At 71.8% G+C, this 57,108-nt stretch carries 45 protein-coding genes (1 of these 45 only partly in view); 28 read left to right on the forward strand and 17 right to left on the reverse strand.

Annotation, left to right across the window (positions count from 1 at the left end; genetic code table 11):
• Positions 1-86 precede the first annotated feature (86 nt).
• Entirely contained in the window at positions 87-1,010 is a 924-nt protein-coding gene (locus tag Ade02nite_RS17570; protein WP_203763911.1) for a siderophore-interacting protein, read from the reverse strand.
• Between the two features lie 376 nt (positions 1,011-1,386).
• Positions 1,387-3,303, reverse strand: a complete 1,917-nt coding sequence (locus Ade02nite_RS17575; protein ID WP_203763914.1) for a CpsD/CapB family tyrosine-protein kinase — start codon at positions 3,301-3,303, stop codon at positions 1,387-1,389.
• 185 nt (positions 3,304-3,488) lie between these two features.
• On the opposite strand from Ade02nite_RS17575, the gene Ade02nite_RS17580 reads away from it, so the two are divergent.
• From Ade02nite_RS17580 to Ade02nite_RS17595, 4 genes are all read left to right on the forward strand, one after another.
• Entirely contained in the window at positions 3,489-4,382 is an 894-nt protein-coding gene (locus Ade02nite_RS17580; protein ID WP_203763916.1) for an ABC transporter ATP-binding protein, read from the forward strand.
• Positions 4,379-6,013 carry an ABC transporter permease gene (locus Ade02nite_RS17585; RefSeq protein ID WP_203763919.1) on the forward strand — a complete coding sequence of 545 codons (1,635 nt, stop codon included), beginning with the start codon at positions 4,379-4,381 and terminating at the stop codon, positions 6,011-6,013. Before Ade02nite_RS17580 ends, Ade02nite_RS17585 begins: the two co-directional genes overlap by 4 nt.
• A 1,357-nt stretch (positions 6,014-7,370) precedes the next feature.
• Positions 7,371-10,259 (forward strand): glycoside hydrolase family 3 protein, encoded by a 2,889-nt coding sequence (locus Ade02nite_RS17590; protein ID WP_203763922.1) that lies wholly within the window; start codon positions 7,371-7,373, stop codon positions 10,257-10,259.
• A gap of 78 nt (positions 10,260-10,337) precedes the next feature.
• Positions 10,338-11,339, forward strand: a complete 1,002-nt coding sequence (locus tag Ade02nite_RS17595; protein ID WP_203763925.1) for a LacI family DNA-binding transcriptional regulator — start codon at positions 10,338-10,340, stop codon at positions 11,337-11,339.
• Here the strand turns inward: Ade02nite_RS17595 and Ade02nite_RS17600 are convergent.
• Both Ade02nite_RS17600 and Ade02nite_RS17605 read right to left on the reverse strand, forming a co-directional pair.
• Positions 11,302-12,927 (reverse strand): SulP family inorganic anion transporter, encoded by a 1,626-nt coding sequence (locus Ade02nite_RS17600; protein WP_203763928.1) that lies wholly within the window; start codon positions 12,925-12,927, stop codon positions 11,302-11,304. The two genes, Ade02nite_RS17595 and Ade02nite_RS17600, sit on opposite strands and share 38 nt — an antisense overlap.
• Positions 12,928-12,934: 7 nt before the next feature.
• Positions 12,935-13,843 (reverse strand): PrsW family intramembrane metalloprotease, encoded by a 909-nt coding sequence (locus tag Ade02nite_RS17605; protein WP_203763931.1) that lies wholly within the window; start codon positions 13,841-13,843, stop codon positions 12,935-12,937.
• A gap of 87 nt (positions 13,844-13,930) precedes the next feature.
• On the opposite strand from Ade02nite_RS17605, the gene Ade02nite_RS17610 reads away from it, so the two are divergent.
• Positions 13,931-14,602, forward strand: a complete 672-nt coding sequence (locus Ade02nite_RS17610; protein WP_203763935.1) for a GAP family protein — start codon at positions 13,931-13,933, stop codon at positions 14,600-14,602.
• Here Ade02nite_RS17610 and Ade02nite_RS17615 read toward each other — a convergent pair.
• Positions 14,586-16,052 (reverse strand): FAD-dependent monooxygenase, encoded by a 1,467-nt coding sequence (locus Ade02nite_RS17615; RefSeq protein ID WP_203763973.1) that lies wholly within the window; start codon positions 16,050-16,052, stop codon positions 14,586-14,588. The two genes, Ade02nite_RS17610 and Ade02nite_RS17615, sit on opposite strands and share 17 nt — an antisense overlap.
• A gap of 1,216 nt (positions 16,053-17,268) precedes the next feature.
• Between Ade02nite_RS17615 and Ade02nite_RS17620 the strand changes: the two genes are divergently transcribed.
• The 9 genes from Ade02nite_RS17620 to Ade02nite_RS17660 all read left to right on the forward strand — a co-directional run bounded on the left by Ade02nite_RS17620 (position 17,269) and on the right by Ade02nite_RS17660 (position 28,693).
• Entirely contained in the window at positions 17,269-18,579 is a 1,311-nt protein-coding gene (locus tag Ade02nite_RS17620; RefSeq protein ID WP_203763976.1) for an ABC transporter substrate-binding protein, read from the forward strand.
• Positions 18,580-18,633: 54 nt separating this feature from the next.
• Complete coding sequence (locus Ade02nite_RS17625; RefSeq protein ID WP_203763980.1) at positions 18,634-19,518, forward strand: carbohydrate ABC transporter permease; 885 nt, start codon at positions 18,634-18,636, stop codon at positions 19,516-19,518.
• Entirely contained in the window at positions 19,515-20,396 is an 882-nt protein-coding gene (locus Ade02nite_RS17630) for a carbohydrate ABC transporter permease (protein WP_203763983.1), read from the forward strand. Before Ade02nite_RS17625 ends, Ade02nite_RS17630 begins: the two co-directional genes overlap by 4 nt.
• Before the next feature lie 36 nt (positions 20,397-20,432).
• Positions 20,433-22,658: an alpha-xylosidase gene (gene yicI, locus Ade02nite_RS17635; protein ID WP_203764003.1), complete on the forward strand. Its 2,226-nt coding sequence runs from the start codon at positions 20,433-20,435 to the stop codon at positions 22,656-22,658.
• A gap of 57 nt (positions 22,659-22,715) precedes the next feature.
• On the forward strand, positions 22,716-23,735 hold the full coding sequence (locus Ade02nite_RS17640; RefSeq protein ID WP_203764006.1) for a carbohydrate kinase family protein: 1,020 nt from the start codon (positions 22,716-22,718) through the stop codon (positions 23,733-23,735).
• Positions 23,719-25,053, forward strand: a complete 1,335-nt coding sequence (locus Ade02nite_RS17645) for a 6-phospho-beta-glucosidase (RefSeq protein WP_239168838.1) — start codon at positions 23,719-23,721, stop codon at positions 25,051-25,053. The genes Ade02nite_RS17640 and Ade02nite_RS17645 overlap by 17 nt, the downstream gene beginning before the upstream one ends.
• Positions 25,054-25,106: 53 nt before the next feature.
• Complete coding sequence (locus Ade02nite_RS17650; protein WP_203764009.1) at positions 25,107-25,673, forward strand: GNAT family N-acetyltransferase; 567 nt, start codon at positions 25,107-25,109, stop codon at positions 25,671-25,673.
• A 66-nt stretch (positions 25,674-25,739) separates the two neighbouring features.
• Positions 25,740-27,404: a hypothetical protein gene (locus Ade02nite_RS17655; protein WP_203764012.1), complete on the forward strand. Its 1,665-nt coding sequence runs from the start codon at positions 25,740-25,742 to the stop codon at positions 27,402-27,404.
• Positions 27,404-28,693 carry a CHAT domain-containing protein gene (locus tag Ade02nite_RS17660; RefSeq protein WP_203764015.1) on the forward strand — a complete coding sequence of 430 codons (1,290 nt, stop codon included), beginning with the start codon at positions 27,404-27,406 and terminating at the stop codon, positions 28,691-28,693. The genes Ade02nite_RS17655 and Ade02nite_RS17660 overlap by 1 nt, the downstream gene beginning before the upstream one ends.
• On the opposite strand, the gene Ade02nite_RS17665 is transcribed toward Ade02nite_RS17660, so the two are convergent.
• A complete protein-coding gene (locus tag Ade02nite_RS17665; protein ID WP_203764018.1) occupies positions 28,653-29,153 on the reverse strand; it encodes a hypothetical protein in 501 nt (166 codons plus the stop codon). The two genes, Ade02nite_RS17660 and Ade02nite_RS17665, sit on opposite strands and share 41 nt — an antisense overlap.
• 356 nt (positions 29,154-29,509) lie before the next feature.
• Here Ade02nite_RS17665 and Ade02nite_RS17670 point away from each other — a divergent pair, with 356 nt between their 5' ends.
• Both Ade02nite_RS17670 and Ade02nite_RS17675 read left to right on the forward strand, forming a co-directional pair.
• Positions 29,510-30,058 carry a redoxin domain-containing protein gene (locus tag Ade02nite_RS17670; protein WP_239168839.1) on the forward strand — a complete coding sequence of 183 codons (549 nt, stop codon included), beginning with the start codon at positions 29,510-29,512 and terminating at the stop codon, positions 30,056-30,058.
• 32 nt (positions 30,059-30,090) lie between these two features.
• Entirely contained in the window at positions 30,091-30,786 is a 696-nt protein-coding gene (locus Ade02nite_RS17675; protein ID WP_203764024.1) for a phosphatase PAP2 family protein, read from the forward strand.
• Here the strand turns inward: Ade02nite_RS17675 and Ade02nite_RS17680 are convergent.
• Together Ade02nite_RS17680 and Ade02nite_RS17685 are read right to left on the reverse strand one after the other, a co-directional pair.
• A complete protein-coding gene (locus Ade02nite_RS17680; RefSeq protein ID WP_239168840.1) occupies positions 30,773-32,785 on the reverse strand; it encodes a prolyl oligopeptidase family serine peptidase in 2,013 nt (670 codons plus the stop codon). The genes Ade02nite_RS17675 and Ade02nite_RS17680 overlap by 14 nt on opposite strands.
• Before the next feature lie 605 nt (positions 32,786-33,390).
• Entirely contained in the window at positions 33,391-33,792 is a 402-nt protein-coding gene (locus Ade02nite_RS17685) for a DoxX family membrane protein (RefSeq protein ID WP_203764027.1), read from the reverse strand.
• A 93-nt stretch (positions 33,793-33,885) separates the two neighbouring features.
• Between Ade02nite_RS17685 and Ade02nite_RS17690 the strand changes: the two genes are divergently transcribed.
• Positions 33,886-34,548 carry a helix-turn-helix transcriptional regulator gene (locus Ade02nite_RS17690; protein WP_203764030.1) on the forward strand — a complete coding sequence of 221 codons (663 nt, stop codon included), beginning with the start codon at positions 33,886-33,888 and terminating at the stop codon, positions 34,546-34,548.
• Positions 34,549-34,554: 6 nt separating this feature from the next.
• Here the strand turns inward: Ade02nite_RS17690 and Ade02nite_RS17695 are convergent, their stop codons facing one another.
• The 4 genes from Ade02nite_RS17695 to Ade02nite_RS17710 all read right to left on the reverse strand — a co-directional run bounded on the left by Ade02nite_RS17695 (position 34,555) and on the right by Ade02nite_RS17710 (position 37,218).
• Positions 34,555-35,121, reverse strand: coding sequence for a Uma2 family endonuclease (locus Ade02nite_RS17695; protein ID WP_203764032.1), 567 nt, complete (start codon positions 35,119-35,121; stop codon positions 34,555-34,557).
• 176 nt (positions 35,122-35,297) lie between these two features.
• Positions 35,298-35,822: a GNAT family N-acetyltransferase gene (locus Ade02nite_RS17700; protein WP_203764035.1), complete on the reverse strand. Its 525-nt coding sequence runs from the start codon at positions 35,820-35,822 to the stop codon at positions 35,298-35,300.
• A gap of 14 nt (positions 35,823-35,836) precedes the next feature.
• On the reverse strand, positions 35,837-36,487 hold the full coding sequence (locus tag Ade02nite_RS17705; protein ID WP_239168841.1) for a DUF305 domain-containing protein: 651 nt from the start codon (positions 36,485-36,487) through the stop codon (positions 35,837-35,839).
• Complete coding sequence (locus Ade02nite_RS17710; protein WP_203764044.1) at positions 36,472-37,218, reverse strand: lytic polysaccharide monooxygenase; 747 nt, start codon at positions 37,216-37,218, stop codon at positions 36,472-36,474. Before Ade02nite_RS17710 ends, Ade02nite_RS17705 begins: the two co-directional genes overlap by 16 nt.
• A 128-nt stretch (positions 37,219-37,346) precedes the next feature.
• Here Ade02nite_RS17710 and Ade02nite_RS17715 point away from each other — a divergent pair, with 128 nt between their 5' ends.
• The gene (locus tag Ade02nite_RS17715; RefSeq protein WP_203764047.1) at positions 37,347-37,841 is read left to right on the forward strand and encodes an FBP domain-containing protein; all 495 of its coding nucleotides are present in this window, start codon (positions 37,347-37,349) and stop codon (positions 37,839-37,841) included.
• Between the two features lie 14 nt (positions 37,842-37,855).
• A complete protein-coding gene (locus Ade02nite_RS17720; protein ID WP_203764050.1) occupies positions 37,856-39,115 on the forward strand; it encodes a sensor domain-containing phosphodiesterase in 1,260 nt (419 codons plus the stop codon).
• A gap of 1 nt (position 39,116) precedes the next feature.
• Here the strand turns inward: Ade02nite_RS17720 and Ade02nite_RS17725 are convergent, their stop codons facing one another.
• Entirely contained in the window at positions 39,117-40,571 is a 1,455-nt protein-coding gene (locus Ade02nite_RS17725; protein WP_203764053.1) for a helix-turn-helix transcriptional regulator, read from the reverse strand.
• 130 nt (positions 40,572-40,701) lie between these two features.
• Here Ade02nite_RS17725 and aceA point away from each other — a divergent pair, with 130 nt between their 5' ends.
• The 3 genes from aceA to Ade02nite_RS17740 all read left to right on the forward strand — a co-directional run bounded on the left by aceA (position 40,702) and on the right by Ade02nite_RS17740 (position 45,230).
• Positions 40,702-41,991: an isocitrate lyase gene (gene aceA, locus Ade02nite_RS17730; RefSeq protein WP_203764055.1), complete on the forward strand. Its 1,290-nt coding sequence runs from the start codon at positions 40,702-40,704 to the stop codon at positions 41,989-41,991.
• Positions 41,991-43,616 (forward strand): malate synthase A, encoded by a 1,626-nt coding sequence (gene aceB, locus Ade02nite_RS17735; protein WP_203764057.1) that lies wholly within the window; start codon positions 41,991-41,993, stop codon positions 43,614-43,616. Before aceA ends, aceB begins: the two co-directional genes overlap by 1 nt.
• Before the next feature lie 138 nt (positions 43,617-43,754).
• Positions 43,755-45,230, forward strand: a complete 1,476-nt coding sequence (locus tag Ade02nite_RS17740; protein ID WP_203764059.1) for a mannitol dehydrogenase family protein — start codon at positions 43,755-43,757, stop codon at positions 45,228-45,230.
• Here Ade02nite_RS17740 and Ade02nite_RS17745 read toward each other — a convergent pair.
• Positions 45,227-45,937 (reverse strand): phosphatase PAP2 family protein, encoded by a 711-nt coding sequence (locus Ade02nite_RS17745; protein WP_203764062.1) that lies wholly within the window; start codon positions 45,935-45,937, stop codon positions 45,227-45,229. The two genes, Ade02nite_RS17740 and Ade02nite_RS17745, sit on opposite strands and share 4 nt — an antisense overlap.
• A gap of 89 nt (positions 45,938-46,026) precedes the next feature.
• On the opposite strand from Ade02nite_RS17745, the gene Ade02nite_RS17750 reads away from it, so the two are divergent.
• Together Ade02nite_RS17750 and Ade02nite_RS17755 are read left to right on the forward strand one after the other, a co-directional pair.
• Positions 46,027-46,467, forward strand: a complete 441-nt coding sequence (locus Ade02nite_RS17750; protein ID WP_203764076.1) for a MarR family winged helix-turn-helix transcriptional regulator — start codon at positions 46,027-46,029, stop codon at positions 46,465-46,467.
• 192 nt (positions 46,468-46,659) lie between these two features.
• Positions 46,660-48,078: an MATE family efflux transporter gene (locus tag Ade02nite_RS17755; RefSeq protein WP_203764078.1), complete on the forward strand. Its 1,419-nt coding sequence runs from the start codon at positions 46,660-46,662 to the stop codon at positions 48,076-48,078.
• Between the two features lie 207 nt (positions 48,079-48,285).
• Here the strand turns inward: Ade02nite_RS17755 and Ade02nite_RS17760 are convergent, their stop codons facing one another.
• The 3 genes from Ade02nite_RS17760 to Ade02nite_RS17770 are packed head-to-tail and all read right to left on the reverse strand — an operon-like array spanning position 48,286 to position 50,902.
• Positions 48,286-49,041: a PIG-L deacetylase family protein gene (locus tag Ade02nite_RS17760; protein WP_203764080.1), complete on the reverse strand. Its 756-nt coding sequence runs from the start codon at positions 49,039-49,041 to the stop codon at positions 48,286-48,288.
• Between the two features lie 39 nt (positions 49,042-49,080).
• Entirely contained in the window at positions 49,081-49,719 is a 639-nt protein-coding gene (locus Ade02nite_RS17765; protein ID WP_203764082.1) for a response regulator, read from the reverse strand.
• A gap of 13 nt (positions 49,720-49,732) precedes the next feature.
• Positions 49,733-50,902, reverse strand: coding sequence for a sensor histidine kinase (locus Ade02nite_RS17770; protein WP_203764083.1), 1,170 nt, complete (start codon positions 50,900-50,902; stop codon positions 49,733-49,735).
• A 145-nt stretch (positions 50,903-51,047) separates the two neighbouring features.
• Between Ade02nite_RS17770 and Ade02nite_RS17775 the strand changes: the two genes are divergently transcribed.
• The 4 genes in view from Ade02nite_RS17775 to Ade02nite_RS17790 are tightly spaced (at most 55 nt apart) and all read left to right on the forward strand, a layout consistent with a single transcriptional unit that may run on beyond the window.
• On the forward strand, positions 51,048-51,803 hold the full coding sequence (locus tag Ade02nite_RS17775; protein WP_203764085.1) for an ABC transporter ATP-binding protein: 756 nt from the start codon (positions 51,048-51,050) through the stop codon (positions 51,801-51,803).
• Positions 51,800-54,292, forward strand: coding sequence for an FtsX-like permease family protein (locus Ade02nite_RS17780; RefSeq protein WP_203764088.1), 2,493 nt, complete (start codon positions 51,800-51,802; stop codon positions 54,290-54,292). The genes Ade02nite_RS17775 and Ade02nite_RS17780 overlap by 4 nt, the downstream gene beginning before the upstream one ends.
• Before the next feature lie 9 nt (positions 54,293-54,301).
• Positions 54,302-54,931 carry a GNAT family N-acetyltransferase gene (locus Ade02nite_RS17785; RefSeq protein WP_203764091.1) on the forward strand — a complete coding sequence of 210 codons (630 nt, stop codon included), beginning with the start codon at positions 54,302-54,304 and terminating at the stop codon, positions 54,929-54,931.
• Between the two features lie 55 nt (positions 54,932-54,986).
• Positions 54,987-57,108, forward strand: partial view of an N-acetylmuramoyl-L-alanine amidase gene (locus Ade02nite_RS17790; protein ID WP_203764111.1) — the 5' portion only. Its footprint extends 131 nt past the window's final position; 2,122 of the gene's 2,253 nt are visible here — the first part of the coding sequence; the start codon lies at positions 54,987-54,989; its stop codon lies off the right edge, out of view.

A 57,108-nucleotide genomic window follows, 5' to 3' on the forward strand; every position in this document is an offset into this window, starting at 1 on the left:
TCTACTGTCGTTTCCGGGGCGTATTCGGGCTGCACCATAAAGGGTCCGCCGGCCCGATGAACGGGCCGGCGGAATTGGCAGCGGGTCTAGTTGGCTTCGGCCTTGCCCTGGCGCCAGTAGCCCATGAAGGCGACAGAGTGGCGGTCGACGCCGCACTCGGAGACCAGGTGGCGGCGGATGGTCTTGATGGCGGCTGCCTCGCCGGCCAGCCAGGCGTAGAAGCGGCCGGCCTCGGTGACGGGCTCCGGGACCTCCCACAGGATGTCGTGGTCCACGTCGACGTCCTCGAGGTCCGGGTCCGGTGTGCCGGCGACGTCGCCGAGGATGCGGCGGGTGGCAGCCCGTACGGCGGGGATAAGCTTCTCGCCCTGGGCGGCGCCGTTGCGGGGGAGCCAGGTGACGCGGACGTTGGCGGGCGCCACCAGGTCGAGCTGGTCGCCGGTCTCGGGCACCTCGAGCAGGGCCTCGCCGCGGGCGTCGGCGGGAAGCTTCTCGAGGATCGCGGCGATGGCGGGCACGGCGGTCTCGTCGCCGCCCAGCAGCAGGCAGTCGGTGTGGGCCGGCGGGTGGAAGTCGATGCCGCCGTGCACGCCCGCGAAGTCGGCGTTCGGGCCCATCAGGTACGCGACGTCGCCCGGGCGGGCCTCGGCGGCGAACTTCGAGGCCGGGCCGGTGCTGCCGTGCAGGACCATGTCGACGTCGACCTCGCGCAGCTCCGGGCGGACGTGGCGGATCGTGTACGTCCTGATCGGATTGCGGTGTGCGGCCGGCAGGTCACGCCACGCCGTGTACCACTCGGCGCCGGTCGGCAGGTGGTCGAAACCCACCTGCGGGAGCGGGGTCAGGATCTTGATCCGCTGGTCGTAGCCGTTGTCGGCGAACCTGTCCAGGTCGTCGCCGGTGAAGGTGATCCGCACGAAGCTGGGACTCAAGCGGTGAACCTTCCGCACCTCGACGGCGAAGAACCGCCACGAGAGCACGGCCTCAGTCTGCTCGGCAGTCTGGGTCACGGGGAGCCTCCCTGAGACACGCTCGGACCCGACTCGGCCCGGCTTAAGGTATGGCTAACCTAACCTGAACCTCCCGAACGCCACCACCCACCCCCACCCACTATGAAAAGTCGCGGATCGCAGCCCCATCGGCTCGGGCGTTCCACGGGCGCCTCGGCACGCTCGCGGTCGGTGCCGGGTGTGGTCCCCTGCGGAGAAGCGCCGGGTGTGGTCCCTGCGGAGAAGCGCCGGGTGTGGTCCCTGCGGAGAAGCGCCGGGCGTGGTCCCTGCGGAAGAGCGCCGGGCGTGGTTCCCCGCGGAAGAGCGCCGGGCGTGGTTTCCCGCGGAAGAGCGCCGAGTGTGATCCCCCGCGGAAGAGCGACGCTGGGCGGGGCCGTCAGGACTCCTCGGTGCGCTTCTGGTCGGCGGTGACCTTGGCCTGCACACGGGCCGACGCCTCGGCCGCGGCGGCGGAGGTGTAGACGCGAGGCTTCGGGACGGCGGCCTTGGCGGTCACTGGCGGGGGGCCGTAACCGACCGGCGGCGCCGATGTCGGCTGGGCGGGGGAGGAAGCGGCCGCGGACGGCGACGGGTCACTCGACGGGGCGGGCGCCTGCGCGGGTGGCTGAGGAGCGGCAGGCCCGCCACGAGACGGCCGGGCGAAGGCGGGACCGGTGGCAGTGGCCGGGCGAGCGGGAGCGGCGGAAGGGCCGGCGGCGGCTGACGGCTGCGCCGAGAACGTGCCTGGGGTAGTGGGCGGCTGTGCCGAGGGCGTGCCTGGGGCGGTGGGCGGCTGTGCCGAGGGCGTGCCTGGGGCGGTCAGCGGTCGTGCGGAGGGTGGCCCCGGTGTGGTCGGTGGACGTGCGGACGGCGTGCCCGGGGTGGTCGGCTGCAGGGGGGTTGGGGTGCCTGCGCCGGACAAGGGGTGAGCCAGGGCGGCCAAGCCCGGGGCGGGCTGGGGAGCCGGGGCGGGCTGGTCGGTGGAGGGGTGACCTAGGGAGACCGGGGCGGGGGCGCGGCCGGCTCGGGTGCGGGGGATCAGGCCGCCGTCGCGTTCCGGGACGCCGATGAGGACGGCGGCCACGGCGCCGGCGGTGGCGGCGGTGAGCTCGTGGGCGGCGCGGCGGGCCGTGGCGCGGGTCAGGCGGTCGTAGTCGGCCACCAGCAGGACCAAGTCACTGAGCGCGGCCAAGGCCACGGCGTCGGCCACGTGCAGGGCGGGGGCCGAGTCGAGGACGATGACGTCGCAGTCGTTCTTCAGCTCGCGGAGCATCTCGCTGAACGAGGCGGCCAGCAGGTCGGGAGCGCCCTCCTGGTCGGGGCCGGCGGCCATCAGGCGCAGCCGGGGCACCGGGCCGTCCAGCAGGGCCGAGGCGCCGGAGATGTCGCCGGTGAGCAGGCCGGTCAGGCCGCGGTCGCGGGAGAGCTCGAACATGTGGTGCAGGACCGGGCCGCGGACGTCGGTGTCGATCAGCACGACCTCGCGACCGGACTGGGCGAGGACGATGGCCAGGTTGGCGGCCGTGGTGCTGCGGCCCTCGCCCTCGTGGGCGCTGGTGACCAGCACGGTCGCGGGACCTTCGAGGCGCGGCTCCAGGCGGGCGCGCAGGTAGCGGTACGACTCGGCGTCGGCCGAAGCGGGCGAGCGGAGCAGCACGGGCAACGGCGCGCCCGGCCCGTGCGAGCGGCGCGCCCGCGGAATGGTGGCGAGGACGGGCAGCCCGGTCAGCTGCTCGAAGTGGACCCGGCCGCGAACCCGGTGACGGCCGCGGACGGCGGCGACGATCAGCCCGGTCAGCAGGCCGACGGCGGCGCCGATCACCACGTACGCCCACGGGGGTAGCCATGTCACCCGCGTCGCGGTGGCGGCGGGAGTCACGAGGGAGGCGGCGATGCCGTATTGGCCGGTGCTCGCGTTCCGGTACGAGACGTACTGCCCGGCCACGGCCTGAGCGCGCGTGCGGGCCGTCGCCGCGCTCGTCGCCTCGTACCCGATGGTCAATGATGTCCCGGCCCGGGCGGGAGTGACGCGCAGTCCGTCCGCGAGCGCCTGCCGGCTGACCCCGAGGCCCGTGGCGGCCGGGCGCAGCACGGCGGCCGAACGAACGATCTCGCTCTCCGTGTCGGGATCGGCGGGGACGGGCGTGATGTTGGTGCGCAGGCGGGGCTCCACCACCACGGTCGCCTCGGCACGGTAGCGCTGCGGCTCGAGAAGGCTCAGCCCGTACGCGGCGGCCGCGAACGCCAAGGTCAGCAGAAGGATCAACCAGCCGTGGCCGCGCAGCAGCCGCCTGGGCTCGCTCTTCGTCGTCATCCGGGCCGTCCCTCCCGTCATGCCGCCTCGATCGTGAGCGTAGAACCGCCGGTTACGGATCGCTACCGCAAATGACGAGACCCGACATCCCCAAAGGATGACTTCAAGGGGTACGGTGAGCGCTAGGTGTGCCGGGAAGTCTGGTCGGCGGTCATCGATTGACGTCGACTGGAAGGTTTCCCGTGATGACTGTTCCCGCGCTGCGCGCTGTCCAGCTGACCAAGCGGTACGGCCGCCTCACCGCCCTCGACGAACTGACCCTCGACGTGGAGCCGGGCGAGGTGTTCGGGTTCCTCGGGCCGAACGGCGCCGGCAAGTCCACCACCATCCGGCTGCTGCTGGGCCTCGCCCGGCCCAACGCCGGGCGTGCCGAGGTCTTCGGCGTCGACGCGGCCGACGTCGCCACCGCCCACCGCTCGGTGGCATACGTTCCGGCCGACGTCGCCCTGTGGCCGCAGCTGACCGGGGCGGAGATCCTGCACCTCCAGGCGCGCACCGGCGCGGGCGTCGACGAGGGCTATCGCGACGAGCTGGTACGCCGGTTCGAGCTCGACGTGACGAAACCCGCGCGCACCTATTCGACCGGCAACCGGCAGAAGGTCGCGCTGATCGCCGCGTTCGCCACCCGCGCGCCGCTGCTCGTGCTCGACGAGCCCACCAGCGGCCTCGACCCGCTGATGGAACGCGAGTTCCGGGCCGCCGTCGCGCAGGCACGCGAGCGGGGACAGACGGTGTTCCTCAGCTCGCACCACCTCGACGAGGTGGAGGCGGTCTGCGACCGGGTCGGCATCCTGCGCGCCGGCCGGCTCGCCGAGGTCGCCACCATCGGCCGGCTCCGCGGCATGCACCGGTCGGAGGTCACGGTCGCCTATCCCGGCGCCGCGCCGGACCTGGCGGCGGTCCCCGGCGTCGAGACGATCGAACCCGCCGGTGCCGGCCGGTTGCGCTTCACCCTCACCGGTCCACCCGCGCCCGTCCTGCGAGCACTGGCCGCGGCGGGCGTCACCGCTTTGTCCGTACGGGAACCCAGCCTTGAAGAGATCTTCCTCGACTACTACGGCGCCGAGGCGACCCGATGAGCGCCGGCGCCCTCACCGTCGCCACCGTCGCGCCCGAGGCCTCGCCGAGGCCCGGCCGCGCGGTCAGCGGGCTCGCGCTCCGGCAGATCCGGCGCAGCGGCCTCGTCACCGCCGTCCTCGCCGCCGGCATGACGGCTCTGGTCGTGTCGACGTACGAGCAGGTCATGGCCGACCCGGCCGCCGTGCGCGGCCTCCAGGCGCTGGCCGGCAACGCGGCCATCCGCACGCTGTTCGGCGAGCCGTCCGGTCTGGACACGGCGGGCGGATTCACCGTGTGGCGGATCGGCACCGTCACGGCGGTCCTGCTGGCCGCCTGGTCCATCCTGGCCACCACCCGCATCACCCGCGGCGAGGAGGACGCCGGCCGGTGGGACGTGCTGCTCGCCGGCCGGGTCCCGCTGCGCGAGGCCGTGACGCGTCACCTGGCCGTGGCGATGATCGTGCCGGTCGCCGCCGGTCTCGCCATCGGCGCCGTGCTGCTGGCCGCGGGCACGCCCCTGGCCGGTACGGCGGTGCACAGCGTCGGCACCGCGGCCCTGGGCCTGTTCTTCGTCGCGGCGGCCGCCCTGGCCGCGCAGGTCTTCCCGGCGCGCAGCCTCGCCACGGGCGCCGCGTTCGCCCTGCTCGGCGTCGGCCTGCTGGCCCGCATGGTGGGCGACGGCGTCACCGAGCTGGGCTGGCTGCGCTGGCTGTCGCCGTTCGGCCTGCTCGCGCTCGGCGGCCCGTACGTGCACGACCGCGCCCTGCCCGTGGCGGTGTTGATCGCCGTGACGGCCGCGGTCACCGTCGCGGCCCGGCTGGCGGCGGGCCACCGCGAGGTCCGCGGCGCCCTGGTGCGTTCCCGGACCGGCCGCGCCGCCCGGCTGGGGCTGCTGGGCAGCGTCGAGGCGTTCGCCGTACGCCGGGTGCTGCGGCCCCTGACCGGCTGGACGCTCGGCGTCGGCGCCTACTACCTGCTGATCGGCCTCACCGCGGTCTCCGTGACGGCGTTCCTGGCCGACAACGCCGGCCTCGCCGACCAGGCCGAGCAGGCCGGCTTCGCGAGCCTGCGCAGCATCGCCGGATTCACCGCCACCCTGTTCGCCGTCCTGGCCATGCCGGCCGGCGTCTTCGCGGCGACGCGGCTGGGCGCCTTCGTCGCGGCCGAGAACGACCGCCGCCTCACCTCGCTGATGGCCCAGCCGATCTCCCGAGCCCGCCTGATCGGCGCGGAAACCATCGCCACAGCCGCGGCCGCCACCATGCTCGTCACCGCCGCCGGCCTGGCCGTCTGGGCCGGCGCGGCAACCACCGGCGGCTATCTCCCACTGCTGGCGGCGCTGCGAGGAGCGTGGAACGTCCTGCCGATCGGCCTGCTCAGCCTGGGCGCGGCCGTCCTCGCCGCCGGCTGGGCACCCCGCTGGACCGGCATCATCGGCGCCCTGCCCTCGGTCGGCGGCTTCCTCCTCCTGGTGATCGCCGACAGCATCGCGGCTCCCCGATGGCTCCACGCGATCAGCCCGTTCGACCACCTGGCACCCGTGCCCTTGACCACGGTCAACTGGACCCCCACAACGGTGATGACCGCCGCGGCGCTCCTGCTGATCACCGCCGGCGCGGCCGGATACCAGCGCCGAGACCTGGCCGCCTGACCAAGTGAGGCGTCCCGTGCGGCTCGATCGCTGAGCCACACGGGACGCCCCGGCCGTCTCCGCGTGGCGCCTGCTGAGAGGCGCCACCGCGGCGGGTCGTCTTTCTGGGGCGTGCTCCGGGAGGCGTTCGCTTACCGGCCCGCCTTTCGCGGTTCTCCGACCGTCTCCTGTGGAGTGTCTGCTGCCGGGCGCTCCTTCAGGACGTCTGTTGCGTGACGTTCCTTCCCGGCGTCTGCTGCGGCGCGTCCTTTGCCGGCGCCTGCTGCCGGGTGCCTCCTGCCGGGTGCCTCCTGCCGGGTGCCTCCTGCCGGGTGCCTCCTGCCGGGCGCCTCCTGCCGGGCGCCTCCTGCCGGGCGCCTTCTGCCGGGCGCCTTCTGCCCGGGCGCTTCTTCTCTCCCGAGCCTTCCCCGTGCCCTTCTCTCCGGCTCGCCTTCAACCCGAGACCTCTCCTTGTAGCCCTACCTTCGAGGTGGCACCGACCTCGCAGAGCCCATGGCCTGAAGCGTTTCAAGAGCCGCATGCCGGTGTGGTTGGGGATAGGCGGCATGGTTGGAGAGCCGGCGTCTGTGGCTACGGCTTCTTCTGCCGCGCCTTCTCGAAGCGCTTCCCTCCGGGCCGCCCTTTACCCGAGGCCTTTCCTTGTGGCGCCACCTATGACGTGGCATCGACGCCGCAGAACCCATCGCCTGAAGCGTTTCAAGAGTGGGTGTGTGGACGCCGTGACGTAGGGGTCGGCGCAGTGCAGCGGCCGTCGGTCGCGGCCGTGGCGGATGGGGTGGCGGGCCGGCGCCTTCGTCGGCGCGACCCGTCGGCACGGCAGCGTCGCCCGTCGGTGCCGCAGCGTCGCCCGTCGGCACGGCAGCGTCGCCCGTCGGCACGGCAGCGTCGCCCGTCGGCACGGCAGCGTCGCCCGTCGGTGCCGCAACGTCATGCCGGCGTGGCCGGGGGTAGGCGGCGTGGTTCCGGAGTTGAGGGCTGTGGCCACGGGACAGCGGTTGAGACGGCGAACTGACGGGTGGCTACCGGGGGCCCGGGGGAGCGGCCCAGTTCGACGGACGGGCGGGTGGGGCGGCGGCAGAGCAGGCGAGCTGAAGAGCGGGCCGGTGCGGCAAAAAAGGCAGAGCAGCCGCGGTGAAGGGCCGGCGGGTACGGCAGCCGGGCGCGCAGCGGCACCGAGGCGAGGGGCCGCCGCCATGTTTCCGGGGGATTTCGGCTCGGGTGTGGACAGGTGTTCTGGAGACATCTAGGGTGAGCGATACCGCCGACAATCGAAGCGCTTCGACGATGAGATCTGCTGGGGCTGAGCAGGTCGTTTCGCCGTTCCCGGAAAGCCATCCTTCGATGAGGAGAATCGCCCATGCGAAGGCGTTTCCTGACCGCGCTGGCCGCGGCGCTGCTTGTGGCGCCGGTGGTGCCCGGTGTCGCGGTCGCGGACCCGTCCTATCCGTTCCGTGATCCGCGGCTGCCGTTGCAGGCGCGTGTCGACGACCTTGTCGGGCGGCTCACGCTCGACGAGAAGGTCTCGCTTCTTCACCAATATCAGCCGGCCGTTCCGCGGCTGGGTGTCGGCTTCTTCAAGACCGGCACCGAGGCGCTGCACGGCGTCGCCTGGTCGACCGACATCGACAACAACGGTGCGGTCGTCACCGCCGACGGGACCTCGTTCCCGCAGGCCGTCGGGCTGGCCAGCACGTGGGACCCCGATCTGATCAAGCGGGTCGGCGCCGCGGTCGGTGACGAGGCCCGGGGCTTCCATGCCGAGAACCCGCGCGTGTTCGGGCTCAACCTCTGGGCGCCCGTGGTCAACCTGCTCCGCGATCCGCGGTGGGGGCGCAACGAGGAGGGGTACTCCGAGGACCCGCTGCTCACGGGGGCGATCTCCACGGCGTACGGCAAGGGCCTCGAAGGTCCCGACCCCCGGCACCTGAAGACCGCGCCCACCCTCAAGCACTATCTCGCCTACAACAACGAGACCGGGCGCGACGTGACCTCGTCGAACGTGCCGCCGCGGGTGCTCAACGAGTACGACCGGCAGGCGTTCAAGCCGGCCCTCACGGCCAACGCGGCGACCGGCGTGATGGCCGCGTACAACCTGATCAACGGACGTCCCGCGACCGTCGACCCCGACCAGGCGACGCTGCTGCGGGAGTGGGCCGACTACCCGCTGTTCAACGTGAGCGACGCGTGGGCGCCGAACAACCTGACCGGCTCGCAGAAGTACTTCGCCACCCAGGCCGAGGCGAGCGCCGCGCTGATCAAGGCGGGGCTGGACAGCTTCACCGTCGACGACATCAACGCCGGGCCGACGATCGCCTCGGTCAAGCAGGCGCTCGCCCAGGGGCTGCTCACCGAGGCGGACGTGGACCGGGCCGTCGGGCACGCGCTGAGCATCCGGTTCCGGCTCGGCGAGTTCGATCCGGGCGGCGGCCCGTACAGCGGGATCGGTCCTGAAGTGATCAACAGCCCGGCGAACCAGCGGCTCGCCCGTGAGACGGCCGGCGACGCGATGGTCCTGCTCAAGAACGACGGTCTGCTGCCGCTGAAGAAGGACCGGACCGCGGTGATCGGGCCGCTCGCCGACACGCTCTACACCGATTGGTACGGCGGGAAGCTGCCCTACCAGGTGACCGCCGCCGACGGCATCGCCGAGCAGGCGACCGCGACCGTCACCAGCAGCGGATCCGACCGCATCGCGCTCGCCCACCAGGGCCGCTACCTGGCCGGCGGGCCCGACGCCGCCACGGTCACCGCCCCGAGCGCCACCCCCGAGGCGCAGTTCGACGTGGTCGACTGGGGCCAGGACGTCCTCACCCTGCGCAACGTCGCCAACGGCAAGTACCTCGGCTACACCAACGGCGTCTTCACCACCCGCGACGACCAGCCCAACGGCTGGTTCGTGCAGCAGCAGTTCAAGCTCGAGCAGCAGGCCGACGGCAGCGTGCTGCTGCGGTACGCGGGCTACGAGACGCTGGAGAGCTGGTTCGGCCCGAACAAGTACGTCGGCGTGGACGCCACCGGCAAGCTGGTGCTGACGAACGAGGCCGGGGCGGCGCGCTTCACCCGCGAGGTGCTTCGCAGCGGCGTCGACGAGGCGGTCGCCGCGGCCAAGAGCGTCGACACGGCGGTGCTCGTCGTCGGCACCAACCCGTTCATCAACGGGCGCGAGGCGCACGACCGCACGTCGCTCGCGCTCGGCGCCGGCCAGGAGGCGCTGGTCAAGGCCGTGCTGAAGGCGAACCCGCGCACGGTCGTGGTGCTGCAGACGAGCTACCCCGAGACGATCAACTGGCTGCAGCAGAACGTGCCGGCGATCGTCTGGACGACGCACGCGGGCGCCGAGACCGGCCACGCGATCGCGGACGTGCTCTACGGCGCCCGCAACCCCGCCGGACGCCTCACGCAGACCTGGCCGGCGGCGGAGAGCCAGCTGCCGGCCGACCTCAACGAGTACGACATCATCTCGACCGGGCAGACGTACCTCTACAGCGACGACAAGCCGCTCTACCCGTTCGGCCACGGCCTGTCGTACACGTCGTTCCGGTACGGCAAGCCGCGCGTCGGCGACGGCAAGGTCACGCTGACGGTCACCAACACCGGCAAGCGGGACGGCGACGAGGTCGTCCAGCTCTACACGCACCAGCGCACGTCGCGCGACACGACCGCCGTGAAGCAGTTGCGCGCCTTCGACCGCGTACACCTGAAGGCCGGGGAAACGCGGACCGTGACCCTGCCGCTGAAGAGGGAAGACCTGGCGCGGTGGGACCAGACGCGGAGCCGCTGGATCGTCGAGTCGTCCGACTACGACATCCTCGTCGGCGCGTCGTCGAGCGACATCCGGCAGCGCGCCGTGCTGAAGGTCAAGGGCGAGACCATCCCGGCCCGCGACCTCTCGCGGCCGACGCGGGCGGAGACCTTCGACGCGTACGCGGGAGTGCGGCTGCTCGACGAGAGCAAGGCCGCCGGCACCGTGGTCGGATCGACCGCCGCCGGCCAGTGGGCCGCCTACAAGGACGCGCGGCTGCGGGATGCGGCCTCCTTGACGGTGCGCACGTCCGGCAGCGGAACGGTCGAGGCGCGCCTCGGGTCGCCGACCGGCCCGCTGATCGGCACCGCGACGGTCACCGCGACCGGTGACGTCTACAGCTACTCCACGACGACCGTGCCGGTGGCCCGGACCAGCGGGCGGCACGACGTCTACCTCGTCCTCGGTGCGGGGGTGCGTTTGTCCCAATTCGTTATTCGGTGAGAGGGGAACCCGCCCGCCGGCCTGGTCAGCCGGCGGGCGGGGCCACCGAGGTCAGTAGGATCGGCGACAGGAGGGTTGATGCCGACGATCAATGATGTGGCACGTGCCGCCGGCGTCTCGCCGAGCACGGTGTCGTACGTGCTGAGCGGTCGCCGCCCCATCTCGGCGCAGACCCGCGCCCGGGTCCAGGCGGCCATCGCCGAGCTCGGCTTCCACCCGCACGCGGGCGCCCGCGCCCTCGCCAGCAGCAAGACGAACGTGCTGGCCCTGGTCGCGCCGCTGCGCATCGACGTGAACGTTCCGGTCATCATGCAGTTCGCGACCGCGGTGGTGACCGCGTCGCGCACGCACAACCACGACGTGCTGCTGCTCACCAAGGACGAGGGCACCGCGGGCCTCGAGCGCGTCGCGCACAGCACCATGGTAGACGCGCTGATCCTCATGGACGTCGAGCGCGAGGACGTACGCCTGCCCGCGCTGCGCAGGCTCAAGCAGCCGTCGGTGTTGATAGGGCTCCCCAACGACCCGCTCGGCATCGCCTGCGTCGACCTCGACTTCGCGGCCGCCGCCGGCGAGGCGCTGCGCCATCTCGCCTGGCACGGCCACCGCCGGATCGCCCTGGTCGGCCCGTCGCCCGCGGTCTACCGGCGCGGCACCACCTACGCGGAGCGATTCCTCACCGGCTTCACCGAGACCTCCGAGTCGCTCGGCCTGCGCACCCTCGCCCACCCGTGCGAGCCCGACGTCGAGGGCGTACGAGCGTGCCTCGACGACATCGACGCCCAGCTGCCCGGCGCCACCGCCCTGGTGGTGCACAACGAGGAGGCCCTGCGCCCGCTGCTCGACCTGCTGCGCGCCCGGGGCAAGCGGGTGCCCGAGGACATCTCGATCGTCGCGATCTGCCCGCGTGACGTGGCGCTGAACATGCCGCTGCCGCTCACCTCGGTCGACATCCCCGCGCACGACGTGGGCAACCTCGCCGTCGAGACCGCGATGCGGCTGCTCGACGGCCGGTCCATCGAGCCGGTACGGCTGCTGCCGCCTACCCTGGTGGAGCGGGAGAGCTGCTCGCCGCGGTGACCGCGTCGTCGACGCTGGTCGGCTTCGCCGTCCGGTCGAGGATGTCGCGGACCTGGCCGATGTCGCCGGCCAGCACCAGCCGTACGCCCTTGCGCTCCAGCTCGCCGGTGAGGTCGGTCAGCATGCCGGCGCCCGTGGCGTCGATGAAGGGCATCGCCCGCGCGTCGACGACCACCGCCTTCTTGCCGTCGGCCAGCTGCCGGATGCGCTCGCGCACGTGGTCGGCGTTGGCGAAGAAGAGCCCGCCCTCGATCCGGACGACCGCGACGTCCGGCACGGTGGCGTTGCCGGGGTGGCGGGCCAGATCGTTCCACTGGCCGCCGGGGTGCTCGCGGCCGAGCACGGCGACGTTGGTGTGCGCGGCCCGGTAGAGCAGCAGGACCATCGAGACGGCCACGCCGAGCAGCAGGCCGGGCAGCGTGTCGAAGACCAGCACGCCGAGCAGCGCGGCGAGGGCCGCGGCGAAGTCGGCGCGTGCGGCGTACCCGTAGATCTCGGCGAGTCGCCGGCTCGACATGCGGTAGAGGCGGCCCATCGCGGGCAGGTCGACCAGGTCGACCACGGCGACGATGACCACCGCGGCGAGGGTGGCCTCGGGGAGACGTTCGAACAGGCCGGTCAGGAAGAGCAGGGTGACGATGGTCAGGGCGGCCACCACCAGGCCCGAGAGCTGGGTACGGGCGCCGGCGCCGCCGTTGACGGCGGTCTTGGAGAGGCTGCCGTTGACGACCATGCCGGAGGAGAGGCCGGCGCCGACGTTGGCCGCGCCGAGGCCGATCAGCTCACGGTTGGGGCTGATCGGGTAGCCGGCCTTGGTGGCGTACGTCTTCGCCGCTCCCAGCCCCTCCGCGAAGCCGACGAGGAGGATGCCGGCCGCGCCGCCCGCCAGGCTGCCGTAGTCGCCCAGCGACAGGTCGGGCAAGCCGTAGTGGGGCAGGCCGCTGTCGATGTGGCCGACGACGTCGAGGCCGTGCCTGTCGAGTCCGAAGATGGTCACTGCCAGGACGCTCAGTGCCACGACCAGCAGGGACGCCGGCAGCTTGGGCAGGAAGCGGCGGAGGGTGAGCAGCACGGCGAGCGATGCGACACCCACCGCGGCCGCCAGCCAGTTTATCCCGGACATTTCGGCGAGGGCGTGCCAGGCCTGCGCGAAGAAGTCGCCCGTGCCCTTCTCGACGCCGATCAGCTTGGGCACCTGGCCGATGATGATCGTCAGCGCCAGGCCGATGATGAAGCCCTTGAGGACCGGCTCGCTGATCAGCCCGGCCAGGAAGCCCAGCCGCAACAGCCCGGCGATCAGCGCCATCACCCCGACCACGACGGCGACGCCGGCCGTCAGCGCGGCGTAGTCGCCGTCCTTGGCGAGCGGTGCCACCACGCCGGCCGACAGCGCGGCCGTCGCCGACATCGGCCCGACCACGAGGTGCCGGGAGCTGCCGAAGATCGCGTAGAGGACCAGCGCGGCCGGGGCGGCGTAGAGGCCGGCCACCGGCGAGACACCGGCGATCGACGCGTACGCCAGGGACTCCGGGATGAGGACGGCCCAGACCGTCGCCCCGGCCAGCAGGTCGGCGCGGGAGAAACGCACCGCGGGCTCAGCTCACGTGCCGGCCGGACCGCCACACCCGGCGCAGCCAGAGCAGCGCGATCAGGGTGATGACGATCGTGCCGCCGATCGAGAAGAGCGTGAACAGGTGCACCTGCTCGTCGGTCGGGCGCGGGATCCAGCCCTGCGCGAAGAGCGCCTGCTGACGGGCGGTGCTGGTCAGCGCGTACACCAGATAGACCGCGATGCCGTGCATCGAGTCCCAGAGCGCGTGCAGCAGCGAGACGCCGAGATAGCCGAGCACCAGGGCACCGGTCAGCCGGAAACGCCCGGCGCGCGACGCGGTCGCGAAGAGCAGGCCACCCAGGATCGCGGTCCACAACCCGTGGCCGAAGGGCGCCAGCAGGCCGCGCAGGATCTCCGTCTCCACCAGCGCGCGCAGCGACAGGCCGTCCACGGTGATCAGGGCGTTGAGCGCGTACCCCGCCGACTCGAACGCCGCGAAGCCGAAGCCGACCGTGGCGCCCAGCACGACGCCGCTGCGCACCGACTTGCCGGCCAGGTGCCGGGTCAGCAGCCACAGCGCGACGAGCTTCACGCCCTCCTCGATCAGCCCCACCCCCACGAACATCCATGCCGACGGGTGCAGCAGATAGGACTCGAGGATCGAGGCGCCGAGCACGCCGAGGATGCCGCCGACGACGAAGAGCCGGAACAGCGCCTCGACGGTGATGACCTCGTCCCGGTGCGAGTACGCCCAGGCCACGAAGGTCACCGGCACCAGGAAGCTGCCCAGCAGCACCAGGGTCGGCACGAGGTTGGCGTTGGCGGTGAGGAACGTGACGGCGACCGTCGCCAGCCACAGGAGCAGGCCCGTGATCAGGATGACCGCCCAGGCCGGGCGGCGGCGTCCCGCCACCGCCGGGGCCGCCGTGGCGGCGGATGTCGAAGAGGTCATGCCCGTCAGGCTCGCCGGTGCGGCGCCGCTCCACTTCCCCCGCAAGAGGTGAAGTCGCGGCGCCGTCGATGCCCGAGGCTGGCGGTCATGGGAGAAGCGATCGGGCAGAGCCTCGCGACGGCGGTCGGTGTGGCGCTCAGTCCCGTACCGATCATCGCAGTGATCCTCATGCTGACCACGCCCCGCGCGCGGTCGAACGGCCCGGCCTTCCTCGGCGGCTGGATCCTCGGCCTCGCCGCGGTCGGCACGGTGGTGCTGCTCGTCGCCGGCCCCTCGGCGACCTCGGGCGAGGAGCCGGCGACGTGGGTGGGCTGGCTGAAGCTCGCCCTCGGTGCGCTGCTGCTCCTGGTCGCGGTGCGGCAGTTCCGCGGGCGGCCGCGCCACGGTGCCGAGGCCGCCATGCCCGCCTGGATGAACACCATCGACCATTTCGGCACGGGCAAGTCGCTCGCCATGGGCGCGGCGCTCTCCGGCGCGAACCCCAAGAACCTGCTGCTGGCGGTGGCCGGCGCGAGCGCCATCGCCCAGACCGGCATCCCCGGCGGCGAGCAGGCGGCCGCGTACGCGATCTTCGCAGTGGTGGGGTCCCTCGGAGTCGCCGCGCCCCTGGTGCTCTACTTCGCCCTGGGCAAGCGCTCGGCGTCGATGCTGGCCGAGCTGAAGGACTGGATGGCCCAGCACAACGCGGTCATCATGGCGGTCCTCTGCCTGGTCATCGGGGCCAAACTGATCGGCGACGCGCTCACCCTCCTGGGGTGATGACCTCTTCCGAGCCCGGGGTGATGGCCGATCTCGGTCCGAACCAGCGGGCCAGGTGGGCGTCGAGGTCGCGCTGGTCGTCGCCGATCCAGGCGACGTGGCCGTCGGGGCGCAACAGGAGGCACGGGGCGTCCACGGCGGCCGTCGGGTCGGCGAGGTGGTCGACCCGGTCCGCCCAGCCGGCGACGGTCAGGCGCTCGGTGCGGTCCAGCAGCAGGCCGCGGCCGCGGTGCGTCACGTCGTACAGACTGCCCTGCTTGAGGGCGACGTCGGGCAGGCGCCGGCCGAGCAGGGCGGGACCCGGGCCGAAGTCGTAGCGCACGCCGATCGCGGTGATCTTTTCGAGCAGGTGGCGGTTCACGACGTCGAAGCCCATGAGCTCGACCAGCAGCCGGCGCACGGCCTGCGCGCCCGGTTCGGCGGAGAGCAGTTCGGTCTGGGCGCGGGTGTTGTCGAGCACCTCCTCGGCGACCGGGCGACGCTCGGTCTCGTACGTGTCCAGCAGGGTCTCCGGAGCCCAGCCGCCGACCTGCGCGGCCAGCTTCCAGCCGAGGTTGAACGCGTCCTGAAGCCCCAGGTTGAGGCCCTGCCCGCCGATGGGCGGATGAATGTGCGCGGCGTCGCCGGCCAGCAGCACCCGGCCGGTCCGATAGCGTTCGGCCAGCCGGGTCGCGTCGCCGAACCGGGACAGCCAGCGCGGCGAATGCACGCCGAAGTCGGTGCCGGCGAAGGCGCGCAGCTGGCGCCGGAAGTGCTCCAAAGTGGGCGGATCGCTGACCTCCGCGGCGGGGACGACGACGCGATAAAGGCCAGGGCCGGCCGGGCCGACGCTGAACCGCTGGTCGACCCGGCGCGCCTCGGCGACCCCGGCGGCGATCTGTTCGGGCGGCAGGTCAGAGGCGAGCTCGCCCATCAAGGTCGCGGTGCGCGAAGGCTCGCCGGGGAAACCGACGCCGAGAAGCTTGCGGACAGTGCTGCGAGCGCCGTCACAGCCGACGAGAAAGCGCGAACGCAGCCGCTCCCCGCCGGCGAGCTCGACGGTGACGCCGTCGTCGTCCTGCTCCAGGCCGGTCACGGCGCAACCGTGCCGGACGTGCGCGCCGGCGGCGATCGCATGGTCTTCGAGCAGCTGCACGATCACCGGCTGGTGGATGCCCAGCAGATAGGCGTGCGCGGAGTCGAGGCCGGCCGGCGCGGGCTTGTCGATGGCCGCGAAGTAGGCGCCGGGCGGCCGCTGCCGGCCGCGCTCGCGGACACGCTCCAGCAGCCCGCGCATGGCCAGCACCTCGAGGCTGCGAATGTGCAGGCCGACGATGCGGACGAACGAGGTGGGCTCGGTGTCCCGCTCCAGGACGAGGACGCGCACGTTGTGCAGCCGCAACTCGGCGGCGAGCATGGCGCCGGTCGGCCCGCACCCGGCGATGATGACGTCGTGTTCGGTGGTGGACATCAGAGGTGCCTTTCGGGAGTGCCTGGGTGGAGGGCCCTCCCGGCGACACCTACGTCAATCGCCCTGCCATGACGGAAGGGGGAGCCCACGTCGATACAGCGTTCATGGGTCTCACCTCCTCGAGCAGCGTCACGGCCGACAGGAAGGTATCGGGTCGGGGGGTGGTCCGTCCAGCCCTTCGGGGCGACGGTCCCTCTTTCCGCGGTGGGTCCTGGTCTTGGGGGAGTGGGGGCGGTTCGCAAGACCGAACGTTCTTTCTCTTGGGCGCCGACGCCGACGCCGACGCCGACGCCGACGCTGCCCTGCTCGACGAGAGCGTCCTCGGCGTCGCCCCCTGGGTGGCGGCGGGGCGGGTTGATTGGGGTGGGGGAGACCGAACGTTCTTTCTCTCGATGGGTGGGGTGGACGGGATCGGTGGGGCGTGGTGGTTGGGGGTTGGGGAGACGGAACGTTCTTTCTGTCGGTGGGTGGGGTGGACGGGATGGGTGGGGGCGTGGTGGTTGGGGGTTGGGGAGACGGAACGTTCTTTCTGTCGGCGGGTGGGGTCGGTGGGATGGGTGGGGGCCTGGTGGTTGGGGGTTGGGGAGACCGAACGTTCTTTCTGTCGGTGGGTGCGGTCGGTGGGATGGGTGAGGGCGTGGCGGTTGGGCGTTGGGGAGACCGAACGTTCTTTCTCTCGGCGGACGCGGCAGGCGGGGTCCCTGGCGACGCGGCGGCGGGGGCAAGGCGGAACGTTCTATCTGCGCGGACCGGAGCGGGGGGCCGATCGGTTCGGGGAGCGGGCAGGTGTTGGACTGGCGGCGGTTCGGAGGTTGTTGGGGTCGGCCAGGCGATTAGCAAGACCGAACGTTCTATCTCTCGGGGTCGGAGAGGGCGCTCGAGTCCGCGAGATGAGGGGCGAGGCAGGGCAGTGGCTCGGACCGCGCAAGCGAAACGCCGGCCGCAAGGGAAGCGGCCGGGGTGCGATGACGAAGGGTCATGTGGGGGTGCGGCGGCTGCGGTGAGGGATGGCTCTGGGTGTTTTGTGCCGGTTGGGAGCAGTGGGAGCGTTTCCAGGCGTGACGGGGGTCTCTCGATCACGGTCCAGGAAATGTCTTCGTCACACCGTTGACATCTGAGCGCGGCCGGGCCTAGCGTCACCGGAAAGTCCCGCGTCGAAGCGCTTCGACGGGCGATTGTCGAAGCGCTTCGACGGACCCCTCCCGGAGGACGATCCATGATTCGATCGCGAGCCGGCCTCTCGGCCGGTGCACTGTTGCTGGCCACTTCGCTCGCCCTCACCGCCTGTGGCGGTGGCGGTGGCTCGGAGGACGAGGGGGCCGACGCCAAGACCCTGACCCTGTGGCACTACGAGGGTCCGACCAGCGCCATGGGCATCGCCTGGAACAAGGCGATCGAGGAGTTCAAGGCCTCGCACCCCGGCGTCACGGTCAAGTTCGAGGAGAAGGGCTTCGAGCAGATCCAGCAGAACGCCCAGATGATCCTCAACTCGGACTCCGCCCCGGACATCATGGAGTACAACAAGGGCAACGCCACCGCCGGTCTGCTCTCGAAGCAGGGCCTGCTCACCGACCTCACCGAGGAGGCGAGCAAGCGCGGCTGGGACAAGGCGCTCAACTCGAGCCTGCAGACCACCACCAAGTACGACGAAGACGGCATCATGGGCTCGGGCAAGACGTACGGGATCCCCAACTACGCCGAGTACGTCGAGGTCTACTACAACAAGGACCTGTTCAAGAAGTACAACCTGCAGGTCCCGACCACGCTCGACGAGTTCACCAAGGTGATGGACACCTTCGTCCAGAACAAGGTGACTCCGCTCGCCGTCGGCGGCGCGGAGTACCCGGCCCAGCAGATCCTCTACTCGCTCGCGCTGAGCAAGGCCGACCGCGCCTGGGTCGACGACTACCAGCTCTACAAGAACAAGGTGGACTTCAAGGGCCCGCAGCTCAAGTACGGCGCGGACACCTTCAAGCAGTGGGTCGACAAGGGCTACATCGCCAAGAGCTCGGCCGGCATCAAGGCCGAGGACATGGGCGTCTCGTTCACCCAGGGCAAGTTCCCGATCATGATCTCGGGCTCGTGGTGGTACGGCCGGTTCGTCAACGAGATCAAGAACTTCGAGTGGGGCACGTTCCTGTTCCCCGGCAACAAGCTGCACCCGGGCTCGAGCGGCAACCTCTGGGTCGTGCCGGAGAAGAGCAAGGCCAAGGCGCTCGCGTACGACTTCATCGACATCACCATGAAGCCGGAGATCCAGGCGCTGCTCGGCAACAACGGCGGCGTGCCGGTGGCGGCCGACGTGTCCTCGATCACCGACGCCAAGAACAAGGAACTGATCGAGAACTTCAACAAGATCTCCAGCGAGGACGGTCTGGCCTTCTACCCCGACTGGCCGGCCCCGGGCTACTACGACGTGCTGGTCGCCGGCGTGCAGGGCCTGATCAACGGCTCCAAGACCCCGGACCAGGTGCTGACCGAGATCGCCAAGCCGTACGACGAGAACCTCGCCGACCTCGGCAAGTGACCCGATGCGCCGGCGGAGGCCGACCCCTCCGCCGGCGCCGGTGAAAGGGGCAACATGAGGCGCAAGGGATATTGGCCCTTCCTCATCCCGGGTGTGCTGGCGAGTGTCCTGGTCATCGTCGTGCCGCTGGTGATGACCGTCTACACGAGCTTCACCAAGTGGAACGGCGTCGGCGAGCAGCGCTGGATCGGCTTCGACAACTACACCCGGCTGTTCGACGACTCGCTGTTCTGGTCGTCGTTCGGCAACATCGTGCTGCTGATCCTGGCCATGGCCGTGGTGCCGACGCTGCTCGGCCTGTTCCTGGCGGCGGTGCTGTTCGACTACGTGGCCAAGAAGTTCAGCAGCCGCTGGGCGTCGCTGTTCCGCAGCGGCTTCTATCTGCCGCAGGTCATCCCGGTGGCGGTGACCGGCATCGTGTGGGGCTGGATCCTGCACCCGGAGTACGGGGCGCTCAACCGGATCCTCGACACGATCGGGCTGGGCTCGCTGGCGCACAACTGGCTGGGCGAGCCGGGCTCGGCGCTGTACAGCGTCATGGGCATCATGATCTGGGTCCAGCTGGGCTATCCGATCGTCATGTTCATGGCCGGCCTGCAGCGGGTCGACCCGGAGCTCTACGAGGCGGCCGACCTCGACGGCGCGACCTGGTGGCAGCGGTTCCGCAAGATCACGGTGTATTTGATCCGGCCCGAGTTCTACGTCGTGCTGGTGACGACCACGATCGCGGCGCTGAAGATCTTCGGCCCGATCTTCGTGCTGACCGGCGGCGGCCCGAGCAACGCCACGCTGGTGCCGTCGTACTTCGCGTACAAGAACTTCTTCGAGAAGGCCCAGGTCGGGTACGGCTCGGCGATCTCCACGGTGCTGACCGTGCTGATCATCGCGCTGTCCATCGTGTTCCTGCGCCTGCAGAACCGCGCGGAGCGTAAAGCATGACTCTCACCGCAAACCGGGCACCCGCCGAGCAGCGCACCCCCGCGAAGGCCGAGAAGCGGGCAAATCCGCTGAGGTTCGTCATCCTGGCGGCCCTGCTGGCGCTCCTCCTGATCGTCATCGCGCCGCTGCTGATCATCGCGATCAACGCCGTCAAGAGCCCGGCCGACTACGCCAGTGGCGGCCCGTTGTCGCTGCCGCCGCGCCTCTACTGGGACGGCATCGTCGACTTCTGGAACCGGGTCGATTTCGGCATGAAGCTCTGGAACAGCTTCATCACGAGCTTCACGGTGGCCGTGCTGGGCGTGCTGCTGTCGATCCTCAACGCGTACGCGCTGGGCATCGGCAAGGTCAAGGGCCGCGTCTGGTTCCTGGTGTTCTTCCTGGTGGCGAACCTGCTGCCGCAGGAGGTGCTGGTCTACCCGCTGTATTTCCTGTCCAAGGAGGCCGGCCTCTACGACAGCCTGATCTCGATCGTCATCATCTTCACGGTCATCCAGGCCGCGTTCGGGACGTACCTGCTGACCTCGGTCTATCAGGAGTTCCCGACCGAGCTGCTGGACGCGGCCGACGTCGACGGCGCCGGCAAGCTGCGCACGCTGTGGAGCGTCGTCGTGCCGGTCAGCCGGCCCACGCTCGGCGTGCTGTTCACGTTCTTCTTCATCTGGACCTGGAACGAGTTCTTCCTGCCGCTGGTCTTCCTCGTCTCCAACGACAACCAGACCGTGCCGGTGGCCCTCGGCGTGCTGCAGGGCGACCGGCTGATGGACGCCACCATGACCAGCGCCTCGGGCCTGATCGGCATCCTGCCGGCGATGCTCTTCTTCCTGATCTTCCAGCGCACGCTCACCCGCGGCATCACCGCCGGCGCCATCAAGTAACCCGGCCGCAGGCCTCGCAAAGGTAAAGGGACACCTATGAAGTTCACCGACGGGTACTGGCTCAAGCGCAAGGGCCTCACCGTCCTGCATCCGTCCCAGCTGCGGGACACCGATGCCGGCGAGAAGAGCCTCACCGCGTACGCCACGACCAAGCCGGTACGCGCACGCGCGGACACGCTGGACACGCCCCTGATCACCGTCAAGCTCGAGGGGCCGGCCCCCGACGTCGTCCGGGTGACCCTCGGCCACTTCCTGGGCGGCGTCGCCAAGGGCCCGAATTTCGCCGTAGCCGGACAGGACCACCCCGTTACCGTCGGGGAGCGGGAGCTGACCTCCGGCGCGCTCACCGCCCGCTTCAAAGAAGACGGCTGGGGGCTCGACTTCCTCGCCGACGGCAAGCGGATCACCGGCACCGGCTGGCGCGGCATGGGCGTGGTCGACACCGCCGACGGCGAGAGCTACGTGCACGAGCAGCTCGACCTGGGCGTGGGCGAGGCGGTCTACGGGCTCGGCGAGCGCTTCGGCCCCTTCGTCAAGAACGGCCAGAGCGTCGACATCTGGAACGAGGACGGCGGCACCAGCAGCGAGCAGGCGTACAAGAACGTCCCGTTCTACTTCACCAACCGCGGCTACGGCGTGCTCGTCGACCACCCCGGCAAGGTGTCGTTCGAGGTGGCCAGCGAGATGGTGTCGCGCACCCAGTTCAGCGTCGCCGGGCAGACCCTGTCCTACCTGGTGATCTACGGGCCCACGCCGGCCGACGTGCTGCGCAAGTACACGGCGCTGACCGGCCGCGCCGCGATGCCGCCGGCCTGGTCCTTCGGGCTCTGGCTGACCACGAGCTTCACCACGCCGTACGACGAGGAGACCGTCACGTCGTTCGTCGACGGCATGGCCGAGCGGGACCTGCCGTTGAGCGTGTTCCACTTCGACACGTTCTGGATGCGCGAGTTCCACTGGTGCGACTTCGAGTGGGACCCGGCGATCTTCCCGGACCCGCCGGGCATGCTGAAGCGCCTGCACGACCGGGGCCTGCGGACCTGCCTCTGGATCAACCCGTACATCGCCCAGCGCTCCGCGATGTTCGCCGAGGGTGTGGCCAACGGCTACCTGGTGCGCAAGGCCAACGGCGACGTGTGGCAGTGGGACCGCTGGCAGGCCGGCATGGCGCTGGTCGACTTCACCAACCCCGAGGCCCGAGCCTGGTACGCGGGCAAGCTCGCCGCCCTGGCCGAGATGGGCGTGGACGCGTTCAAGTCGGACTTCGGCGAGCGGATCCCGACCGACGTGGTGTGGCACGACGGCTCCGACCCCGAGCGCATGCACAACTACTACACGCAGCTCTACAACCAGGTCGTCTTCGACGTGCTCAAGGAGCACCGCGGCGAGGGCGAGGCCGTGCTCTTCGCCCGCTCGGCGACCGTCGGCGGCCAGCAGTTCCCGGTGCACTGGGGCGGCGACAACTCGGCCACCTTCGAGTCGATGGCCGAGAGCCTGCGCGGCGGCCTGTCGCTGATGAGCTCGGGCTTCGGCTTCTGGAGCCACGACATCGGCGGCTTCGAGGGCAAGCCCGACCCGGCCGTCTTCAAGCGGTGGATCGCGTTCGGGCTGCTGTCGTCGCACAGCCGCCTGCACGGCAACCACTCCTACCGGGTGCCGTGGCTCTTCGACGACGAGTCGGTCGAGGTGCTGCGCGCGTTCACGCACCTCAAGCACAGCCTCATGCCGTACCTCTGGAATGCCGCCCGTCAGGCGCACGAGGAGGGCCTGCCGGTCATGCGGCCGATGGCGGTGGCGTTCCCGGACGACCCCGCCGTGACCCACCTCGACCGGCAGTACCTGCTCGGCGGCGATCTGCTCGTGGCGCCGGTGTTCAGCGAGGACGGGCAGGTCAGCTACTACGTGCCGGAGGGGCGCTGGACGCGCTGGCAGACCGGCGAGACCGTCGAGGGCCCCGGGTGGCGGCACGAGACGCACGGCTTCGACAGCGTGCCGCTGCTCGTGCGGCCGGGCGCGGTGATCCCGATCGGGGCCGTCGTCGACCGGCCCGACTACGCCTACGAGGACGGCGTGACGCTGCGCGTCTATCCGGGTCTCTCGTCGCCGGTCGTGGTGCGCGCCGGTTCCTCCACCTTCACCGTTTCCGCGGTGGCCGGCGGCATTCGCGTGGAACGTGACGGCGCCGCGCTGCCCTGGCGCGTGGAGATCGTCGGCGGGGCGTCCGCGCCGGTGCCGGCCGGCGAGGCGACCTGGGCCGGATAAAGGTGAGCGGGGCCGCATCCCGGCCCCGCTACCAGCGGCGCGGCATAGGATCTCCAGATGACCCCGGCACTGGACCTGTTCGTCCCTGGTGTCGTCTACCTCGACATCATCTTCACCGGACTGGAGGGGCTGCCGGAGCCCGGCACCGAGGTGTGGGCCTCCGGCATGGGCTCCTGCCCGGGCGGCGTGGCCAACCTCGCGGTGGCCGCCGCCCGGCTCGGCCTGCGCACCGGGCTGGGCACGGCGCTCAACAACGACGCGTACGGCGACTTCTGCGCGAGCATCCTCTGCTCCCAGGAGAACGTCGACCTCACCGCGTCCCGCCGCGTCGACGGGCACTCGCCGGTCACGGTCTCGCTGGCGTACGACCGCGACCGCAGCATGATCACCCATGGGCACCCGCTGCCGGTGAACGCGGACGGGCTGGTCGGCGAGCTGCCCGCGGCCCGGGCGGCGTCGGTCAGCCTCACCAAGGACCGGCAGCCCTGGGTGCGCCGGGCCGCGTCCGCCGGCACGCTCGTCTTCGCCGACGTCGGCTGGGACGCCAGCGAGGAATGGCCCGCCTCGGCGCTCGACACGCTCGAGGACTGCCACGCCTTCGTGCCGAACGCGGTCGAGGCGATGCAGTACACGAGGGCGGCCACCCCCGACGAGGCGCTGCGCCGGCTCTCCGGCCTCGCCCCGCTGGTGGTGGTCACCTGCGGCGGCGACGGCGCGATCGCGCACGACTCGACCACCGGCGAGACCGCGCACGTCCCGGCCGTGCCGGTGCCGGCGCTCGACCCCACCGGCGCGGGCGACGTGTTCACCGCCGGGCTGATCCTCGGCACCCTGCGGGAATGGCCGCTGCGCCGGACCTTGGCCTTCGCCAACCTCATCGCCGCGCTGTCGGTGCAGCATTTCGGCGGCTCGCTCTCGGCGCCGGGATGGGGCGACATCGCCGACTGGTGGCGGTCCTCGGCCGCCGCGGCACCCGATTACGCGTTCCTCGACGACGTCATTCCGCGAGGCGAACAACGCACCGTGCGCCGCGCGGGAGCCACCATCGCGAGATTGTCGGATGCGCATGTCCACTGAGAAGCGGCTGGTCATTCTCGGCGGGGGCGGATTCCGCGTTCCGCTCGTCTACGGCGCGCTTCTGTCGCCGTCCTCGCCGATCGGTTCCGTGGTGCTGCACGACGTGGACGCGGGACGGCTCGCGGCCATCGCGCGGGTGCTGCACGCGCAGGCGGCCACCTCGTCGTCGGCACCCACCATCGAGACGACCACCGATCTGACCGAGGCCTTGAAAGGCGCCGACTTCGTCTTCAGCGCCATTCGCGTGCACGGGCTCGAAGGGCGCGTCATCGACGAGCGGGTGGCGCTCTCCGAGGGCATGCTCGGGCAGGAGACGGTCGGCGCGGGCGGCATCTCGTACGGGCTGCGCACCGTGCCCGTGGCCGACGCCATCGCCCGGCGCATCAAGCTTGTGGCCCCCGAGGCGTGGGTCATCAACTTCACCAACCCGGCCGGCCTGGTCACCGAGGCGATGGCGGCTCACCTGGGCGACCGCGTGATCGGCATCTGCGACTCGCCGTCGGCGCTCGGCCGCCGGGTCGTGCGGGCGCTGGGGCTGCCGCCCGGCTCGGCCCGCGTCGCCTATGCGGGGCTCAACCACCTGGGCTGGCTCACCGCCGTGCAGCACGAGGGGCGCGACGTGCTCCCGCGGCTGTTGTCCTCCGCGGAAAAGGTGGAGTCCTTCGAGGAGGGGCGTCTTTTCGGATACGACCGCATCAAGTCGCTGGGCGCGGTGCCCAACGAATACCTGCATTACTACTACGACCACAAGGCCCTGGTACGAGCGGAGCTGGCGGCCCCGGAGACGCGCGGCGAATACCTGCTCAAGCAGCAGCGCGAATGCTATGCGGTGCTCACCTCGCACGCGGCCGCCCCGCTGGAGGCGTGGAACGCGGCCCGGCGCCGGCGCGACGCCACGTACATGGCGATGGAGGGTCTGGGGGAGCGCGACGACGCCGAGGGCGGCGGGTACGAGGACGTGGCGCTCGCCCTGATGCTGGCCATCGCGCGCGACGAGCCGGCCGAGCTCATCCTCAACGTCCGCAACAAAGGCACATTGTCGCTGCTCGATGACGAAGCGGTTGTCGAAGTGCCCTGCGCGGTCGACGGCTCCGGCGCCCGGCCGCTGCCCGGCGCGACGGTGCCGGACCACGGTGCCGAGCTGGTCAAGCGCCTGAAGGCCACCGAACGGGCGGTCCTCTCGGCCGCCGCCTCCGGCTCGCGTGGGGTGGCCGTGCGCGCGATGGCCTCGCACCCGCTGATCGACTCGGTGCCGGTGGCCCGCCGGCTCATCACCGGCTACCAAGCCAACTTCCCCGAGCTCGCTTACCTGAGCTGAACGAGCCGGCGGACCCGCGCGGAGGCGGCCGGGCGCGCCGCGGAGAATGGGGCATGCTCGCAACTCAGCCGGTGATCGCAGCCGGGGCGCTCGGGGGAGGGCCGCAGCCGGTGCTCGCGGCACAAGGTGGTCTGGTGCTGCGGCCGTGGGAGGCGGGGGACGCCGCGGCGTTTCTCGGCGCCTACGCGGACGCGGCGATCCGGCGGTGGCACACGTGGCGGCCGGCGTCCGTGGACGACGTGCTGGGGTGGTTCGCGCAGTACCGCAGCGACTGGGAGCAGGAGCGCGGCGGGCACTGGGCGATCACCCGCGACGGTGCGGTGCTGGGGCGGCTCGCGATGCGCGGCTGGAACTTCGCGGACGGCAACGCGGGGTGCGCCTACTGGGTGCTGCCCGACGCGCGCGGGCTCGGCGTGGCCTCCACGGCGCTGAGCGCGCTGAGCGAGTGGGCGCTCGGGCCGGCGGGGTTCCACCGGCTGGCGCTCGACCACTCGACGCGCAACCACGCGTCGTGCCGGGTCGCGGAGAAGGCCGGCTATCCGCTCGAAGGGACCAAGCGCAGCGCGGCGGTGCACGAGGACGGGCGGCACGACATGCACCTGCACGCCCGCACCCGCTGAGGGTCTGGCCTGGCCGCACTGGCGGGCGGATTATGGGGTGAGGCCCTCCCGGCGTGAGGTGACGTGATGGACAAATCGCTCACACCGAGCGCGGAACGGTCCACGGGCCCTCCGCACGGCCTGGGGCCCCCGGCCGGGGTGGGGTGGCGCGTCTGGCGTGAGGGCGCCCTGACTCGGGCCAAGGAGATCGAAACGCTCTCCGCCTGGCTGGCCGCGGACGGCGTACGAGACGGTGATCGTGTCTTGCTCGAAGCCATCGGCAAGCACCTCGCCGAGGCTCGGCGGGCGGCCGAGAGCCGGTCGTTCTCGATCTGGCCAGGGTCGCGCAGCGGGCCGCTCATGGAGCGGGCGGCGAGCAACCTCGACGCCGCGGAGGCCGACCTGCTCGCGCTCGCACCGCCCTCGTTCGTGCTGAGCCAGATGCCGGGCCTGCTCCGCGAGGTGCGCACCCACCTGTCGCCGGACGACCCGCGCCGGCAGGAGTTCGAGGTCATCGCCCGCGAGCTCGGCGCCGGTGGTCCGGCACCCCGCGACGCCGATCTGACCCTCGTCGAGACCGAGCGCGGCAAGATCGTCAGTGTGGTGCGGGCGGTCCGTGCGGCGGCGATGCGAGAGCGGGTGCGGCTGCGCAGCTTCCGCAGCGTCGTGGTGGTCACCGGCCTGCTCATGGCCCTGCTCGCCGTGGGCATCGCCCTCCTCGGCCTGCTGCGCCCGAGTGCCCTCCCGTTGTGTTTCGCCCCGGAGCAGTCCGGCAGCGTGACGGTCGTGTGCCCCACCGCCCGGTCGGCCCCGTTCATCCCCGAGGACTTCCCGCCGCAGCGGGCGCTGCCCGTCCGGGACGTCGACGCCGTGACCGCCGAGACGGTGCGGCCCTTGGACCTGCTCGTCGTGGAGCTCGTGGGGCTCGCCGCGGCGGCGGTCGGCGCGGCGCTCGCCCTCCGCGGCGCCCGGGGATCGTCCGAACGCTATGGACTGCCGATCGCGCTCGCCGCGCTCAAGCTGCCGACCGGGGCCCTCACGGCGTTTCTGGGGCTGCTGCTCCTGCGGGGCCAGTTCGTCCCGGGGCTGGGCGCGCTCGACGCGCCGGCGCAGATCCTCGGCTGGGCGCTCGTGTTCGGTTACGGCCAGCAGCTTTTCACCCGCCTGGTCGACCGGGAGGCGCAGGTGGCCGCCGCGGCCGCGTACGACGCCGACGTTCGGCAGAGCCGGGTCGCCGAGCGGCGCATCGTGGAGCGGCGGCTGTCCGACCAGGCGCTGGAGCAGGTCGTGGGCACGGTCGGCGAGACCATCAAGACCGCCCTGAGCGGGCCCACGCTGGTGAACTTCGACGGGTGGATCGGCATCGAGATCACCGGCGAGGACGGTGCCCCGGTGCCGATCACGGACGAGCAGGAGGTGCCGCTGCTGCCGGATCACCGCTATGTCGCGGTCGTGGCGATCGCGACGGAGCAGCCGCCCGGATACGCGTCGCGACTGCGTATCACCGGCGGCGTCGAGGCGCACACGGCGGAGTTCAGCGTCGTGCTCGACAGCGACGATCCCGCGTCGCCGAAATCCTCAGGGCTGATCGCGGTGCCCACGCGTGCGGGCCGAGCCGGCGTCGAACTGCCCTTCGAGACCTGGCCGGACGGCACGCCTCCGTGGCTTTGGGTCCGGGTCGCCCAGCGCGGCCGCGTGGTGCAGAACGTGGAGCTCGTCGGGATCGCCGCCGACGCGGACGGGCGGGGCTGATGGCCACCGCCTCGGCCGCCAAGGCGCCGATCGCCACGTTGACCTATTCGGAGGGCCCGCCGCCGCGCATGAAGTTCGCCTTCGCGTCGGGCGACAAGGTGCCGGATGTGGTCTTCCGTGACCAGCGGGCCGTCCAACAGGCCTGCCAGCGTGCCGGGCTGTATCTCCAGCACCTGGTCCGCGATTCCCCGGAGCGCCCGCGCTCCGCCGAGGAGCTCGCCGCGCCACTGGAGGCCATGAGCAACAAGGGCAGGCTGCTCGGCCAGCGGCTCGCCGGTGGCAGCAGCGATCGTTTCGGCGAGATCCGGGCGGCCTTTCGCCGATCGTGGCCGGGCTGGGCCAACCCGTCCCGCGACGACATCCCAGTCGTCCAGTTCGTCGCCCACGACCCGAGCTTTCCGGTGGAGCTGCTGCCCGTCTTCAGCAACGAGGTCATCCACCACCTGGACAACGACGGCGAGCTGGCGACGGCGGCGCAGCGGTTCCTCGGCTTCTCGGCTGTCGTCCGCCGCGTGGCACCCGAGACCGGTTGCACGCCGGACGTCCTCCGCAACAAGCAGAGGCTGCCCATCCAGTTCCTCCGCTACCTCGAACCCCCACGTGGCCTCCGCAAGAAGCGCCAGTGGAGCGGCTTCGAGCAGGAGCAGGTCTTCCTGGCCTCGCTCGGCGAGGTGCTGGCGGTGGACGGCCCGTGGCCCATGTCGCCCGTCACGCGGGAGGAGGTCGCGGAGCGGGTGACCGCCGCGCTCTTCGACCCGAGCCGCGGCCTCGGCGGCGCCGGGGGAACACCCGCCGAGCTGATCCACTTCGCGTGCCATTGCGAGACGGAGGATCGCATCGACGACGACTACGAGCTGATCCTCACCGACGAGAAGGGCGAGCGGCTCCCGATCACCCTGGAGCAGATCCAGACCGGCTACGACAGCCTCGTGGGCCGGGGACCGAAGCCCGGCCAGCGCGCGCCCGTGATCCTCAACGCCTGCGGCACGTCGACGGTGAACCCGTGGTCCGGCCTGTCCTTCCAGCGGTGGTTCCTCGACAACGGGCATCGCGCGTTCATCGGCACCCAGGCCGCCATCCCGGACGACGTGGCGGCCGACTTCGCCGAGCGCTTCTACCGCTATCTGCTCGGCGGCCACACCTTCGGCGAATCGCTCGTCCTCGCGCGGCGGCAGCTGCTGGCCGACACCAGGAGCCTGCTCGGGCTGCTCTACGTGCTCTTCGGCAACGACCTCCTGCAGGTCGAGGTCACGCACCCTCAGCTGTTGCCCGTTTCGCCGCCGGGGTGACGCGCAGCACCAGCCCCTCCGCGAAGAGCCCGAACAGCAGGGCCGCCACGGCGGCGCCGATCGCCACGCCCTCCTGGTTGCCGGAGATGAGGGACCAGCGCTGCCAGCCGCTGAACGGCACGGTCAGGCTCCAGATTCCGAAGGCGACCAGGGCCAGACCGGCGGACACCCACGTGGGTGTGCCGAGCGGCTTGCCGGTCGCCCAGGCTCCGCCGATGACCAGCAGCGGAGCGACCACGGCCACCACCACGAGGAGCGGGACCGACGGCCTGCTCTGGGGCTGGGCGTGCAGGGCGGTCACGCCGGTGACGTAGACGGCGAGCGCGTCCCCGGGGATCCACTTCGTCAGGGTGTTCACGAACTGTTGCGTGCCCTGCCGCGACCCCGCCGTCTGCTCCCGCGTGCGGCGCTCCGGGGGCTTGGGGGTGGGTGGGCGTGATCCAATCTGCCAGGCGCTCATGGAGACCCCTCCTCGCCGGTGAGTAACGGATTTTACGTGTCGCGGCCCACTTCCGTGCGGACGCGAGCGGGGCGCGGCGAACCGTCCGATATGGTCAGAACGCACTTTCGCCCGGTTTGCGGCGCGGCGCGCGGGTAGCCTTGAACCCGCCTCGTGATAGGCGATTTCGGTCACACGGGCTTCTGATCTTTGTCGCTGCATCGACGCGCGGCTAGACTAGTTCTCCTATCTGCTTGATAGTAAATGAACCGGGGGTAAACGCGATGACTACGGCCGCCCACAAGGCGACGGAGCCGAGTTCACGCCGTCTCACCCAGGGGGAGCGCCCGAGTGACTCACGGCTCCGGGCCACCGCTGTGCGGGCATCGTCTTCGGACATCGACCGCGACGACATCTGGGGCCGCCTGGTCAAGCCCGGCGCCCACCTGCCCTCGCTGCCGCTCCTCGAGGCCGACCTCGGCCCGATCCACCTCGACCGCCTGCGCGAGACCGGTCCCATCGTGCTGGTCTTCTTCCGCCACGCGGACTCCGAGCCCTGCAACGCCGCGCTCGCCGACTACGAGCGCCGCCTCGTGCCGGCCCTGCGCGACACCGACGCCCACCTGGTCGCCGTGAGCCCGCAGGTCCCCGGCCGCCTCGCCGAGATCAAGCGCCGCCACGACCTGAGCTACTTCGTCGCCTCCGACCCGCGGCACATCCTGATCGACGCGTTCAACCTCGGCTTCCAGGAGCCCGGCGCCGACAAGGTCCTGGGCGCGCGCCGGTCGGTCCTGCCGTTCCCGGCCGTCGTCGTCGCCGACCGCTCCGGCGTGGTCCGCTACGCGAACATCCGTCCCGACGGCGCCTTCTACCCCGAGCCCTCCGAGATCCTCGCGGTCGTCAAGTCTCTGGTGAACAACAGGTGAACCAAGCCTGAGCCCCGGGTATAGCCTTGCGCATGTCCCGAGATCAGGAACACGCCCTCGAAGTGCGGCTGGCGGTCGCCGCGGCCGGAACCGTGGTGCTCCTGGTGCCGTTCGCGGTGCTCGCGGCCATGGTCGTCGGCGACGTGGACTGGCTGCACCGGATCGACCAGGACGTCTCCGTCACTGTGCACGACTATGCGGTCACCCGGCCCGGCCTGGTCGATTTCATGGCCGCGTGGTGCCTGGCCTTCGACCCGTGGGTGTGGCGGCTCGGGGCGCTCGCGCTGGTCGTCTGGCTCGTGCGGCGGGGCGCCCGGCCGCTCGCCTGGTGGGTCGCGATCACCATGGCGGCCGGCGGCCTGCTCGGCGTAGTGCTGAAGCTGCTCTTCGAAAGGCACCGGCCGTCGTTCCTCGATCCGGTCGCCTCGGCCGTCGGATACTCCTTCCCCTCCGGGCACGCGCTGAACAACGCCCTCGGCGCCGCGGTCTTCGTGCTGGCGCTGCTGCCGCTGGTGCGCCACCGCCCGCGCGCGCGGCTCGCCCTGCTGATCGCCGGCGTCGTCATCCCGGCGGTGACCGGCGCCTTCCGGGTCGGCCTCGGCGTCCACTACGTCAGCGACGTGGTCGGCGGCTGGATCTTCGGCCTCGCCGTGGTCGCCGCGACGACGACCGCCTTTCTGGCGCGCCGCCGTCGCCGCGCGACCCTGGCCGCCGCTATGGCCGAGTGAGCATGCGCCACAGGAAGCTCGTGGTCAGCGCCCAGACCGTGGCCGCCTGCTCGTTGTCGGCCGCCGCGCCGTGGCCACCCTCCACGTTCTCGTAGTAGAGCGCCTCGTAGCCCTGCTCGCGCAGCAGCGCCGCCATCTTGCGCGCGTGGGCGGGGTGCACCCGGTCGTCCCGGGTCGAGGTGATGAAGAGGATCGGCGGGTACGGCCGCCCGGGACGGACGTTCTGGTACGGCGAGAAGGTGCTCAGGAACGCCCAGTCCGCCGGGTCGTCCGGGTCCCCGTACTCGGCGATCCACGACTTGCCCGCGAGCAGGCGCGTGTAGCGGCGCAGGTCGAGGATCGGCACCATCGCGACGATCGCGCCGGCCAGCTCCGGATGACGGGTCAGCATCGCGCCCGTCAACAGCCCGCCGTTGCTGCCGCCCAGCAGGCCCAGCCGCCGGGGCGTGGTGATGCCGCGCGCCACCAGGTCGGCGGCGACCGCGGCGAAGTCCTCGAACGCCCGGACCCGCTTCTCGCGCAGCGCGGCCTGGTGCCACGCGGGGCCGTACTCGCCGCCCCCGCGGATGTTGGCCAGGACGTACGTGCCGCCGCGCGCCAGCCAGGCCCGGCCGAACACGCCGCTGTAGGACGGCGTCTGCGAGATCTCGAAACCGCCGTACCCTTCGAGCAGCGCCGGCCCGTCGCCCCCGGGATCGCCCACCACGAAGTACGGCACGCGCGTGCCGTCCGCCGAGCCGGCGAAGAACTGCCGCACCGTCAGCCCGTCCGCGTCGAAGAACGCCGGCTCCCGCTTGAGCACCTCGGTGCCGCCGCCGACCGTGCCGAGGCTCAGCGTGGCCGGCTCGAGGAAGCCCTCCGAGGCGATCAGGTACGCGTCGTCGTTGTCCGGGTCGGTGTCGACGATCCAGGTGCTCGCGAACTCGGCGGCGTCCGTCAGGGGCTGCCGGCGCCACCGCGGCGTGCCCGGGGTGAGCACGTGCACGTGGCTGCGCACGTCGGTCATCGTCACCAGCAGCAGGTGGTTGCGCGTCCACGTCGACGAGCTCAGCGACGTGCGCTCGTCCGGCCGGAACAGGACGGTCAGCTCCCGGTCGCCGGCCAGAAACCGTACGAGATCCGCCGCCAGCAACGCACCCGCCGGATGCGTCACGTCGCCCACCACCCAGGGCGACCGCGGCTGCACGAGCAGCCAGTCCCGGTGCACGCCGAACTCCGCGTCCGCCGGAATGCCGATCCGCACCAGCTCGCCCGACCGCAGCACCAGGTAGTTCTCGCTGCGGTAGAAATCGAGGTGCCGGCTGACGAAGTCGCGCTCGTACCCCGGCGTCGCGTCGTGCCACGCCCGCACCGAGACGTCGTCCGCCCGCCCCTCGAAGATCGTCTCGGCCTCGGCCAGCGGAGTGCCGCGCCGCCACCGCTTGACCACCCGCGGGTAGCCGGACGACGTCAGCGACCCCGGCCCGAAATCCGTGCCCACCACGACGGTGTCCCGGTCGATCCAGCCGACGTCGCTCTTCGCCTCCGGCAACACGAACCCGTCCGCGACGAACACCCGCCGCCCCAGATCGAACTCCCGCACCACGACGGCGTCCGCGCCACCCCGCGACAGACTGACCAGACAGCGGTCGTACGAGGGCCGCAGCACCTCCACGCCGTCCCACGTCCAGTTCTCGCCCTCGGCCACGTTCAGCGCGTCGACGTCGAGCAGCACATCCCACTCGGGCTCATCCAGCCGAAACTGCTCGGCGGTGGTGCGCCGCCACAGCCCGCGCGGATGGTCGGCGTCCGTCCAGAAGTTGTAGTAGAAGCCGTCCCCCCGCCACCCCGGAAACGGGATACGTTCCTTGCTGTCGAGAACTTCCCGGATCGCCTCCCGCAACGTCTCCTGACGGCGCAGCGTGCCCAGCGTCTCCGCGTTACGCTCCGCGACCCAGTGCATGACCTCTGGCGCATCGAGGCCCTCGAGCCACAGGTACGGGTCGTCCAGCGCCCTCACCCCTCTCGCCCTCCGTTCGACAATCCCACGCCACCGCACGATCCCGCCACGGCACGGGCGGGCTCGCACCCGGACCCGACCGCTCACCGATCCGATGGAACCGCGGTAACAGGGCGTCGATCGCCTCGGCGTCTCGGCCAAGATCGTGCATGCGCGATCCGCTGGTAGGCGATCGCCCTGGGCCGGTCGCTTGGCCCAGGGCCTCGGAGCGGCGGCCGGCCAGGCGGAGATCGACCGAGCTGTCCATTGTGGTCTCGCTGAGCGGACTGGTCTGTCGGATCACCGTTGGTACCGGCAGAGCGAACCGCCCTAGCGTAGAGGTCGGCGCATGCTTGAGATGATCAGCCGGTGACGTCGAAGATCGGGCGGCCCTTCGCGCGCAGGTGCCGGAGCGCCTCGAGAATCGAGTGACAGTCGGCGAGCGCGTTGTGTGTGGACTCGGCCGGGCCCGGGCGTCCCAGCGTGGCGGCCAGGCTGCCGGCGGCCGCGCCGTCGCGGAACTTCAGGAAGTCGTCGAGGGCGTCTGCGAAGCCGACGCCGCGTTCGGTCGCCTCCCGCTCGGTGATGCCGGTGAGCTCCTGGAAGTAGGCGCCCCGGGCGAACGGCTACGGACGCGGCGGCGTGGCGAGCCGGGCGAGGGCGAGGGCGCCGGCCAGGAGGCCGAAGTCGCGGAGCGCCACGTCGTAATAGGAGCCGAGGATCAGCAGGTTGACGATGATGCCGGCCAGCCACGCCGCGACGACCAGGGCGCCCCAGCGCGGCCGGAGGGCGACCAGCAGGCCGGCGGCGATCTCGATGACGCCGACGGCGTACATGGCCTGCTGTGCTGTGCCGGGGACGAGGCCGTCGATCCAGGGAGCCAGGTAGCCGGGCCAGTCGGTCAGCAGGTTGAAGAACTTGTCCAGGCCGAACGCGACGGGCGCGACGGTGAAGGCGGTGCGCAGGAGCAGGAACGCATGGTGGGCCGGGGTGCTGTGGCGGACCCGGGCGAACGCTGTGGTGGTCATCGGACCTCCTCTAAAGTACGTCTATACGACTTTTAGAGAACGTAGGACCGTGGCGGTTCTAAAGTCAACGCCTGCGTCCTTTAGAGTGGCGGAATGGCACAGCCGAGCCGGGACGAGCGGATCGCCTCCGTGGCGGCCCTCGACGACGCGATGAGTCAGGCGGTGTTCGACTTCGTGTCGGCGGCGGCCGCTCCGGTCTCTCGCGACGCCACGGCGGAAGCGCTCGGCGTCAGCCGCCGGATCGCCGCCGCCCACCTGGACAAGCTCGCCGGGCACGGACTGCTGGCGGTCGAGTTCCGCCGGCTGCACGACCGCACGGGTCCGGGCGCGGGTCGTCCGGCGAAGCTGTACGGCCGCGCCGCCGTCGAGATCGCGGTGTCGGTGCCCGATCGCCGCTACGAACTGGCGGCGACCCTGCTGGCGTCCGCCGTCACCGAGGCGATCGACACCGCCGCCGACGTCGGCGAGGTGGTGCGCCGCACCGCCTACGACGCCGGCCGGGCGATCACCGCGGACTCCGGTGACCTGCTCGGCACGCTCGTGGAGACCGGCTACGAGCCGCACGCGGACGGCACCGCGCTCGTCCTCGCCAACTGCCCGTTCCACCGGCTGGCCCGCCGGCACACGGCCCTGGTCTGCGACCTCAACCTGCACCTGCTGAACGGCATGACGGACGGCGCGGGCGCCCCGTACCGTCCCGTCCTCGACCCCGGCCCGGGGCGCTGCTGCGTCCGCCTCGACCACGGCCGGGGGTAGTGGAGGTCACGTCTGGCGACGCCGGTGCAGCAGTGAGGCAACCTCGATCCGGAACGGGAACGGCTCGTCCGACGCGAGCTCCTGGTCGGGGCCCACGACGGTGATGGTGACGTAGCGGCCGCCGGTCAGCCGCTGCAAGTGGAGCTCGACCGAGTCGTGCGGCTGCTCGACGCGCAGATACCAGCCGATGCCGGCAGCCGCATAAAGTTGCGGCTTGAGCAGTCGATCCGTGCCGGCGTTGCTGGGCGAGACCACTTCGACGACGAGTTTCGCCTCGCCGGCCTCGACCGTGACCCCCACGTCGTCGGTGTCCGCGACGACGATGTCCGGCTGGAGGACGCGCCCGGTGGCGAGCCGCAAGTTGACGTCCTGGAGCGCCAGCAGCCCTGCCCGCTCGGCCGCGTCATCGAGTCTCTTGGTAAGGAGGAACGCGATGCGCTGATGGCGCTTGCTCGGTGCCGGGCTCACCAACAGGCTCCCATCGACCAGCTCGACCCTGTTGGGGGTCTCGCCGAGCGCGAAGTATTCGTCCTCGCTCCACGGTTCCGGGTGCTCCAGCAGTGCCACGCTCATCGGTTCGCCTCACCTCTCGGCGGCAGATGCCTCAAGCGTGCCATGCCCAGCCCCGCGCGGACGACAGCAACCGGCGCGACCCACGTCAGTGACCTGCCGCCGCTCGAGGCGTCGGACCCGGATTGGGTTGTCACGGAGCATCTTGTCATACGACCGCAGGAATGCCAACCACGCGACTACAGGGTGACCCAGTAGCGCCGGACGGTTTTGCCGTCGGTGGTGCGGACGTCCTCGAGGACGCCGCCGGCTGATTCGATGGTGCGGGCCGACGCCTCGTTGGCCGGGTCGCAGGTGATCAGGACGCGGTCGAGGCCGAGCGTGCGGGCCTCGTCGAGCATGCGGGCCAGGGCCCATGTGGCGAGGCCGCGGCGGCGGGCGGACGGGCGGATGCCGTAGCCGATGTGGCCGCCGTAGTTGAGCAGGCCGTCGTTCAGGGTATGGCGCAGGGCGATGGAGCCCAGGTAGCGGTCGTCCTCGACGATCCAGCGGTACGTGCAGTGCACCCAGTCGTCCGCGACCGGCGCCGCCGGGTCCTCCTCGGCGTGCAGCCGGGCCACCCAGGTGGCGAAGCCCGCCTCGGTGTCGACGTCGTCCGTGGGGCGGTAGCCGGCGCCGTCCTGGTGGACGCCGCGGCCCCACTCGTCGCGGGACTCGAGCCAGGACGTGCGCAGGCGGGTGGTGGGTGCGATCAGCTCGGGCATGGCCCGACCCTAGGTCACGGCTCGGCGGCGACGGCCAGCAGGCGCTGGATCTGGGCCTGGCGGCGGATGGTGACGGTCTCGGCGAACGACTTGACCGGGGGGTACGCGCCGCCGGCGGACTCCATGCGGGCCGTCTCGACCACGTTTCCGAGGTGGCCGAGGAGCAGGCTGACCGCCGTACGGTCGAAGGTCTCGCCGGTGGCCGCCCGCAGCTCGCCGATGTCGGAGGGCCGCAGCATGTGCAGCTCGCCGTGCCCCTCGTGGGAGCCGGTCGGGGCGGTGAGCGGCCGGCTCCAGCCGGTCAGCCAGCGCTGCATCGTGCCCAGCTCCTCGCGCCACTGGGCGGCCAGCTCGGCCGCGAGGGCGCGCACGCGCGGGTCGGTGGCCCGTTCCGTGGCGAGCGCGACGACCTGCGAGCCCTCGGCGATCTGGGCGATCCCCATCTGGAGGTACATGACATCGGTGCCGTTGAAGGAGGTGGCGTTGAAAGAGGTGGCGCTGGAGGAGGTGCCGGTGGAGGCGGTGCCGGTGGAGGAGGTGGCGTTGGGGGAGGTGCCGGTGGAGGCGGGCGCGGGCGCCGGAGTGCCGGTCTCCGGCTGCGAGCCGCAGCCGGAGACCAGCAGGATCAGGACCAGCGCGGCCCGGACGGCTAGTTTCGCGTCCACAGGGCCGGGACGTTCGGCGGCTCCCAGCCGGTGAGCGCGGTGTGCGCCTGCCGGCAGGTGTACGAGGCGCCGTTGTAGGTGACGACGTTGCCGGGGACGTACGCGGTGCCGGCGCGCCACGTGCCGGTGGCCGGCGGGGTGGTGGTCGGCGGGGTGGTGGGCGGTGTCGTCGTCGGCGGGGTCGTGGGCGGCGTGGTCGGGGGTGTGGTGCCGCCGCCACCGCCGATGTTCAGGTCGACGCAGGCGTAGAACGCCATGGCCGTGTCGGCGATGTTCCACCGGGCGAGCACGGTCTGGCGGCCGGTGAAGCCGCGCATGCTGACCGTGTGGGACTTGGTGGCGCCGGGCTGCGCGCCGCCGTCGTTGAACGAGGCGAGCAGCGTGTTGCCGATGAAGTACTCCCACGTGCTGGTCGAGTGGCGGGCCGTGAGGACCCAGTTGAAGGTGACGGACTGCCCGGCGGAGGCGGCCGGCCAGCCCTTGCTGTTGTCGTTGAGCACGGCGAACCGGCTGCCGCCGCCGTTGCACTGCATCGAGCCCTTCGGCGCCTCGACGCTCTGTGGCTCGTACACGATGTCGCCGCAGCCGGAGACCGCGCCGCTCGCGCAGTTGGCCTGCCGGCTCGGCGGCGACGAGATGTAGCCGTGCGCCGCGGCGGGGGAAACCGCGACGAACAGGGAGGCCACGAGGGCTCCGACGGTGAGTGCGGGGAGGGTGAGTCTGCGTCTCATGAAGGACTCCTCTTCATGGGGGGATGCAGCCAACCTAATTTAAAGAGTGTTAACAGTAAAGAGACCCATCGATTTCTGACCCTTTAATTAAGGTGCGCCATGATCGGGACCCGCCTAGCTTCGGCCGCATGGAACCGCTCACCGAATCCGAGATCCGTGCGTCCTTCGTCAATTGCTCGAAGGGCGAGGCGAGCAGGATCCGGATGCCCGCCGACCTCGCCGAGACGCGCTGGCACGATCTCGACTTCCTCGGCTGGACCGACCCGGGCGCGCCGTTGCGGGCCCTGATCGTGGTGCCCGGGCCGGTCGGGGTGCTGCTCCGCCGGCCGGAGCCGCGGCGCTCCAGCAGCGCGATGCGCTCCAGCATGTGCCGCGTCTGCCTCACCGGTCACTCCGCCGACGGCGTGACGCTGTTCGTCGCCCCGCTCGCCGGGGCCGCCGGCCGCCGGGGCAACTCGGTCGGCGAATACCTCTGCTCGGACCTGGCGTGCTCGCTCTACCTGCGCGGCAAGCGGCAGCCCCGCGGCCGCCTCGTGCGCCAGGAGGAGTCGCTCAGCCTCGACGAGCGGGTGGACCGGGCGATGACCAATCTGGGCGCTTTCATCAAACGCGTGGTCGCATAGCCGATCAGATAGTCGTGCGCAACATCCATGACGTGCTCGACGCGCGAGCCGTGACGACCCTGTTCCAGCCGCTCATCGAGATCGCCACCGGGCGAACGGTCGGTTACGAGGCCCTCAGCCGCGGACCGGCCGGCAGCCCCTGGGAGTCGCCGGCCGCCCTCTTCGCGGCCGCGCGGGCGGTCGGCCGGGAGGGCGAGCTCGACTGGATCTGCCGGGCCCAGGCGTACCGGACCATCCTCGCGGCCGAGCCCGACAACAGCCTCACCTGGTTCGTGAACATGGAGCCCACGGCTGCCCGCACGGTGTGCCCGCCCGACCTGGCGCCGGTGGTGAAGCTGGCCCGCGGCCGGCTGCGGGTGGTCACCGAGATGACCGAGCGAGCCATCGCCGGCGACCCGTCCGGCCTGCTCTCGGCCGCGGCGGCCTGCCGCGACGCCGGCTGGGGGGTGGCCCTCGACGACGTCGGGGCGGACCCGCTGTCGCTGGCCCTCATGCCGTTCGTGCACCCCGACGTGGTCAAGCTCGACATGCAGTTGCTGCGCGAGCCGGGCGACCCGCACACGGCCAAGGTGGTCGCCGCCGTGGCCGCGTACGCCGAGGCCAGCGGCGCCGTGGTGCTGGCCGAGGGGATCGAGACGCCGGAGCACCTGGCCGTCGCCCGCACCATGGGCGCCACGATCGGGCAGGGCTGGCTGTTCGGCCGCCCGGGCCCGCTCGACCCGTCCCGGGCCGACAACGCGCGGATGCCGTTCATCCCGCCGCCGGCGGTCCCCGACCGCCGCAGCCCGTTCGAGATCGTCGCCGCCCGCCGTCCGCTCGTGCGCACCACCAAGGACCACCTCATGCCGACCAGCCGGCACCTGGAGGCCCTGGTCGAGGTGGGCGAGGAGGCGCCCGTGCTGCTGGCCTGCTTCCAGGAGGCGCGGCACTTCACGCGGGCCACGGCCCGCCGCTTCGAGCGGATCGCCACGAAGAGCCCGCTGGTCGCGGCGCTGGGCGCGGGTCTGGCAACCGAGCCGGTTCCCGGCGTGCGGGGGGCTTCGCTGGACGACGGCGACGCCCTGCGCGGCGAGTGGAACGTGATCGTGGTCGGCCCGCACCGGGCGGCCGCCCTGGTGGCCAAGGACCTGGGCGACACCGGCGCCGAGCGCGACCGTCGTTTCGACTTCGCGCTGACCCACGACCGGGCCCTGGTCGTGGAGGCGGCCCGGTCGCTGCTGTCCCGGGTGGCGCCCGCCGAGTCCCCGGCGATCGAGCTGCTCGCGGCGCGGTAGGTCAGGAGCGGCGGTCGAGGAACTCGTAGACGTCCTGGGCGTCGACGCCGGGGAACGTGCCGGGCGGCAGCGCGGCCAGCAGGTGTGAGTGCACGCGGGCGCTGGGCCAGGCGTTGCCGGCCCAGCGGTCGACCAGGTCGGCGGGCGGGCGGCGGCAGCAATCCGGGTCGGGGCAGCGCGAGACCGTACGCCGGGTGGTGTCGCCGCCGCGGAACCAGCGCGCGTGCTCGTACGGCGTCCCGACCGTCACCGAGAACTCGCCCGAGCGGGTCGACTCGATGTGGACGGTGCACCAGTACGTGCCCGCCGACGTGTCGGTGAACTGGTAGAACGACGAGTACGGGTCGTCGGCCTGGAAGATCGTGCGGGACGCCCACTTGCGGCAGATCGGCTGTCCCTCGATCGCCCCGGTGACGTCGCGGGGGAAGCGCACCCCGTCGTTCTCGTACGCCTTGTAGACGATGCCGTTCTCGTGCACGCGCGTGAAGTGCACCGGGATGCCGAAGTGGTGCGTCGCCAGGTTGGTGAACCGGTGCGCGGCCGTCTCGTACGAGACGCCGAACGCGTCCCGGAAGTCGTCGATCGCCAGCGCCCGGTCCGCCTTCGCCTCCCTCAGGAAGAGAACGGCGAACTTCTCGGGCATCAGCAGCGCCGCCGCGAAGTAGTTCGCCTCGACGCGCTGGCGCAGGAAGTCGCCGTAGTCGGCCGGCTCCGGATGCCCGAGCACGAAATGCCCCAGCGTCTGGAGCACCACCGCGCGCGGGTCGTGCCCCTTGCCGCTGGCCACCTGCGGCAGGTAGATGCGCCGGTTGGCGAGGTCGGTCACCGACCGTGTCGAGCCCGGCAGGTCGTTCACGTAGTGCAACGTGAAGCCCAGCTGCGCCGCGATGTCGAGGATGCCGCGCTGCGACAGCGGCCCGGTCGTGTGCTTGACCGACAGCAGCACCTTGGCGGCCGCCTGCTCGATCTCGGCGAAGTAGTTGTCGCGCTCGCGCATGTCGTCGCGCAGTTGCGCGTTGGCCCGGCGGGCCACCTCGGGCGTCGCGCTCTGCTCGGTGAGCAGCCGGTTGAGCTCGCGGTGCAGGCCCACCAGTGACTCCAGCGCGTCCGCCGGCAGCCGGCGCCCGCCACGGACCGAGGGCAGGCCCAGGCTTTCGTACGCGGGGGAGCGCTGGAAGTGCGCCAGCTCGATCTCGAGCCCGGCCCGGCGGCTCGGCGCCTCGGCGCGCAACAGCTCCTGCAGGCCGACCCCGAGCGCGCCCGCGAGGGCCTGGAGCACCGACAGCTTCGGCTCGCGCTTGCCGTTCTCGATCAGGGAGAGCTGCGACGGCGCCCGGCCGACCGCCTCGCTGAGCTGCTCGAGCGTCATGTTCTTGCTCTTGCGCAGGTGGCGGAGGCGCTGGCCAAGGGTCACCAGGTCGACGGCGCCGGGCTCGGCGGAAGGCGAAGCGGTCACGCGTTTGACGCTAACAGAAATTCCGCGTTTCTTCTCCTCACAAACGCCTTCAGAGGCCCATGCGCAATGCGCGACAGTCAAATTCTTCCACCGAGAAGCACGCGACAGGGCACGGAAGGGACTTATCACCATGACTGATCAGCTGACCGACGTTCGTGGCGGTACCGCATCGGACCTCACTCGAGCCTGGGCCGGCGATCCGCGGTGGCTGGGCATCAAGCGCAGCTACACCGCGCACGACGTCGTCAAGCTGCGCGGCACCGTCCAGGAACGGCACACGCTCGCCGAGCGCGGCGCGCAGCGGCTGTGGGACCTGCTGCACAGCGAGGACTACGTCAACGCGCTGGGCGCGCTCACCGGCGGCCAGGCCGTGCAGCAGGTGCGCGCCGGCCTCAAGGCGATCTACCTGTCCGGGTGGCAGGTCGCCGCGGACGCCAACCTGAGCGGCAACACGTACCCCGACCAGTCGCTCTACCCCGCCAACTCGGTGCCCGCGGTGGTCCGGCGCATCAACAACGCGCTGATGCGCGCCGACCAGATCGACACGGCGGCCGGCCGGCACGAGCGCGACTGGCTCGCCCCGATCGTCGCCGACGCGGAGGCCGGCTTCGGCGGCCCGCTCAACGCGTTCGAGCTGATGAAGGCCATGATCACGGCCGGCGCCGCGGGCGTGCACTGGGAGGACCAGCTGGCCAGCGAGAAGAAGTGCGGCCACCTCGGCGGGAAGGTGCTCATCCCGACCGCGCAGCACATCCGCACCCTCAACGCCGCCCGCCTCGCCGCCGACGTGCTCGGGGTGCCCACGCTGGTCATCGCGCGGACCGACGCGCTCGCCGCGGACCTGCTCACCACGGACGCCGACGAGCGCGACAAGCCGTTCCTGACGGGCGAGCGCACGGCCGAGGGCTTCTACCGGGTGCGCAGCGGGCCCGACGCGGCCATCGCGCGCGGTGTCGCCTACGCCGACTACGCCGACCTGATCTGGGTCGAGACCGGCAAGCCCGACCTCGACTTCGCGCGGGCCTTCGCCGAGGCGGTGCACAAGGAGCACCCCGGCAAGATGCTCGCGTACAACTGCTCGCCGTCGTTCAACTGGAAGCGCAACCTCGACGACGCCGACATCGCCCGGTTCCAGAAGGAGCTCGGCGCGATGGGTTACAAGTTCCAGTTCGTCACGCTGGCCGGCTTCCACGCGCTCAACCACTCGATGTTCGAGCTGGCCCGCGGCTACGCCGAGACCGGCATGACCGCCTACGTGAAGCTGCAGGAGGCCGAGTTCGCGGCCGAGGCCGACGGCTACACGGCCACCAAGCACCAGGCCGAGGTCGGCACCGGCTATTTCGACGCCGTCTCGACCGCGCTCAACCCCACCTCGTCCACCACCGCCCTGGCCGGCTCGACCGAAACGGAGCAGTTCTGATGGCTTCCGAGGAAATCACGATCACGGGTACGACCGACGGCCGCTACGCCGAGATCCTCACCCCCGAGGCCATCGACTTCGTCGTCGCGCTCGACCGGGAGTTCGGTGCCCGCCGCGTCCAGCTGCTGGAGCGCCGCCGTCGCCGCCGGACCACCCGTACCACCGAACTGGACTTCCTGCCCTCCACCCGGCACATCCGGGACGACGCCTCGTGGACGGTCGCCCCGCCGGCGCACGACCTGCTCGACCGCCGTGTCGAGATCACCGGCCCGCCCGAGCGCAAGATGACGATCAACGCGCTCAACTCGGGCGCCAAGGTCTGGATGGCCGACTTCGAGGACGCCACCGCCCCCACCTGGGAGAACGTGGTCATCGGCCAGCTCAACCTGCGCGACGCCCTCGACGGCACCCTCGACTTCACGTCCGAGGAGGGCAAGGAATACAAGGTCAACGGCTGGATCCCGACCATCATGGTCCGCCCGCGCGGCTGGCACCTGCCCGAATGCCACCTGCGCATCGGCGGCCGGGCGGTCTCCGCCGCCCTGTTCGACTTCGGCCTGTACTTCTTCCACTGCGCGCAGCGGCAGATCGACCGGGGCAGCGGCCCGTACTTCTACCTGCCGAAGCTCGAGTCGCACCTGGAGGCCCGCCTCTGGAACGACGTCTTCGTCTGGGCGCAGGAGACCTGCGGCATCCCGCGCGGCACCATCCGCGCCACGGTGCTGATCGAGACCATCACCGCGGCGTTCGAGATGGACGAGATCCTGTACGAGCTGCGCGAGCACTCGGCCGGCCTGAACGCGGGCCGCTGGGACTACCTCTTCAGCATGATCAAGAACCGTCCCGACGTCGTCCTGCCCGAGCGCTCCCAGGTGACGATGACGGCGCCGTTCATGCGGGCGTACACCGAACTGCTGGTCCGCACCTGCCACCGCCGCAACGCCCACGCCATCGGCGGGATGGCGGCGGTCGTCCCCAGCCGCGACCCGGTGGCCGCGAAGCGCGCCCTCAACCAGGTCCGCCAGGACAAGCGGCGCGAGGTCGGCGACGGCTTCGACGGCTCGTGGGTGGCACACCCCGGCCTGGTCGACACGTGCCGTGAGGTCTTCGACCAGTGGCTCGGCGACGAGCCCCACCAGATCGTCCGCAAGCGCGAGGACGTGAAGGTCACCGCGGACGACCTGCTGGACGTGAAGGCGGTCGGCGTCCAGGTCAGCGAGGTCGCGCTGCGCACCAACGTGAGCGTGGCGCTGCGCTACACCGCGGCCTGGCTGGGCGGGCGGGGCGCGGTGGCCCTCGGCGGCCTGATGGAGGACGCGGCCACGGCGGAGATCTGCCGCGCCCAGCTCTGGCAGTGGATCAGCACGGCGACGCCGACGGACTACGGGGTGCCGGTCAGCGCGGCCCTGGTCACCCGGATGCTCCGCGAGGAGCTGGACGTGCTGAGCGAGACGGGCGCCCTGGACGAGGACGCGGCCCGCCGCTTCTCTCAGGCCCGGACGCTGCTGACGGTGCTGCTCACCGAGCGCACCTGCCCCGAGTTCCTGACCCTGCCCGCCTACCTGCGGCACCTGTCGGGCGGGTCGGCGGCCCCCACCCCCGCCGAGGTTACTGTCGCGGCCTAGGCGGAGGTGAGAGGGAAACGGCGCGGCCCGGCACCGGTCGCGCCGTTTCCCGCTGCCCGCGCTCCTACGCGAGTGTTCTTCGGTGGTCAGTGCGATGCTGAGGGCGATCCCTGAACCACTGCTGGGAGGTCGTGGACCATGTTGCCCCTCACTCAAGCCAACCTGGCGTCGCTGCCCTCGGGCGTCGGCGTGCCGAGCTACGACCGGGCGCAGCTGCGTACCGGGATCGTGCACTTCGGAGTGGGCGGGTTCCACCGCGCCCACCAGGCCATGTATCTGGATCGGCTGATGAACGCGCAGGCCGCGCTCGACTGGGCGATCTGCGGGGTGGGGGTGATGCCGGGCGATCGGCGCATGCAGCAGGTGCTCGACGCGCAGGACCGCCTCTACACGCTCGTGGTCAAGGCGCCCGACGGGACGCTCGACGCGCGGGTGATCGGGTCGATCAAGGAATACCTGTACGCGCCGGACGATCCCCGGGCCGTCATCGAGAAGATGGCGCACCCGGACGTGCGGATCGTGTCGCTGACCGTCACCGAGGGCGGCTACAACTTCAACGCGGTCACCGGCGAGTTCATGGCCGACAACGTCGACGTGCAGCACGACCTGGCGCTGCCGAACGAGCCGCGGACGACGTTCGGGCTGATCACCGCGGCGATCGAGCGGCGGCGGGAGCGCGGGCTGCCCCCGTTCACGATCATGAGCTGCGACAACATCCAGGGGAACGGGGACGCGGCGCGGCGCAGTTTCGTGTCGTACGCGCGGCTGCGCGACCCGGCGCTCGCGGCGTACGTGGACGAGAGCGTGCGCTTCCCGAACAGCATGGTGGATCGGATCACCCCGGTGACGACCGACGACGACCGGGACGAGGTGCGCAAGCACTTCGGTGTGGAGGACGGCTGGCCCGTGGTGTGCGAGCCGTTCACCCAGTGGGCGCTCGAGGACAGCTTCTCGGCCGGCCGGCCGCCGTTCGAGGACGCGGGCGTGCAGGTGGTGCCGGACGTCGAGCCGTACGAGCTGATGAAGCTGCGCCTGCTCAACGCGTCCCATCAGGCGCTCTGCTACTTCGGCTACCTCTGCGGCTACCGGCTCGTGCACGACGTGGCGCGCGACCCGGTGTTCGAGCAGTACCTCCTCGCGTACATGGAACGGGAAGCGACCCCGACCCTGGCGCCCGTGCCCGGCGTGGACCTGCGCGAATACCAGCACCAGCTGATCGACCGCTTCTCGAACGCGCAGGTCAAGGACACCGTGGCGCGGCTGTGCGCGGAGAGCTCCGACCGCATCCCGAAGTGGCTGCTGCCGGTGATCCGGGAAAACCTGGCCACCGGCGGCGACATCCTGCTGTCCACCGCCGTGGTGGCGTCCTGGGCGCGGTACGCCACCGGCGTCGACGAGCACGGCCAGCCGATCGAGGTCGTCGACCGGCTGCGGGACCAACTGGTGTCGCTGGCCCGGCAACCCGACCCGCTCGCCTTCATCCAGAACCGGGAGCTCTTCGGCGAGCTGGCCGACAACGAGCGCTTCGTGGCGGCGTACAGCTCGGTCCTGGACAGCCTGCGCAACCGCGGAGCGAAAGCGACGCTCGAAGCCCTCGTGGCGGGCGCCCTCTAGGCGGGCACCGCCGACTTGGTGAAGACCGGGCGGGCCCAGCGCACCGCCCGGTCCAGGATCGAGCGGACCATGATGGCGACGCAGGCGAGACCGTTGAGGAACGAGGCCGTCACGTCACTGGGGTGGTGCATGCCCCGGTAGAGCCGCGCGGTCGCGACCAGGACGGGCACGAGCACGAACAGCCAGGCGAGGCGCTTCGCCCAGGTCTTCTTGAGCAGGACGGCGAGCACGACCGCGAGCCCGACGTAGAGGGCGACCGCCGCCGACGTGTGCCCCGACGGGAAGCTCGAGGTGGGCGGGGAGTCGTCCAGATGCGGTACGGCCGGCCGCCGCCGATCGATGACCAGCGTGGTGAACAGGAACACGAGCGCCTGGGCGCTGACCGCCGCGCAGAGGAGCAGCGGCTCCCGCCAGCGGTGCAACTTCAGCCGCAGCCCGATCGCCACCGCCGCCGTGATGCCGACGACGACCGGCGTGCTGCCCATCAGGCTGAAGAACTCGGACACCGCGTTGAGCGCCCCGTCCCGGTGCGCCGCGAAGTCCCGGTTGATCGCGTCCTCGGCGGTGAAGGGCCAGTCGTGCGCCCAGACCTTGGTGACGAGCAGCCCGAGCGCCACCATGACGCCGAACAGGACCGCTACGGGAAGAAGGATCCGCTTGACCACCTGCCCGATCGAGGCGGTCCACGTTGCTGATTCGGGGGGCATGGCCGGACGCTTTACCCGAACGATCGATGGCCTAAGCGCCGTACTCCCCGGTGTTGACAGTTAGAGTTCTAACGGTTAGCTTTCTAAGTATGGATACGCCAGAGCTGACCAGCACGCTCGATCTGATGCGCTGGGTCGGGTGGGCGCAGCGCAAGGCCGGCGAGGACTGGGTGCGGGAACGCGACCTCAGCTTCGAGCAGGCCTTCGCGCTGGGTTATCTGGTGCGCAATCCCGGGGCGATCCAGCGCGACCTGGCGCAGATCACCCGCACGAGTGCGGCGAGCGTGTCGAGCCTGCTTCAGGGGCTCGAGCGCCGCGGGCTCGTCGAGCGCCGGACCGAGCGCGGCGACGAGCGCAGCAAACGCGTCCATGCGACGCCGGCCGGGGCGGAGCTCGTCGCCGGGTTCGACACCGCGATGGCCGCCTCCGACGAGACGATCCTCTCCCCGCTCGACGAGAGCGAGCGGGCCACCCTGCACGCCCTGCTTCAGAAGATCACTGCGGAGCTGCCCCGGCCGACGCGGTCCTGACCTGCTGACCCTGCCGCGACGGTGACCGCCGTCGCGCGATCAGCCCTGCCCGAAATGTCGCAGTGGCCTGATCAACCATGCCCGAAATGTCGCTGCCCGGCCGGTCCGTGGTGGCGCGATCACACCTGCCCGAATGTCGCAGCGACGGTTTCGTGCCGCCGCGCGCTCGGTCCTGCCCGCGAAGGAGCAGCCATGAGCACCGTGCAAGCCGACGCCGTCGGCACCAACCGCTGGTACCTCTCCACCGCGCCGATCGCCCGCGCCCTCGTGCACCTGTGCGTGCCGATGGCCGCCGCGATGGTCGTCTCCGCCTTCTACAACGTCGTCAACGGCGGCTTCATCGGCTCGCAGCACGACACCGCGCTGCTCGCCGCGATCACCTTCGGCACCCCGCTGCTCGGCCTGGTCATGGCGTTCGGCGGCATCTTCGGCGTCGGCGGCGGCGCCCTCATCTCGCGGCTGCTCGGCGCCGCCGAGAACGACCCGGCGCGGGCGGGCGAGATCAAACACGTCTCGTCCTTCGCCGTCTGGGGCTCGGTGATCGCCGGTGCCGTGGTCGGCGGCGCCGGCCTGCTCCTGCTGCACCCGCTGGTCACTCTGCTCGGCGCTGACGCCGCCGCCGCGTCCGCGACCAGGTCGTACGTCGCCGTCATGCTGGCCTTCGTCCCCGTGCTGGCCGCCGCGTTCTGCCTCGAACAGCTCGTCCGCGCCGAGGGCGCCGCCCGGCAGGCCATGACCGGCCTGATCGCCCAGACCGTCGCCAACCTGGTCCTCGACGTCCTGTTCATCCTCGTGCTGCACTGGGGCGTCGCCGGCGCGGCCCTCGCGATCGGCTTGGCGAACGTGGTCAGCATCGCCTACTGGGCCGCCTGGCTCCAGCGCCGCAGCGAGCACATGAGCCTCGCCCCGCGCTGGTTCACCCTGCGCCCCGCCGTGCTCAAGCCGGTCTTCGGCGTCGGCGCCGGCCAGCTGTTCCAAGCCGCGTTCCTGATCGTCACGAGCCTGGTCCTCAACAACCTCGCCGCCGCGTACGGCGACAGCGCCCTCGCCGCGATGGGCGTGGCCGTCCGCATCGCCCAGGTGCCCGAGTTCCTGGTCATGGGCGTGACCATCGGTGTCCTGCCGTTGCTGGCCTACGCGTACGGCAAGGGCGACCGCGCCCGCCTCGCCGCGGCCCTGCGCGGCTCCACGATCGCCGTCGGCGCCGTCGTGCTGCTCTTCTCGACGACCGTCTTCCTCTTGCGCCACCAGGTGCTGGCCGCCTTCTCGGCCGACCACTCCGTCCTCACCGTCGGCGTCACCATCCTCACCGCCCAGCTCACCGCGATGATCGCCAACGGCTTCACCGGCCTGATCACGTCGCTCTTCCAGGCCACCGGCCGCGCCCTGCCGGCCACCGTGATGTCCACCGCCCAGGGCGTCCTGTTCATCCCGGTCGTGATCCTCGGCAACCTCTGGTTCGGCCTGACCGGCATCATCTGGGCCCTGACCCTCACCGAGATCACCGTCCTGCTGACCGGCGTGGTCCTGCTGCTCGCCTCGCGCCGCTCCATCGCCCGCGGCCTGGGCGAGGGCACCCCGGAGCGAGCCCTCGACATGGCCGACGCGTGACCCGGCCCGCTGGCGTGCGGCCGCCCCGTCGGACTCGGACGGCCGGAGGGCGGCAGCCCCGCTGGACCTGGACGGCCGAGGGCGGTCATCCGGGGGCGCGATGTCTCGCAGGGCCGCGCGGAGATCGGCCCCGGTGCGGCGATGGGGCGGATCCGTCCCGGCATCGCAACGGTCGCCTCGGGGGAGGGCCACGATTTCGACCGCCTGTCAGAGGAGGCCGAGGTCGAAGACCTCGAACGGGGCGCCGTAGCGCACGCCCAACCGGGAGCCGGCCTGGCGGGCGAAGCCCTGGAGGAACTCCTCGGCGTCGAAGGCGCCCGGGGTGAGGCCGTTCAGGTAGGCGGCGTGCGCCTCCAGGGAGCGGACGCCCAGCTCGAAGGTCTCCGTGGTGTCGGCGCCGTGGGTGGAGCGGGGGGAGCCGGCCGCCCAGACCTGGCGGACGCCGCGCCACCTCTCGAGGCCCTCGTTCTCGATCTGGTCGCGGAAGACCCAGCGGTTGGCGGCGTCGCGGGCCGCGTCGAGGACGGCTCGGCCGGTGACGATGTGGTCGGCCATGTTGAGGGCGCCGCCGGCCTCGTCCCAGCTCTCGCGGAAGTTGTTGGTGACGATGATGTCGGGGCGGTGGGTGCGGATGACGCGGGCCAGGTCGCGGCGCAGGGGCACGCCGTAGTCGAGCATGCCGTCCGGCAGGCCCAGGAAGTCCACCTTCGACACGCCGACGATCTCGGCGGACTCGCGCTGCTCGCGTTCGCGGGCGGGGCCGGCCTCCTCGGGCGTCATGCCGTCGATGCCGGCCTCGCCGCTGGTCAGCAGGACGTACGTGATCTCCTTGCCCTGGCGGGTCCAGCGCGCGACGGCGGCGGCCGTGCCGAACTCCAGGTCGTCGGGGTGGGCGACGATGGCGAGGCCGCGCTGCCACGACTCGTCGACGGGCTTCAGCGGGGCGGGAGCGGCGTCACTCATGAGGGCCATGATGCCCGTCCGGCAGGGGCAGTGAAAAGGTCAGCCGACCAGGCGGCGCTCCCAGGCCCACGCGGCGATCTCGACCCGGTTGCGGGTGTCGAGCTTGGTGTGGATGCTGCCGAGGTGGGTCTTGACCGTGCCGACCGAGATGTAGAGCTGGGCGGCGATCTCCGCGTTCGTCAGGCCGCGGGCGGTCAGCTTGACGACCTCCAGCTCGCGGGGGGACAGGCCGCCCTCGTCGGTGGCAGGCGCGGGCGGGGAGAGGTGCTCCAGCAGCCGTACGGTGATCGACGGGCTGATCAGGGCGTCGCCCGACACGGCCGCGCGCACCGCCTCGATGAGCAGCGCCGGGCCGGAGTCCTTGAGCAGGAAGCCGGCCGCGCCGTTGCGGAGCGCCTGGTGCACGTACTCGTCGAGGTCGAAGGTCGTGACCACGACGATGCGCAGCGGATCGGCGACGCCGGGGCCGGCCAGCAGGCGCAGCGCCTCGAGGCCGTCCATCTTGGGCATGCGGATGTCGAAGAGCGCCACGTCCGGCTTGAGCTTGCGCGCCAGCGCCACCGCCTCGACGCCGTCGGAGGCCTCGCCCACGACCTCCATGTCCGGCTGGGCGCCGATGATCATGCCGAAGCCGGTACGGACCATCGCCTGGTCGTCGGCGATAAGCACGCGAATCACTGAAGAACCACCTCTACGGAAGGGGGAAGGCCGCGTCGACCACCCAGCCGCCCTCGATGCCCGGCCCGGCCGTGATCCGGCCGCCGGCCGCGCGGACCCGTTCGGTCAGGCCCACGAGACCGTACCCCGGACGATCTCGTGGCGTGGCGGCGCGCGCCGGAACACCGTCGTTCGCCACCCGCACCAGCAGCCAGTCGGGGGTGCGGCGGATCCAGACGTCGGCGACCTGGGCCGCCGGCGCGTGCTGCCGCACGTTCGTCAGAGCCTCCATCACCACCCGGTACGCCGAGGTGGACACCTCGACCGGCAGGCCCTCCGCGTCGCCGTCGACGTGGAGGCGGGCGATCGGCCCACCGGCGGAGGTGAACTGGTCGAGCAGGCCGGGCAGGTCGACGAGGCCCGCGACCGGCGCCAGCGGAGCGTCCGGCGAGGACGAGGGGTCGCGCAGCACCCCGACCATGCGGCGCATCGACGCCATCGTCTCGGCGCCGGCCTCCTCGATCTGCTCCAGGGCGAGCAGCACCCGCTTCGGGTCCTGCTCGGCGATGAAGCGGGCGCCCTGGGCCTGCACGACGATGCCGGTCACGTGGTGGGCGATGAAGTCGTGCAGGTCGCGGGCGAACTCGGCGCGCTGCTCCGCCCGTACGGCGTCGACCGCCCGCTGCCGCGAGCTCTCCAGCGTGCGCAGGTAGATGCCGACGCCGATGGCGGCCGTGCCGGCGAGGGCCTGGATGAGGCCGAAGATGACGAACTCGGCGCTCTGGCCGCCGCGCAGCGGCTGGAAGCTGACGGCCGCGCCGACCATCACCACGGCGCCGACCGCCCAGCCGGGCGAGGCGCGCCGGGCCAGCACGAACAGGACGCCCAGCAGCGCCGTCGACTCGGCCAGTCCCCAGCTGGAGTAGCTGCTGTCGGGGTAGCCGCCGACGATCGCCAAGGTCAGCAGGAGCGAGGCCGTGCCGAGCCCGATTGCGACTTTCGGCAGAGTGGTGGAGCCCTGCCGGCGGGCGGGCAGCCAGACGGCCGCGGCGGCGATCGCCATGAGCACCTGGAGCAGGCCGAGCAGCTCCGAGTTGCGCAGCAGACCCTGCGCGACGTCGAAGAGTCCCAGCACGGCGAGCGCCGCCAGCGCGAGGAACTGCCCGAGGCGCAGCAGGATCAGCCGGTTCGTGTTCGTCTCCATCGTGACCCAGCGTAGTTGCAGGTGAGCGCGCCCCCATCGGCCGAAAGACAGATCCGGATCCCCGGCCACGGGCCGATGTGCCGCGGGTGCCGTCCCGGCGAGCATTTCCGGCGTCCGAAACGAAACAACTGCCCGTGGAGAGACCATGCAGACGCCCGTGCTCGAAAATACGATGGCGGCCGTCGCCGCCGTCGACCTGACAAAGGTCTACGGCAGCGGCGACACCGCCGTGCGGGCGCTGGACGGCGTGACCGTCGGGTTCGCCCGCGCCCAGTTCACCGCCATCATGGGCCCGTCCGGCTCGGGCAAGTCGACGCTCATGCACTGCCTCGCGGGTCTCGACACCGCCACCAGCGGGCAGGCGCTGCTCGGCGGCACCGACCTGACGAAGCAGTCCGACAAGGTGCTCACCAAGGTGCGCCGCGAGCGGATCGGCTTCGTCTTCCAGGCGTTCAACCTGCTGCCGCAGCTCACCGCCGCGCAGAACATCACGCTGCCGCTGGAACTGGCCGGCCGCAAGCCCGACCACCACCTCTACGCCCACCTGACCGAGACGCTGGGCATCGTGGGCCGCCTCGACCACCGCCCCGGCGAGCTCTCCGGCGGCCAGCAGCAGCGCGTCGCGCTGGCCCGGGCGCTGATGTCGCGCCCCGAGGTGGTCTTCGCCGACGAGCCGACCGGCAACCTGGACTCCCGCTCCGGCGCCGAGGTGCTGCTCTTCCTGCGCAACTCGGTGCGCGAGCTGGGCCAGACGATCGTCATGGTCACCCACGACCCGGGCGCGGCCGCGTACGCCGACCGGGTCGTGCTGCTCGCCGACGGCCGGGTCGCCGGCGAGCTCGACCGCCCCGACATCGCGAGCGTCACCGACGCGCTCCAGGGTCTGGCGGCCGCCCGATGAGCGTGCTCCGCACCCAGATGCGCGGCGTCGCGAGCCGCCCCACCCGGCTGCTGCTGACCGGCCTGGCCGTCCTGGTCGTCTCGTTCGTCGTCTACGCCGCCGTGCTCGCCCAGCAGATCACCGAGCGCAGCGTGCTCAACGGGCTCAGCGGCACGCCGGAGACCGTGGACCTGGTCGTCCGCAACGGCGACATCCCGGTGGGGCAGGTCGCCCGGATCGCCGGCACGGCCGGTGTCGCCGAGGCCGTCGGCCGGGTCGACGCCGGCGGCGAGGTCAACGGCGACTACCTCCAGCTGCTCTCCGACCCCGGCTCCGGGCCCCTCGCCACGGCCACCGTCACCCAGGGCCGCTACCCGTCGAAGGCGGGCGAGATCGCGGTGACCCCGCGCACGGCCGAGCGGATGGGCCTGAAGCTCGGCCTCACCGTCGGCGCCCAGATCCGCTACAGCGACGACGGCAAGCCGCTGGCCAAGTCGCGGCTCACGGTGGTCGGCCTGGTGCAGGCCCGCGACGACTACGGCTTCCAGGCGTACGCGCCCACGGCCGCCGTGGTCGCCCTCACCGGCGCGAAGCAGGTCAGCCAGATCGACATCAGGTACGCGCCGGGCGCGCGGGACGTGCAGGAGCGCGTCACCGCGCTGAGCAAGGGCGCCGAGGTGGCCACCGGCGAGGACGTGCGCCACGAGGAGGCCGAGCAGAAGGCGTCCGACGTCAACGCGGTCTTCGCGGTCATCGCCATGTTCGTCGCGATCGCCGTGGTCGCCGCCGGGCTGGTCGCCACCTCGACGTTCCGCATCGTCTTCGCCCAGCGGATGCGCCAGCTGGCGCTGCTGCGCGCGGTCGGCGCCGGGCGCGGCTCGATCAGCCGGTCGCTGGCCGCCGAGGGCGCACTGACCGGGCTGGTCACCGGCGTGGCGGGCGTGCTGCTCGCGCTCGGCGCCGGTCATCTGCTGCCGGTCGTGCTCGGCTGGTTCGGCAAGGAGATCTCCTCGCCCGGCGTGCCCGTGCCCGCGGCGCTCGGCACGGTCGCGCTCGCGGTCGTCATCACGGTGCTGGCGGTGCTGGCGCCGGCCGTCTCCGCCGCGAAGGTGTCGCCGCTGGAGGCGCTGCGCAGCTCCGGCACGACGGGGGCGCGCCGCGACATCGGCGCGCTGCGCTGGATCACCGGCCTGCTGCTCGCCGCGGGGGCGGCCGTCGTGGCCGCCTACGTCCTGCAGGGCCTGCCGGGCCGCGACCCCAAGGACTACGACCCGGCGCCGATGCTCTTCGCCGTCGTGGGCTCGGGCGCGCTCGCCTTCTTCGCGCTGGTCGCGCTCGGCCCGGTGCTGGTGCGGCCGGTGCTGGCGCTGCTCGGCGCCCCGATCCGCCGCTCCGGGCCCGTCGGCCGGCTCGCCGCCGGCGGAGTGGGCGCCGCGCCGCGCCGGGCCGCCGCGGTCTCGGTCGTGGTCGCGCTCGGCGTCACCCTGATCGCCGGGGCGCTGGTCGGCGGCGCGTCGATCCGGGTGCTCGCCGAACGGGAGAGCGCCACGTCGGCGCCGGCCGACTACGAGCTGACCGGCGCGGACCAGGCGCCGGTGCCGGTGGCGCTGGCCGACCGGCTGCGCGAGCGCAAGGAGCTGACGCACGTCACCCCGTACCGCCGGGTGGAAACGAAGATCGGGAACACCGAGGGGCTGACGGCGACCGACCTCGCGATGGGCGCCCTGCCGCGGCTCGGCAAGCTCGACGTGGCCGCCGGCTCGGTGCGGGACCTGGCACCGGGCAAGGCGGTGATCTCGGGCTACACGTCGGACATGACCGGGCTGCGAGTGGGCGACCCGATCACGCTCCAGGCAGGCAGGCGCAGCCTCACCGTGACGATCGTGGCGCAGCTGCCCGACTCGGGGCCGGTCGGCTCCGCGGTGGTGCTCGACCCGGCCGACCTGACCCGGCTCGGTGCGCCGGCCACGTACTCCGGTGTGCTCGCCGACGCGGCGGCCGACGGCGAGCAGGGCCGCACCGACGGCAAGCGGGCGATCGACGAGAGCGTCGCGGGCGGGAGCTTCCGCACCGATGTGCTCGCCGACCAGCGTGACCTGATCGACGACAACCTCACCATGCTGCTGGTGATCGCGCTCGGGCTCATCGGGCTCACCGTGGCGATCGCGGTGGTGGGCGTGGGGACGACGACGGCCCTCTCGGTGGTCGAACGGGTCCGCGAGTCCGGGGTGCTGCGCGCGGTCGGCCTGTCGCGCGGCGGTCTGCGGGCCATGCTGACGGCCGAGTCGGCGCTGTACGGGGTGATCGGCGCCGCGATCGGGCTGGCGCTCGGGATCCCGTACGCCATGCTCGCGGTGAAAGCGCTCGGGGTGAACGCCCCGCTCGCCGTGCCGGCCGGTCAGCTGGTGGTGGTCTTCCTGGTGCTGGTGGCCCTGACCGCCCTCGCCGGGGTGCTGCCGGCGCGCAAGGCGGCGAAGGTCAGCCCGGTGGCGGCGCTGGGAACCGAGTAGAAAGCGTCCATGGACTCTTACTGGCCGCTCTTCGGGCTCCGGCTGGTCTTCCGCGACGTGACGCTGCGTCCGATGCGCGAGGAGGACCTGCCGGGGCTCGCCGCCATGCTGCCCGGCGACGTCGGGCACGACCCGCGCCTGCCGATGTGGCCGTCGCAGAGCTTCGCCGAGAACGAGCGGCGGCTGTTCTGCCAGGGCTACTGGAAGGCGCTCGGCACGTGGGACCCGGCGTCGTGGGTGCTGCACTTCGCGGTCGCCCACCGCGGCGAGCTGGTCGGCGTGCAGACCCTCGAGGGCGAGAGCTTCCCGGCACTGCGCACCGTGGACACGGCTTCCTGGCTGGTGCCCGGGGCGCGCGGGCGCGGCGTCGGGGTCGCGATGCGCACCGCCGTGCTGGGCTTCTCGTTCGGCAGCCTCGGCGCCGTCGCCGCGGTCAGCTCGGCGACCACGGACAACGCGGCCTCGCTCGGGGTCTCCCGGCGCATCGGGTACGAGGAGAACGGCCGCAGCCGCATCGTCGACACCGGGGGAGACGTCGCCGAGTTGCAGCACTTCCGGCTCACCGCGGACCGCTGGCCGGGGCATTCGATCACGATTGAGGGCTTCGATGCCTGTCGCGCCTGGTTCGGGATGACGTAGCCGTCTCGCGTTCGGTACTCTCACGCGCGCCTATTCGAGATCAACGGGGGATCGCGTGAAACGCAAGCTGGCAATATCGATCGGCGCCGCGGCCGCGGTGCTCGCCGCGGGCGGCGGGGTGGCCGCGCTGACCTGGCCGTCGCAGACCCCGGCGGCCCTCGACTTCGTCGAGCCGACCGCGGCCGCCGTGCCCGCGGCCGCGCCGGCGCCGTCGTCCGCCCCCGAGCTGCCGAACGCGCCGGTCCGCACGGCCATCAAGAAGGTCGATCTCACCGGCCAGGTCGACCTGCCGCAGCAGGCGACGCAGCGCTTCAGCATGCTCAGCGTCAGCTGGACCGACCCGAAGGCGGCGCCGAAGGGCACCGTGCAGGTGCGCACCCGCAGCGCCGCGACCGGCGCGTGGACCGGCTGGCAGTCGCTCGGCGTCGCCGAGGAGGCCGCCGACCGGCCGGACGAGAAGGCCCGCGTGCGCGGCCGCACCGAGCCGCTGTGGGCCGGCCCGTCCAACGGCGTGGCCGCCCGCATCCTCGGCGCGTCGGTGACCGGCCTGCCCGCCGGGCTGCGGCTCAACCTGATCGACCCGGACGCCCGGCCCACCGGCGGCACGGGCGGCGGCATGCTGGCCGAGCCCACCCCGTCGGCGCCGGCCTCGACGACCCCCGCGACCCCCACGGCGACCACGCCCGCGGCCACCACCACCCCGGCCGGCACGCCCACCACCACGCCCACCACCACGCCGCCGGCCACGTCCACCGGCACGCCGGCGCCCACGACCACCACGGGCCCGGTGATCGCCAAGGCCGCGTTGCCGCCGATCGTCACCCGCGCGCAGTGGGGCGCCGACGAGACGACGGTGCGCGCCCCGGCCTCGGTCGCCACCGAGGGCGTCAAGCTGGTCTGGGTGCACCACAGCGGCTTCGGCAACAACTACACGTGCGCCCAGTCGGCCTCGGTGATCCGCGGCATCATGGCGAACGACATCGCCGAGGGCTTCGACGACATCGGCTACAACTTCATCGTCGACAAGTGCGGCACGCTCTACGAGGGCCGCAAGGGCAGCGCCACCAAGGCCGTCATCGGCGCGCACACGGCCGGCTTCAACACCGCCACCGCCGGCGTCGCGCTGCTCGGCGACTACACGTCGATCAAGCCCTACGACACGCCGGTCCGGACCATCTCCCAGGTGGCGGCGGCGCGGCTCACCGCCTACGGCTTCGACCCGGCGACGACCACCCAGCTGACCGAGGGCCTCGACGGCTACAAGTGGCCCAAGGGCTCGCTGGTCACCTTCCCGCGCATCGCCGGGCACAAGGACGGCGCCCAGTCGGCCGCCGGCTACCTCACCGAGTGCCCCGGCGACATGTTCTACCCGCTGCTCGGCGTCATCCGCGGCAAGGCGGCGCTGCCCGGCCTCGCGGTCAAGAGCGTCGCGGGCACAGTCTCCAGCGGCACGACGTACGTCCGCAACACGGCGACGGTCACCTGGACGCTCAGCGGCGGCAACGTCAACCGCTTCAACGTCCTGCGCGACGGAGCGGTGGTCGCGACCGTGGCCGGCACCGCCCGCAGCGCCACCGTGCCGGTCACGCCGGGCGCGCACACCATCGCCGTGCGGGCCATTCACGCCGCCGGGGTCAACTACGACACCAGCGCGGCCGTGAAGATCTTCTCCGACGTCACGGCGCCCACCTTCCCGTCCGCGCCGTCGGTGGTGCTGCGCACCGGCACCGCGTCCACGACCTCCGTGCCGGTGGCCGTGACCTACCGGGCCGCGGACAACGTGCGGGTCACCGCGCTGGCCGGCAAGTCGACCTCGCCCACGGCCGCGAACCTGGCCCCCACCTCGACGACGTGGAACAGCGCGGTCCGCCCGAACGTCTCGCTGACGTACACGCTGACCGCCCGTGACCTCAGCGGCAACAGCCGGGCCACCACGGTCACCCGCAAGATCACTCAGGTCGCCGAGACCTCGGCCGGTCGCGCCGGCACCTGGAGCACCCGGTCCGGGACGGCGTACCTGGGCGGCAAGGCGCTCGCGTCCGGCGCCAAGAACGCGAAGCTGTCGTGGACCTTCAACGGCCGCTCCGCCGCCCTCACCTTCGCCCGGGCCACCACCACCGGCGCCGCCTACGTCTACGTGGACGGCGTGAAGGTCGCCACCATCGACACGAAGGCGG

It is taken from the genome of Paractinoplanes deccanensis (assembly GCF_016862115.1).
Classification (GTDB): domain Bacteria; phylum Actinomycetota; class Actinomycetes; order Mycobacteriales; family Micromonosporaceae; genus Actinoplanes; species Actinoplanes deccanensis.

Excerpts from the sequence above, each read along its gene's own strand:
- Ade02nite_RS17575 (WP_203763914.1), bottom strand. The coding sequence starts at position 3,303 with ATGACGACGAAGAGCGAGCCCAGGCGGCTGCTGCGCGGCCACGGCTGG.
- Ade02nite_RS17580 (WP_203763916.1), top strand. The coding sequence starts at position 3,489 with ATGACTGTTCCCGCGCTGCGCGCTGTCCAGCTGACCAAGCGGTACGGC.
- Ade02nite_RS17585 (WP_203763919.1), top strand. The coding sequence starts at position 4,379 with ATGAGCGCCGGCGCCCTCACCGTCGCCACCGTCGCGCCCGAGGCCTCG.
- Ade02nite_RS17590 (WP_203763922.1), top strand. The coding sequence starts at position 7,371 with ATGCGAAGGCGTTTCCTGACCGCGCTGGCCGCGGCGCTGCTTGTGGCG.
- Ade02nite_RS17595 (WP_203763925.1), top strand. The coding sequence starts at position 10,338 with ATGCCGACGATCAATGATGTGGCACGTGCCGCCGGCGTCTCGCCGAGC.
- Ade02nite_RS17605 (WP_203763931.1), bottom strand. The coding sequence starts at position 13,843 with ATGACCTCTTCGACATCCGCCGCCACGGCGGCCCCGGCGGTGGCGGGA.
- Ade02nite_RS17610 (WP_203763935.1), top strand. The coding sequence starts at position 13,931 with ATGGGAGAAGCGATCGGGCAGAGCCTCGCGACGGCGGTCGGTGTGGCG.
- Ade02nite_RS17615 (WP_203763973.1), bottom strand. The coding sequence starts at position 16,052 with ATGTCCACCACCGAACACGACGTCATCATCGCCGGGTGCGGGCCGACC.
- Ade02nite_RS17620 (WP_203763976.1), top strand. The coding sequence starts at position 17,269 with ATGATTCGATCGCGAGCCGGCCTCTCGGCCGGTGCACTGTTGCTGGCC.
- Ade02nite_RS17625 (WP_203763980.1), top strand. The coding sequence starts at position 18,634 with ATGAGGCGCAAGGGATATTGGCCCTTCCTCATCCCGGGTGTGCTGGCG.
- Ade02nite_RS17630 (WP_203763983.1), top strand. The coding sequence starts at position 19,515 with ATGACTCTCACCGCAAACCGGGCACCCGCCGAGCAGCGCACCCCCGCG.
- yicI (WP_203764003.1), top strand. The coding sequence starts at position 20,433 with ATGAAGTTCACCGACGGGTACTGGCTCAAGCGCAAGGGCCTCACCGTC.
- Ade02nite_RS17640 (WP_203764006.1), top strand. The coding sequence starts at position 22,716 with ATGACCCCGGCACTGGACCTGTTCGTCCCTGGTGTCGTCTACCTCGAC.
- Ade02nite_RS17645 (WP_239168838.1), top strand. The coding sequence starts at position 23,719 with ATGCGCATGTCCACTGAGAAGCGGCTGGTCATTCTCGGCGGGGGCGGA.
- Ade02nite_RS17650 (WP_203764009.1), top strand. The coding sequence starts at position 25,107 with ATGCTCGCAACTCAGCCGGTGATCGCAGCCGGGGCGCTCGGGGGAGGG.
- Ade02nite_RS17655 (WP_203764012.1), top strand. The coding sequence starts at position 25,740 with ATGGACAAATCGCTCACACCGAGCGCGGAACGGTCCACGGGCCCTCCG.
- Ade02nite_RS17660 (WP_203764015.1), top strand. The coding sequence starts at position 27,404 with ATGGCCACCGCCTCGGCCGCCAAGGCGCCGATCGCCACGTTGACCTAT.
- Ade02nite_RS17665 (WP_203764018.1), bottom strand. The coding sequence starts at position 29,153 with ATGAGCGCCTGGCAGATTGGATCACGCCCACCCACCCCCAAGCCCCCG.
- Ade02nite_RS17675 (WP_203764024.1), top strand. The coding sequence starts at position 30,091 with ATGTCCCGAGATCAGGAACACGCCCTCGAAGTGCGGCTGGCGGTCGCC.
- Ade02nite_RS17685 (WP_203764027.1), bottom strand. The coding sequence starts at position 33,792 with ATGACCACCACAGCGTTCGCCCGGGTCCGCCACAGCACCCCGGCCCAC.
- Ade02nite_RS17690 (WP_203764030.1), top strand. The coding sequence starts at position 33,886 with ATGGCACAGCCGAGCCGGGACGAGCGGATCGCCTCCGTGGCGGCCCTC.
- Ade02nite_RS17695 (WP_203764032.1), bottom strand. The coding sequence starts at position 35,121 with ATGAGCGTGGCACTGCTGGAGCACCCGGAACCGTGGAGCGAGGACGAA.
- Ade02nite_RS17700 (WP_203764035.1), bottom strand. The coding sequence starts at position 35,822 with ATGCCCGAGCTGATCGCACCCACCACCCGCCTGCGCACGTCCTGGCTC.
- Ade02nite_RS17710 (WP_203764044.1), bottom strand. The coding sequence starts at position 37,218 with ATGAGACGCAGACTCACCCTCCCCGCACTCACCGTCGGAGCCCTCGTG.
- Ade02nite_RS17715 (WP_203764047.1), top strand. The coding sequence starts at position 37,347 with ATGGAACCGCTCACCGAATCCGAGATCCGTGCGTCCTTCGTCAATTGC.
- aceA (WP_203764055.1), top strand. The coding sequence starts at position 40,702 with ATGACTGATCAGCTGACCGACGTTCGTGGCGGTACCGCATCGGACCTC.
- aceB (WP_203764057.1), top strand. The coding sequence starts at position 41,991 with ATGGCTTCCGAGGAAATCACGATCACGGGTACGACCGACGGCCGCTAC.
- Ade02nite_RS17740 (WP_203764059.1), top strand. The coding sequence starts at position 43,755 with ATGTTGCCCCTCACTCAAGCCAACCTGGCGTCGCTGCCCTCGGGCGTC.
- Ade02nite_RS17745 (WP_203764062.1), bottom strand. The coding sequence starts at position 45,937 with ATGCCCCCCGAATCAGCAACGTGGACCGCCTCGATCGGGCAGGTGGTC.
- Ade02nite_RS17750 (WP_203764076.1), top strand. The coding sequence starts at position 46,027 with ATGGATACGCCAGAGCTGACCAGCACGCTCGATCTGATGCGCTGGGTC.
- Ade02nite_RS17755 (WP_203764078.1), top strand. The coding sequence starts at position 46,660 with ATGAGCACCGTGCAAGCCGACGCCGTCGGCACCAACCGCTGGTACCTC.
- Ade02nite_RS17760 (WP_203764080.1), bottom strand. The coding sequence starts at position 49,041 with ATGAGTGACGCCGCTCCCGCCCCGCTGAAGCCCGTCGACGAGTCGTGG.
- Ade02nite_RS17770 (WP_203764083.1), bottom strand. The coding sequence starts at position 50,902 with ATGGAGACGAACACGAACCGGCTGATCCTGCTGCGCCTCGGGCAGTTC.
- Ade02nite_RS17775 (WP_203764085.1), top strand. The coding sequence starts at position 51,048 with ATGCAGACGCCCGTGCTCGAAAATACGATGGCGGCCGTCGCCGCCGTC.
- Ade02nite_RS17780 (WP_203764088.1), top strand. The coding sequence starts at position 51,800 with ATGAGCGTGCTCCGCACCCAGATGCGCGGCGTCGCGAGCCGCCCCACC.
- Ade02nite_RS17785 (WP_203764091.1), top strand. The coding sequence starts at position 54,302 with ATGGACTCTTACTGGCCGCTCTTCGGGCTCCGGCTGGTCTTCCGCGAC.